The 57,671-nt window shown below is 65.2% G+C and carries 48 protein-coding genes, 1 tRNA gene, 1 pseudogene and 2 riboswitches (1 of these 52 running past the window's edge); of the genes and pseudogenes, 9 read left to right on the plus strand and 41 right to left on the minus strand.

Going from position 1 to position 57,671, the window contains the following annotated elements:
• Nucleotides 1-318: 318 nt before the first annotated feature.
• The 4 genes from C935_RS0110080 to C935_RS0110095 form a co-directional block, all read right to left on the minus strand.
• Nucleotides 319-858: a transposase gene (locus tag C935_RS0110080; protein WP_018862376.1), complete on the minus strand. Its 540-nt coding sequence runs from the start codon at nucleotides 856-858 to the stop codon at nucleotides 319-321.
• Between the two features lie 176 nt (nucleotides 859-1,034).
• Nucleotides 1,035-2,180: a lipocalin-like domain-containing protein gene (locus tag C935_RS0110085; protein WP_026278759.1), complete on the minus strand. Its 1,146-nt coding sequence runs from the start codon at nucleotides 2,178-2,180 to the stop codon at nucleotides 1,035-1,037.
• A 152-nt stretch (nucleotides 2,181-2,332) separates the two neighbouring features.
• Entirely contained in the window at nucleotides 2,333-4,873 is a 2,541-nt protein-coding gene (locus C935_RS0110090) for an FtsX-like permease family protein (RefSeq protein ID WP_018862378.1), read from the minus strand.
• Complete coding sequence (locus C935_RS0110095; protein WP_026278760.1) at nucleotides 4,870-5,583, minus strand: ABC transporter ATP-binding protein; 714 nt, start codon at nucleotides 5,581-5,583, stop codon at nucleotides 4,870-4,872. The genes C935_RS0110090 and C935_RS0110095 overlap by 4 nt, the downstream gene beginning before the upstream one ends.
• A 416-nt stretch (nucleotides 5,584-5,999) precedes the next feature.
• On the opposite strand from C935_RS0110095, the gene mgtE (C935_RS0110100) reads away from it, so the two are divergent.
• The 5 genes from mgtE (C935_RS0110100) (at nucleotide 6,000) to C935_RS0110120 (ending at nucleotide 12,324) form a co-directional block, all read left to right on the plus strand.
• Nucleotides 6,000-7,358, plus strand: a complete 1,359-nt coding sequence (mgtE, locus tag C935_RS0110100) for a magnesium transporter (protein ID WP_018862380.1) — start codon at nucleotides 6,000-6,002, stop codon at nucleotides 7,356-7,358.
• An 11-nt stretch (nucleotides 7,359-7,369) separates the two neighbouring features.
• Nucleotides 7,370-8,728, plus strand: a complete 1,359-nt coding sequence (gene mgtE / locus C935_RS0110105; RefSeq protein ID WP_018862381.1) for a magnesium transporter — start codon at nucleotides 7,370-7,372, stop codon at nucleotides 8,726-8,728.
• 459 nt (nucleotides 8,729-9,187) lie between these two features.
• Nucleotides 9,188-9,637, plus strand: a complete 450-nt coding sequence (locus C935_RS0110110) for a pilin (protein ID WP_018862382.1) — start codon at nucleotides 9,188-9,190, stop codon at nucleotides 9,635-9,637.
• Nucleotides 9,638-9,869: 232 nt separating this feature from the next.
• A complete protein-coding gene (locus C935_RS0110115) occupies nucleotides 9,870-10,703 on the plus strand; it encodes a hypothetical protein (protein ID WP_018862383.1) in 834 nt (277 codons plus the stop codon).
• A 778-nt stretch (nucleotides 10,704-11,481) separates the two neighbouring features.
• Nucleotides 11,482-12,324, plus strand: a complete 843-nt coding sequence (locus C935_RS0110120; RefSeq protein WP_018862384.1) for an ion transporter — start codon at nucleotides 11,482-11,484, stop codon at nucleotides 12,322-12,324.
• A 203-nt stretch (nucleotides 12,325-12,527) separates the two neighbouring features.
• On the opposite strand, the gene C935_RS0110125 is transcribed toward C935_RS0110120, so the two are convergent.
• Nucleotides 12,528-14,213 (minus strand): 2-isopropylmalate synthase, encoded by a 1,686-nt coding sequence (locus C935_RS0110125; protein ID WP_018862385.1) that lies wholly within the window; start codon nucleotides 14,211-14,213, stop codon nucleotides 12,528-12,530.
• Nucleotides 14,214-14,375: 162 nt separating this feature from the next.
• Here C935_RS0110125 and C935_RS0110130 point away from each other — a divergent pair, with 162 nt between their 5' ends.
• Nucleotides 14,376-14,867: an Lrp/AsnC family transcriptional regulator gene (locus C935_RS0110130; protein WP_018862386.1), complete on the plus strand. Its 492-nt coding sequence runs from the start codon at nucleotides 14,376-14,378 to the stop codon at nucleotides 14,865-14,867.
• Nucleotides 14,868-14,906: 39 nt separating this feature from the next.
• Here the strand turns inward: C935_RS0110130 and znuB are convergent, their stop codons facing one another.
• Nucleotides 14,907-15,728: a zinc ABC transporter permease subunit ZnuB gene (gene znuB / locus C935_RS0110135; RefSeq protein WP_018862387.1), complete on the minus strand. Its 822-nt coding sequence runs from the start codon at nucleotides 15,726-15,728 to the stop codon at nucleotides 14,907-14,909.
• Nucleotides 15,725-16,555 carry a zinc ABC transporter ATP-binding protein ZnuC gene (gene znuC, locus C935_RS0110140; RefSeq protein WP_018862388.1) on the minus strand — a complete coding sequence of 277 codons (831 nt, stop codon included), beginning with the start codon at nucleotides 16,553-16,555 and terminating at the stop codon, nucleotides 15,725-15,727. Before znuC ends, znuB begins: the two co-directional genes overlap by 4 nt.
• A gap of 78 nt (nucleotides 16,556-16,633) precedes the next feature.
• Here znuC and C935_RS0110145 point away from each other — a divergent pair, with 78 nt between their 5' ends.
• Complete coding sequence (locus tag C935_RS0110145; RefSeq protein ID WP_018862389.1) at nucleotides 16,634-17,728, plus strand: zinc ABC transporter substrate-binding protein; 1,095 nt, start codon at nucleotides 16,634-16,636, stop codon at nucleotides 17,726-17,728.
• 74 nt (nucleotides 17,729-17,802) lie between these two features.
• Here C935_RS0110145 and C935_RS13130 read toward each other — a convergent pair.
• The 8 genes and pseudogenes from C935_RS13130 to C935_RS0110180 all read right to left on the minus strand — a co-directional run.
• Nucleotides 17,803-17,994: pseudogene (locus C935_RS13130) on the minus strand (GGDEF domain-containing protein); the annotation flags it as partial.
• A 154-nt stretch (nucleotides 17,995-18,148) separates the two neighbouring features.
• Complete coding sequence (locus C935_RS0110150) at nucleotides 18,149-20,524, minus strand: sensor domain-containing diguanylate cyclase (protein WP_018862390.1); 2,376 nt, start codon at nucleotides 20,522-20,524, stop codon at nucleotides 18,149-18,151.
• Between the two features lie 220 nt (nucleotides 20,525-20,744).
• The gene (gcvPB, locus tag C935_RS0110155) at nucleotides 20,745-22,256 is read right to left on the minus strand and encodes an aminomethyl-transferring glycine dehydrogenase subunit GcvPB (protein ID WP_018862391.1); all 1,512 of its coding nucleotides are present in this window, start codon (nucleotides 22,254-22,256) and stop codon (nucleotides 20,745-20,747) included.
• A gap of 71 nt (nucleotides 22,257-22,327) precedes the next feature.
• Nucleotides 22,328-22,855 (minus strand): thiol peroxidase, encoded by a 528-nt coding sequence (gene tpx / locus C935_RS0110160; protein WP_018862392.1) that lies wholly within the window; start codon nucleotides 22,853-22,855, stop codon nucleotides 22,328-22,330.
• Nucleotides 22,856-22,905: 50 nt separating this feature from the next.
• Complete coding sequence (gene gcvPA / locus C935_RS0110165; protein WP_018862393.1) at nucleotides 22,906-24,264, minus strand: aminomethyl-transferring glycine dehydrogenase subunit GcvPA; 1,359 nt, start codon at nucleotides 24,262-24,264, stop codon at nucleotides 22,906-22,908.
• A gap of 119 nt (nucleotides 24,265-24,383) precedes the next feature.
• Nucleotides 24,384-24,776, minus strand: coding sequence for a glycine cleavage system protein GcvH (gcvH, locus tag C935_RS0110170; protein WP_018137941.1), 393 nt, complete (start codon nucleotides 24,774-24,776; stop codon nucleotides 24,384-24,386).
• 74 nt (nucleotides 24,777-24,850) lie between these two features.
• Nucleotides 24,851-25,948, minus strand: coding sequence for a glycine cleavage system aminomethyltransferase GcvT (gene gcvT / locus C935_RS0110175; protein WP_018862394.1), 1,098 nt, complete (start codon nucleotides 25,946-25,948; stop codon nucleotides 24,851-24,853).
• A 278-nt stretch (nucleotides 25,949-26,226) separates the two neighbouring features.
• Nucleotides 26,227-26,336: riboswitch (glycine riboswitch) on the minus strand.
• Nucleotide 26,337: 1 nt separating this feature from the next.
• A riboswitch (glycine riboswitch) is annotated at nucleotides 26,338-26,438 on the minus strand.
• 184 nt (nucleotides 26,439-26,622) lie between these two features.
• On the minus strand, nucleotides 26,623-27,552 hold the full coding sequence (locus C935_RS0110180; protein ID WP_018862395.1) for a ZIP family metal transporter: 930 nt from the start codon (nucleotides 27,550-27,552) through the stop codon (nucleotides 26,623-26,625).
• Between the two features lie 167 nt (nucleotides 27,553-27,719).
• On the opposite strand from C935_RS0110180, the gene C935_RS0110185 reads away from it, so the two are divergent.
• The gene (locus C935_RS0110185; RefSeq protein ID WP_018862396.1) at nucleotides 27,720-29,111 is read left to right on the plus strand and encodes a sodium:alanine symporter family protein; all 1,392 of its coding nucleotides are present in this window, start codon (nucleotides 27,720-27,722) and stop codon (nucleotides 29,109-29,111) included.
• Nucleotides 29,101-30,009, plus strand: coding sequence for a carboxylating nicotinate-nucleotide diphosphorylase (gene nadC / locus C935_RS0110190; RefSeq protein ID WP_026278761.1), 909 nt, complete (start codon nucleotides 29,101-29,103; stop codon nucleotides 30,007-30,009). The genes C935_RS0110185 and nadC overlap by 11 nt, the downstream gene beginning before the upstream one ends.
• Before the next feature lie 851 nt (nucleotides 30,010-30,860).
• Here the strand turns inward: nadC and C935_RS0110195 are convergent.
• From C935_RS0110195 to nuoH, 26 genes are all read right to left on the minus strand, one after another.
• A complete protein-coding gene (locus C935_RS0110195) occupies nucleotides 30,861-32,063 on the minus strand; it encodes an aminotransferase class I/II-fold pyridoxal phosphate-dependent enzyme (protein WP_018862398.1) in 1,203 nt (400 codons plus the stop codon).
• On the minus strand, nucleotides 32,050-33,513 hold the full coding sequence (der, locus tag C935_RS0110200; protein WP_018862399.1) for a ribosome biogenesis GTPase Der: 1,464 nt from the start codon (nucleotides 33,511-33,513) through the stop codon (nucleotides 32,050-32,052). Before der ends, C935_RS0110195 begins: the two co-directional genes overlap by 14 nt.
• Nucleotides 33,514-33,563: 50 nt before the next feature.
• Nucleotides 33,564-34,754 (minus strand): outer membrane protein assembly factor BamB, encoded by a 1,191-nt coding sequence (gene bamB, locus C935_RS0110205; RefSeq protein ID WP_018862400.1) that lies wholly within the window; start codon nucleotides 34,752-34,754, stop codon nucleotides 33,564-33,566.
• A gap of 15 nt (nucleotides 34,755-34,769) precedes the next feature.
• Nucleotides 34,770-35,384 carry a tetratricopeptide repeat protein gene (locus C935_RS0110210; RefSeq protein ID WP_018862401.1) on the minus strand — a complete coding sequence of 205 codons (615 nt, stop codon included), beginning with the start codon at nucleotides 35,382-35,384 and terminating at the stop codon, nucleotides 34,770-34,772.
• Nucleotides 35,385-35,427: 43 nt separating this feature from the next.
• Nucleotides 35,428-36,711, minus strand: a complete 1,284-nt coding sequence (hisS, locus tag C935_RS0110215; RefSeq protein ID WP_018862402.1) for a histidine--tRNA ligase — start codon at nucleotides 36,709-36,711, stop codon at nucleotides 35,428-35,430.
• Nucleotides 36,712-36,774: 63 nt separating this feature from the next.
• Nucleotides 36,775-37,956 carry a RodZ domain-containing protein gene (locus C935_RS0110220; protein WP_018862403.1) on the minus strand — a complete coding sequence of 394 codons (1,182 nt, stop codon included), beginning with the start codon at nucleotides 37,954-37,956 and terminating at the stop codon, nucleotides 36,775-36,777.
• The gene (gene pilW, locus C935_RS0110225) at nucleotides 37,946-38,716 is read right to left on the minus strand and encodes a type IV pilus biogenesis/stability protein PilW (protein WP_018862404.1); all 771 of its coding nucleotides are present in this window, start codon (nucleotides 38,714-38,716) and stop codon (nucleotides 37,946-37,948) included. Before pilW ends, C935_RS0110220 begins: the two co-directional genes overlap by 11 nt.
• Nucleotides 38,716-39,849 (minus strand): bifunctional tRNA (adenosine(37)-C2)-methyltransferase TrmG/ribosomal RNA large subunit methyltransferase RlmN, encoded by a 1,134-nt coding sequence (locus C935_RS0110230; RefSeq protein ID WP_018862405.1) that lies wholly within the window; start codon nucleotides 39,847-39,849, stop codon nucleotides 38,716-38,718. The genes pilW and C935_RS0110230 overlap by 1 nt, the downstream gene beginning before the upstream one ends.
• Before the next feature lie 128 nt (nucleotides 39,850-39,977).
• Nucleotides 39,978-40,409, minus strand: a complete 432-nt coding sequence (ndk, locus tag C935_RS0110235; protein ID WP_018862406.1) for a nucleoside-diphosphate kinase — start codon at nucleotides 40,407-40,409, stop codon at nucleotides 39,978-39,980.
• Nucleotides 40,410-40,602: 193 nt separating this feature from the next.
• On the minus strand, nucleotides 40,603-41,226 hold the full coding sequence (locus tag C935_RS0110240) for a class I SAM-dependent methyltransferase (RefSeq protein WP_018862407.1): 624 nt from the start codon (nucleotides 41,224-41,226) through the stop codon (nucleotides 40,603-40,605).
• A 63-nt stretch (nucleotides 41,227-41,289) separates the two neighbouring features.
• Nucleotides 41,290-43,377, minus strand: a complete 2,088-nt coding sequence (gene pnp, locus C935_RS0110245; RefSeq protein ID WP_018862408.1) for a polyribonucleotide nucleotidyltransferase — start codon at nucleotides 43,375-43,377, stop codon at nucleotides 41,290-41,292.
• Nucleotides 43,378-43,502: 125 nt separating this feature from the next.
• On the minus strand, nucleotides 43,503-43,772 hold the full coding sequence (rpsO, locus tag C935_RS0110250; RefSeq protein WP_012982141.1) for a 30S ribosomal protein S15: 270 nt from the start codon (nucleotides 43,770-43,772) through the stop codon (nucleotides 43,503-43,505).
• A 111-nt stretch (nucleotides 43,773-43,883) separates the two neighbouring features.
• Nucleotides 43,884-44,843: a tRNA pseudouridine(55) synthase TruB gene (gene truB, locus C935_RS0110255; RefSeq protein ID WP_018862409.1), complete on the minus strand. Its 960-nt coding sequence runs from the start codon at nucleotides 44,841-44,843 to the stop codon at nucleotides 43,884-43,886.
• A gap of 13 nt (nucleotides 44,844-44,856) precedes the next feature.
• Nucleotides 44,857-45,300, minus strand: a complete 444-nt coding sequence (gene rbfA, locus C935_RS0110260; protein ID WP_018862410.1) for a 30S ribosome-binding factor RbfA — start codon at nucleotides 45,298-45,300, stop codon at nucleotides 44,857-44,859.
• Nucleotides 45,300-48,008, minus strand: coding sequence for a translation initiation factor IF-2 (infB, locus tag C935_RS0110265; protein ID WP_018862411.1), 2,709 nt, complete (start codon nucleotides 48,006-48,008; stop codon nucleotides 45,300-45,302). Before infB ends, rbfA begins: the two co-directional genes overlap by 1 nt.
• 81 nt (nucleotides 48,009-48,089) lie before the next feature.
• The gene (gene nusA / locus C935_RS0110270) at nucleotides 48,090-49,577 is read right to left on the minus strand and encodes a transcription termination factor NusA (RefSeq protein WP_018862412.1); all 1,488 of its coding nucleotides are present in this window, start codon (nucleotides 49,575-49,577) and stop codon (nucleotides 48,090-48,092) included.
• Between the two features lie 58 nt (nucleotides 49,578-49,635).
• Nucleotides 49,636-50,091 (minus strand): ribosome maturation factor RimP, encoded by a 456-nt coding sequence (gene rimP, locus C935_RS0110275; RefSeq protein WP_018862413.1) that lies wholly within the window; start codon nucleotides 50,089-50,091, stop codon nucleotides 49,636-49,638.
• A 198-nt stretch (nucleotides 50,092-50,289) separates the two neighbouring features.
• Nucleotides 50,290-50,366 (minus strand) — tRNA-Met (locus tag C935_RS0110280).
• A 98-nt stretch (nucleotides 50,367-50,464) separates the two neighbouring features.
• Nucleotides 50,465-50,809 (minus strand): DUF2818 family protein, encoded by a 345-nt coding sequence (locus tag C935_RS0110285; protein ID WP_018862414.1) that lies wholly within the window; start codon nucleotides 50,807-50,809, stop codon nucleotides 50,465-50,467.
• Between the two features lie 3 nt (nucleotides 50,810-50,812).
• The gene (nuoN, locus tag C935_RS0110290; protein WP_018862415.1) at nucleotides 50,813-52,261 is read right to left on the minus strand and encodes an NADH-quinone oxidoreductase subunit NuoN; all 1,449 of its coding nucleotides are present in this window, start codon (nucleotides 52,259-52,261) and stop codon (nucleotides 50,813-50,815) included.
• 13 nt (nucleotides 52,262-52,274) lie between these two features.
• Nucleotides 52,275-53,789 carry an NADH-quinone oxidoreductase subunit M gene (locus tag C935_RS0110295; protein ID WP_018862416.1) on the minus strand — a complete coding sequence of 505 codons (1,515 nt, stop codon included), beginning with the start codon at nucleotides 53,787-53,789 and terminating at the stop codon, nucleotides 52,275-52,277.
• A gap of 52 nt (nucleotides 53,790-53,841) precedes the next feature.
• A complete protein-coding gene (gene nuoL / locus C935_RS0110300) occupies nucleotides 53,842-55,851 on the minus strand; it encodes an NADH-quinone oxidoreductase subunit L (protein WP_018862417.1) in 2,010 nt (669 codons plus the stop codon).
• A 6-nt stretch (nucleotides 55,852-55,857) separates the two neighbouring features.
• Nucleotides 55,858-56,163, minus strand: a complete 306-nt coding sequence (gene nuoK, locus C935_RS0110305; RefSeq protein ID WP_012982131.1) for an NADH-quinone oxidoreductase subunit NuoK — start codon at nucleotides 56,161-56,163, stop codon at nucleotides 55,858-55,860.
• A 103-nt stretch (nucleotides 56,164-56,266) separates the two neighbouring features.
• Nucleotides 56,267-56,920 (minus strand): NADH-quinone oxidoreductase subunit J, encoded by a 654-nt coding sequence (locus tag C935_RS0110310; RefSeq protein WP_018862418.1) that lies wholly within the window; start codon nucleotides 56,918-56,920, stop codon nucleotides 56,267-56,269.
• Nucleotides 56,921-56,935: 15 nt separating this feature from the next.
• Nucleotides 56,936-57,424, minus strand: a complete 489-nt coding sequence (gene nuoI, locus C935_RS0110315; protein WP_018862419.1) for an NADH-quinone oxidoreductase subunit NuoI — start codon at nucleotides 57,422-57,424, stop codon at nucleotides 56,936-56,938.
• 10 nt (nucleotides 57,425-57,434) lie between these two features.
• Nucleotides 57,435-57,671: the 3' portion of an NADH-quinone oxidoreductase subunit NuoH gene (gene nuoH / locus C935_RS0110320; protein ID WP_018862420.1), read on the minus strand. 828 nt of this gene lie beyond the right edge of the window; only the last 237 of its 1,065 coding nucleotides appear in the window; its start codon lies off the right edge, out of view — the gene reads right to left on this strand; its stop codon occupies nucleotides 57,435-57,437.

Here is a 57,671-nt window from a genome sequence, read left to right on the forward strand (position 1 = left end):
CTTGACCTTGCCCGCCTCCAGATCCCGGACCCACATGCAGTCGAGCTTGTTCTTGCTGACATCAATGCCAATATGAGCCATCTCGTCCTCTCACCTTGTCCGTACAGCCTCACCCGCCCTTCACGGGGAGCTTGGATACCGTTCAAACTTCGAGATGAAAAAGGACTCGGGGGCCCATCTACGGCACAGGTTCGTGACCTCAGGATGCGATCGGGTTACCCCGAGTCCGGTGCGGTCCATGGTAGCGATCCGTGAACCGCAAGACACAAGGATGCGATGAGCAAAGCGAATCGCATCAATCCCTGAATCTCCAACCCCTCAATCCCTCTCCCCCAAAGGCCAATCCTCCATCTCAGGCACCCCGCCCCAGTCCGCCGGATACACCCCAGCCCGCACAAACCGGTGGAAGCTGGAATATGGCCAATCCGCCACGGCCCGAACCCAGCCGTGCTTGACCGGGTTGTAATGGATGTAATCGACGTGCCGCGCCCAATCCTGCTCGTCACGGATGCAACGTTCCCAGAACCGGCGCTGCCAGATGCCGCGCTCGCCGCGCTGAGCCCGGCTGTATGTTCGGGTTTCGAACGGCGCAATCGAACGCGAAAAGCGTGCCTTGATCAGTCGCCATCTCCGACTGAAATCGGTATCGCCGTCAGGCAACCGCCAGATGCAGTGCAGATGCTCGGGCAGCACCACCATTGCGTCTATAACGAACGGGTGCCGTCGCCGTACCTCGCGAAATGCGTCCCTCAGGGCATCAATATGATCGATCAGCAGGGTGGTGTTGCGACGCCAGGCGGCGTTCACGGTAAAAAAGTACGTGCCGCCGGGCACGTATACGCGGCGATAATCCGTCATCCATAGCCCCCTTCCCTGGGTTCATGGTCTTCAACGTTGTTGCGGAATGATGCGATTCGCTTCGCTCATCACATCCTACCCAAGCATTACCCCCCGAGGCACACCCTATACCCCGACCGTAAGATGCGATGAGCCCCGCGAATCGCATCAATGCACGACACCGCCCAAGCCCCCGCCTACTCGTCATCGTACCCGGTCAGCTCCACGAAGCCGCGACCCACCGGCTCGCCATCCGCATCCAAGATATCCACCGCGCCTTCCCAATAGCGGATCACGGTGTCCATCTCCTGTTCGTCGCGGATGGCACGCACAGTGAATTCGCGTGGAGCCGAGCCGTCCGGCGGTTCGATGCGCATCGCCCATTCCACGGGATAGCGATTGCCGGACGGCTGCGTGGCCCAGCGTCGGGGCTCCAGTTCGACCTGGAAGGGTTCCAGCAGCCGGTCGTCGGCATCCGCCGGCATCCAGCGGCCCTTGGACAGCGGGTGCGGCTCCCCGTCCTCCTTGCGTAGCTGGTAATACATCACGTCCAGCCCGTCGTCGAACTGCAGCGCGAACCAGTCCCAGCCCACCTGATCCTCGGACAGCGCACTGGTGCTCCACTCGCGGTCCATCCAGGCCTGACCGGTCACCGCCAGGGGTCCGAGCTGAGCACGCTCGACCTCGCCGCTCACTTTGATGCGGGGCATGGAGTAGTAATAGGAGGCATTGCCCGGCTCCGGGCCCTTCTGGCTGAGGCCCGCCTCGCCCTGGAGGACCGGGCCGCGCAGGGGCTCCAGTTCCAGCGCCAGCCGGTAGTCGTCCACGCTGAAATCCAGCGTCCAGCGATCCCGGTCCAGATCCGCCAGCTGCCAGTCCTCGGCCCAGACCCGGCCGACCGGCTCCGTGGCCCCGGCCAGCCCCGCCCCGTCGCGCACGAAGCGCTCCTCGGAGGCGTGGTGCCCGGCCTCGCGGTCAATCACTGCCGTATGCGCCATCCAGATATCCGGGCTGGCCCAGGCCGACTCGTGCCAGCGGGCGTCCCCCGCCAACTCCGGCGCCAGCCCGACGCGGAAGAAAGTGATGTGAAAGCCCAGCCGCTCGCCCTCCGGCCCGTCGAGGTTGCCGGTCACATACCACCACTCGTTGCGAAACCCCGGGTGCGGCCCGTGGTCACGCGGAAAATCGAACTCCCGCGGCGCATCCGCACGCCGGAACCCGGCCGTCTCCTCCCCGCCCAGGGCCTCGCCCACGCGCAGGCCGGACACCTCGGCCTCGCGCGCATCGGGCGGCTCCGCCCCATCACAGGCCGCCAGCAGCACAACAAGCCCAACCAGCACCAACAGGCGCAGGACCTTCTGAGGAAACATCTTTGGGGACTTCTGTGGGAGCGGGCTTGCCCGCGAAAGGACCTTGCCAGAGCCTGGCGCGGGCAGGGGCTTCGCGGGCAAGCCCGCTCCCACAAAGCCCACTCCAACATGCTGCAACCAGGCCATCAGGGCACCTCCCGCAAGGCGGGCACCAACCGCATGCGCGCCATTCGCCAGGCCGGGATCAGCGCCGCCAGCAGCGCCGCCCCCACGCCCAGGGCGACGGTCTCGGCGATCTCGCGGCCCGGCCAGCGCAGGTCCATGCCCCAGCCGAAGGCCTCGCGGTTGATCACCTCGATCAGTAGCCAGCCCATGCCCAACCCCAGCGGGATCGCGGCCAGCGCAGCGAAGGCACCCAGTACCGCCCCCTGAAACACCACCAGCCCGCGCACCCCGCCGGGCAGCAGGCCAAGGCTGCGCAGCGTGGCGAACTCGCGCGCGCGTTCCATCTGCAGGGCCATCAACGCCCCGAGGATCGCGATGAACGCGACCAGCAGCGTGATCACCCGCAGCAGGTGCGTGATCGCAAAGGTGCGGTCGAAGATCGCCATGGACTCCTGCTCTATATCGCCGGGCCGCGTAACCATCGCCGCCGTCTCGCGCTCGGCCAGCCACGCCTCCAGGCGCTCGATCGCCGCGCCGGCATCCACGCCGTCGGGCAGGCGCAGCCCAAACGAGCCCACCTCCTCTGCACCGGCCGTGCCTGCATAGAACCGCTCGCCCAGCATCAGCACGGTGCCCTGCGGACTACCGTAGTCGCGATACACGCCCGCCACCTCGAACATCCGCCGCCCGTCATCCACACGGATATCCAGCCGATCACCCACACCCACGTCGTGATGGGCGGCAAAGGGCTCAGTGACCAGCACCGCATCGGTCTCGCGCAGGCGCCGGTCGAGTTCTTCTCCCTTGGCCTCGGCCCGCAGCAGTGGCAGGTAATCCAGCCAGACCGGATGCGGCTCGACCACGTAGAGATCGATCATCCCGACGTCACTCGGTGTGTCCTGGCTGGAGCCGGTGCTGACCGACTCCGCCTCGGCGATGCGGGCGAGCGTCTCCCCCCAGTCCGCAGGCAGTCGCGCCCCGCTGCGCGCCGCGGCGGGGGCCACTGGTACTACGTACAAATCCGAGGTGAGTGCCTGGCCCAGCCACTGCTCCACGCTGTCGCGAAAGCTCCCGACCATCACCGACACGCTGATCGCGGCCGCCAGGGCCAGCGTCAGCGCCGAGGTAGCCGGCGCGCTGCGCGACAGGCTCCGCTCCAAGCTACGCACCCCGATACGCGGTAGCGTCTGCCCGCGACCCAGCCGCGCCAGACCGCGCAGGACCCAGGCCAGCACCAGCGGAAGCAACAGCACAAAGCCGGTGATCAGCAGGAACAGCGCGACAAAGCTGCCCACCAGCCCTCCGACCCCGAGCAGCAGCATCGCGCCACCCGCCGCCAGCAGCACGACGGCCGCTGCCGCCAGCCCGCGCAGGCCCCGGCGCGCCCGGCGCTCCAACCGCCCGCGTCCAAGGCTGCCGGGGCTGGCCGCCCGCGCCGCCTCCCAGGCCGGGGCCAGCGCCGCCAGCAGCGACAGCCCCACCCCCAACGCGATCACCGCCAGCAGCGCCAGCGGGCGCGGCGTCACCTCCGTTACCGCCACCACAAAGAAATGATCCGTCACCGTCTGCGCGACCTGACCGACCAGCACCTGCGCCAGGCCGATCCCGACCAGCACACCCAGCAGCGTGCCGATCACACCGACCAGCAAGGCCTCCAGCATCACCACACCGAACAGCGCCCGCCGGCCGGCCCCAACCAGGCGCAGGCTCGCCAGCACCTCGCGTCGGCGCAGTACCGCGAAGGTCTGCGTGTTGTAGATCAGGAACGCCGCAATCAGCAATGCCAGCAGGCTCATCGCCGTCAGATTGATGCGAAAGGCCTGCGCCAGCTCGCGCGAGGCCTGGTCGCGCGCCGCGACCGGCACGAGTTCCAGGTCATCCGGAAGCTGCTCCGCGAAGGCGCCGATGTCGGCGTCGTCGAGGCGCACGTCGATGCGATCGAGCCGCCCCGGCCGGCCGAGCAGCGTCTGCGCGGTGGCGATGTCCGTGACCCACAGCGAACCGCCCTCATCGTCCGATCCGGACGCCGCTTCATCGCGCTCCGCTTCACGGTCAAGCAGGGTGACCTCGAAGCGCCCGGCAGCGGTCTCGAGTGCCAGGCGATCCTCGTGGGTCATCCCGGCATCCGCCCACCAGCCACTCGGCGGCAGGATCGTGCCCGGCTCGGTGACCAGCCGCTGAACCGGGGCATCCCCGATATCCGAGGCGGCCCCGCGGAACGGGCCCTCGGCCAGCGGATCGACCCCCAGTACATAGATCGTGCGCCCGTCCGGAAGCCGCGCGGGTCCTTCCACGATCGGTGCGGCATCGCGCCAGCCGGCCAGCCGCAGATCGCGATAATGCGCCTCGTCGAAGCCCCGGGCCGGCCCCAGAATCTGGTGGGTCGCCGTACCCGCCACCTCGTCCATCGAGCGATCGAACGCACGCTGCGCCGACTGGTTGGCCAGATCCACCGCCAGCACCACGGCCACGGCGATCACCACTCCCACCAGCGTCAGCAGCCGCTGCAACGGGCGCCTTCGCCAGTCGCGCAGCCAGGCTTTCACCAGCAGTGAGCTCACGTCGCCGAAGCTTCCACGGCGAGATCCTGCAGGTGGCCGTCCTGCATGCGCAGCACGCGGTCCAGACGCCCAGCCAGGTCTTCACTATGCGTAACCAGCAACAGGGCGCAGCCGGTCGCGCGCACCTGCTCCAGCAACAGGCCGAACACCGCCTCGCCAGTGCGCGAGTCGAGGTTGCCGGTCGGCTCGTCGGCCAGGATCAACGCCGGCCGATGCACCAGCGCCCGCGCGATTGCCACGCGCTGCTGCTCGCCGCCGGAGAGCTGCTCCGGCTCGCGCCCACCCTTGTCCCCAAGACCCACGGCCGCCAGTTGCTCCACGGCCTGCTCACGGCGCTGCGCGGCATCAAGTTCCGTCGCCAGCTCCAGCGGCAGCATCACGTTCTCCAGCGCCGTGAGCGTGGGGATCAGATGAAACGACTGGAACACGATGCCGACCTGCGCACGGCGCAGCCGCGTGCGCGCCGCCTCGTCCAGCCCCGCCAGCGCCTGACCGGTTAGTTCCACCGTGCCGTTATCGGCCGGCTCCAGCCCGGCGGCCAGATGCAGCAGCGTGGACTTGCCGGAGCCGCTCTCGCCGACGATCGCCACGCGCTCGCCGGGTGCCAGCGCCAGCTCCACGTCATGCAGTACGCGCCCCTCGCCGGGGTAGCCGAAGGCCACGCCGCGCATCGCCAGCACCCTTGTCCCGGGATCGTTTCGTTCTGTCATTACGTAGCCCCTGCCTGGCCGGTCGAATCGTGTCGAAACGGCTGCTCCATATGCCCCTTCATATCGCTGCAACGTGCAACCCGCATCCTGCCGAGACAGACCCCTGACAGGAGAGGAATGTTTCAAAAAAGCCCCCAAGCGGTTGATTGCGGCCCGACATCCGTTAGAATACCGGTATCTCCACACACGGGAACGCGCCTTGAAACGTCGATCACGCAGTCGATCTATCTGCGCCTCGCGGTAAGCGCCTTCTTCCCGAACCGGACGCTTCCCGCTGGGCCTCTAAGTACTAGAGTGCCGGGAGCGGCCGGGCCCCAGCCCGATCCCGACCGGACCAAGACACCGCATCCGTGCGGCGCCTTGTGAGGCTGTGTATCCAGCCCCCTGGCCCGCGGATGGCAGCCGGGAGTAAGGGCATGGATTTGCATCTGGAACAATCCATCATCGAGCTGAAGGAGCTGCTGCGTCTGGACGACCGCGACGGCATCCAGGAACTGCTCGACTACACGCGCGTGCAGGATATCGCGCATGCGCTGATGGAACTGGGCGACGACGACCTGTGCGCGGTGTTCAACCTGCTGGAGCCCGGGCGCAAGGCGGATGTCTTTTCCTACCTCGACACCCCGCACCAGATCCGGCTGCTCGAGGCCTCGCCGAAGGACGACGCCCGCTTCATCCTCTCCGAGATGGAGGCCGACGACCTCACCGGCCTGCTCCAGACGCTGGACCCGGAGACCCTGCGCGGCTACCTGCGGCTGCTGCCGTTTCGTGCCATCCGCCGCGCCCTCAAGCAGCTCAACTACCCGGAGGACTCCGCCGGTCGCGTGATGTCCCCGGACGTCGTCGCGGTGGACCCCGACTGGACGCTCAAGCGCGCACTGGCCTTCATCCGTCGCAACGCGGACGAACACTCGAACAACGTGATCTTCGTGGTCGATCAGGACCGCGTGCTGCTTGCGGCCGTGCCGATCCGGCACTTCCTGCGCGCCTCGGCGGACAGCCCGGTGCGCGAGCTGCTGGGCGAATCCGATCCGATCTCCATCCCGGTATCCGCCACTGCCGTCGAGGCCGCGCGCAAGATCCAGCACTACGACCTGGAGACCCTGCCCGTGGTCGGCGAGACCGGCGAGCTGCTGGGGGTGATCACGGTCGACGACGTGATGGACGTGCTGGAGGCGGAATCCACCGAGGACTTCCACAAGATCGGGGCGGTCGGGACCCTCCCGCTCTCGCCACAGGATGCGAGCCCGTTCCTTTTGTACCGCAAGCGCGTGGGCTGGCTGATCGGTCTGGTCGCGTTCAACACCATCGGCGCGCTGATGATCTCGCAGTACGAGGAGGCCATTGAGGCGCTGGTGGTGCTGGTGTTCTTCCTGCCGCTGATTATCGACTCAGGCGGCAACGCGGGCGCCCAGAGCGCCACGCTGATGGTGCGTGCCCTGGCCACCGGCGAGGTCACGTCCAAGGACTGGCTGCGGCTGTGGGGCAAGGAACTCGGCGTGGCCGTCGGGATCGGCGTAACCATGGGCCTGGCCGTATCGGTTCTCGGCCTGTGGCGCGGCGGGGCCGACATCGCCCTGCTGGTCGCGATCGCGATGACGCTGATCGTCGCGTTCGCCAGCATGGTGGGCATGCTGCTGCCGTTCATCCTCAGCCGCCTGAAGCTGGACCCGGCGACCGCCAGCGTGCCGCTGATCACCGCGATCGCCGACCTGGGCGGCATCATGATCTATTTCTCCCTGGCCGTGGCAATGCTCGGCCTGGCGACTCCGTAGGGGACTGACCGATGAGCCCGACCGACGACGACATCCAGACCCTGCCGCAGACACTCAAGACCGCGCTGAACCAGCCCACGGAAGACTCGCTTCAGGGACTTTGCGACGCCCATGCGGGCGCCGACCTGTCGGACGCGCTGGAGGCCCTGCCGGAAGACCAAATGCTGGACTTCTTCCGGCGTCTCGACGTGTCCTGCACCGCCGATGTCTACGCGCACCTGGAGCCCGACCACCAGACGCGCGTGCTGCACGCGCTCGACGAGGACCATGCCAGCCAGCTGATGTCGGCGCTGTCCTACGACGACGCCGCCTCGGTCCTGGAAGGCCTCCAGGACGACCACGCCGAATCCCTGCTCGAGACCCTGCCGGACGACGACCAGGAGGCGCTGGAAACCCTGCTCGGCTACCCGGAGGAAAGCGCCGGGCGCCTGATGACGCCCGAGTACGCCACCGTGCAGCCGGACTGGTCGGTCGGCGAGGCGATGGACCACCTGCGCGAACACCACGAACTGGCGGAGACGGTCAACACCATCTTCGTGACCACGCCGGAGGGCGAGCTGCTGGGCTGGGTGCGCCTGAAGGAACTGCTGCTGTCGCGCCCCACCACCAGCGTGCGCGAGCGCATGCACACCGATGTCGTCAGCATCGCGGCCGAGGAAGACCGCGAAGAGGCGGCCCACCGCATCGGTCATTACGACCTCGACGTCCTCCCCGTGGTCGACGACAACGGCCACCTGCTCGGCATCATCACCGTCGACGACGTGATGGACGTGCTGCGCGCCGAGACCACCGAGGACTTCCACCGCATGGCGGCGGTCGGCGACATGGTGCTCTCACTGCGCGACGCCAGCATGAGCCTGCTCTACCGCAAGCGCATCGGCTGGCTGCTCATCCTGGTCGCGGTCAACATCTTTGCCGGCATCGCCATCGGCTACTACGAGGCCGCGATCGAGGCGGTCGTGGCGCTGGTCTTCTTCCTGCCCATGGTCATCGCCTCCGGCGGCAACGCCGGGGCCCAGGCCGCCACGCTGGTCGTGCGATCACTGGCGGTAAACGACATACAGCTACGCGACTGGTGGCGCCTCGGCGGCAAGGAAGTCCTGGTCGCCACCGCGCTCGGCGTCACCCTCGCCGCAGCCATCTGGGTCTCCGGCAACTGGCTGGGCACCGTCGAGGTCGCCAACGCGATCGCCCTGGGCATGTTTTTCGTGATCATCTTCGGCTCGCTGTTCGGCCTGTTCCTGCCGTTCGCCCTCACCCGCGTCGGCTTCGACCCGGCCGTGGCCAGCGCCCCGCTGATCACCTCCGTGATCGACATCGTCGGCATCCTGATCTACTTCGGCGTCGCCGTCGCCATGCTCGGCCTCTGACCGCCCGCCCGGCTACGCCCATCGACCACCCGTAGGATGCGATGAGCGCAGCGAATCGCATCATCACACCTGCCCACAACCGGTGCGTTTCACCAGGCTCAACCCACCCTGCGAATCGCTTTGTCATCTCGGCTGCACCCCCGTCATCCCGGCCCCAGCGCAGCGAAGAGCCCGGATCTCCACCCCCAGCCGAAACCCCTGCCTGGCGCCATCCGCCCGGCACAACACCCCGCAAACCCCGAACACTGACAATGTGCGTCAGTTCACATGACAAAATTGGTCACATGCCCCCTGTCACAGAGTGACCAAAGCCGTCATACTCGGGGCATCAGGCAACCCATACCCGCCTGACTACGGGGCTTTTCGCGAAATCGGACGAGTTGGCACCCGCCTTGCATCCACCAGAACGGATGCCGCACGGCGGCGCTCCGTCTTCCGTCACACACAGGGAGTAACACAATGCAGAAGAAAACCACCCAACAGGGTTTTACGCTTATCGAACTGATGATCGTTGTGGCGATCATCGGGATTTTGGCGGCGATTGCGCTGCCGGCTTATCAGGATTATACGGGGCGCGCGCAGGCGTCTGAAGCGTTTAGCGCGACTTCTGGCGTACGTGCTGATATCGGCGTCTATCTCTCCGAGAACGGCGAGCTACCAGATGCTGGAGACGATGCGGAAATCGATTCCACTCTGGCTGAACTTGAAGGCAACTATTTTGGCGCAGGGGACGCTTCCCTTACTGACGAAGGAACCATTTCCATTGCTTTTGACTCTGGCGTTCATAACGGTGAAACGATGACGCTTGAGGCGATTCTTAATACAGCCGGAAATCAGATTCGTCGCTGGGAATGCGATGGCCTTGACACTAGGTTCCTCCCGACTGCCTGTCGTCCGGAAGGCAGCTAAAGTCCACAAATATGTCAGACCTTTTGCTGGGATGGGGCTGGTACGTAGGTACACCCACTTAGCACTAGAGCCCCGGCCTTGTGCCGGGGCTTTTTCTTTTTCCGGTACCTAGGCACTTTGCATTTCTGTGGCACACCCACTTCCCTGGTTGTCATAAGCCCCGGCGATGCCCTCGGATCATCTGCGCATCTACGGGACACCCACTTTCCTCCATCCTACTCTCGGCCATCTCATGATCTCTCGACTGCCGCCCAGCGTTGTTGTTGGCCTTTCCCTATCTGCCCTCAGCGTCTTATGGGCCTGGGTCGCGCTCGCGGATATCGCAGCGATGGAGGTGGCACGAACCGACTGGCTACTCGCCGACTCCCCGCTTCCGCTCCTCTGGTATACGCTGTTTAGCGAAGGCAGGGCTGTGGAGATGGTGCAGTGGGCCTTGCTTTTCCTGTCAACCGTGCTGGCCACCAGCTGGTGGTTCTCGCGCCGAAGCACCGCCTCGTCCGCCGAACGGTTGCCGTTTCTATTGCTGGCCAGCGCACTGCTCTTGATGCTGGTCGAGGACTCCCTGAACCTACGACATGTCGTAGCGGATGACTATCTGCCGCTTCTGCACAGCCACCTGCCCTTTACCGAGTCCTTCATTAACCGGCTCATATGGGAATTGTCCTTCTATTCCATGTTGGCGGCGATGATGCTTGGTTCGATCGCGACTATTGTTCTTCGCCACAGGCCCCGCCGGAAGACACTCGTGTGGCTTTCTCTCGCGTTCGTCGTCTACGGTTCCGTGGGGTTTGGATCCGCCTTGCGACGAATCGGGAACTGGCAGGAACGTCTCGGTACATGGCTGATGGAGCGATTCGACCTGTACGGCCTTCCATACTGGCAGGATGCGCTCGAGATTATGGAACGGCCCAGGGAAATTCGTGAAAGTTACAGCCTCACCCTTGAGTACCTGCTCGTCGACCATCTGCTGGAGGAGTCGGTGGAGCTGATTGCGGCCAGCCTACTGTTAGCGGCTCTTCTGTACCTTTCCCGCGACATCCAGCCGCGGTCCGTACCAGTGCCGTGACCCACCGAGACCTGTCGCCTGTGGGGCATCTATGCGGCATCCGCTTTTCTCTCTTCAATGCTACCGGCCGGTTCGAGAAGGCCATCCCGTCTTCGTTCGAGGATCATCTGGAACTGACCGATGCGCTGGGGCGTTGCGTGCATGCAGCGATGCAGAGATCTATTGCGGACGGTCGGGCTCGGCCATAGGCGCGCCCCAGCAGTCGGTGGATCTGGCTACACGGCGGCAGTGCTGCTATCTGCGGGGCATGTCCATGGCTCGGTCGCTGTTCGCTCGCCACACTGCTCGCTGCGTTCAGGGAAGAACAGAAACCACAGGAAGCCAGCTTTTCGGTGCGATTCGCGTTGCTCTTCGCACCCTACGGGCCGTGCTGGCTGGTGACGAGGGACAGGTACAAAAAGAAAGAGCCACCCGGGCTTCCGTTCCTGGGCGGCTCTAGTGAAGGCGTCCCTGCCTTCGCGGTTAAAAGTAGCACACCGTTTACCGATTTCTAGACTTATTCCGCGTTTTTTGCCGAACGGCGCCGTGTGAACGATGAACGGTGTTTTCTCCAAAAGATCAACGATCATTTCATTCGTTTTGGCAAATCCAATCAGTCACATGGCTTCGCTTTGTGCGGTCGGCGCAGGGGGCATTGCCACGCAAGGCCGGTCGATGATTGCCGCTGATTCGGGTTTCGCCTACTCTTTGGCGCCTTCCCCGCGTGGCGCCCGGCAGTCACACAGCCGCGCCGCCGCGGGAAGCTCCATTCGTAATCAATACCAGGCAACCAAGCACCATGAGCGAGCCCATCACGCTGCGCGGCCGTCTCGGCCAGTTCATCGAGGCGCGCCTGACCCAGCGCGCCATCATCGCAATCATCCTGCTGAATGCCGTGACGCTCGGACTGGAGACGTCCGACACCGTGATGGGCTGGATGGGGCCGGTGATCATCGCCGCAGACGTGACCATCCTGTCGATCTTCACCGCCGAGGTGCTGATCAAGCTGTTTGTCTATCGCCTCAGCTTCTGGCGCAACCCGTGGAACGTCTTTGATTTCCTCGTGGTGGCGATCGCCCTGGTCCCGGCCACCGGGCCATTCCAGGTGTTGCGCGTGCTGCGACTGCTGCGCCTGGTGTCGATGGTGCCGAAACTGCGCTTTATCGTGGAGGCGCTGTTGAGGGCCATTCCCGGGATCATGTCGATCATGGGCCTGTTGATACTGATCTTCTACGTGTTCGCGATCATCGCGACCGGGCTTTTCAGCGACTCGTTTCCGCAAAAATTCGGGACGCTCGGGGCCTCGATGTATAGCCTGTTCCAGGTGATGACACTGGAAGGCTGGTCCGAAGACATCGCACGCCCGGTGATGGAGGTCTACCCCTGGGCCTGGGCGTTCTTCGTACCGTTCATCCTGATCGCCACGTTCACCGTGTTGAACCTGTTCATCGCGATTATCGTGGACGCGATGCAGCGCATGCATGACCGCGCGATGGAGATCGAGCAGCAGATGATCCACGACAGCGTGCACGAGGAGAACAAGGCGCTGCATTCGGAGATCCACGAGCTGCAGCAGGAGACGGTCAAACTCCAGGAACGCCTGATCCGCATGCAGAGCATGCTGGAGAAACGGGTGAAGTGACGACCTGACGAATGGCGGCATGCGCACGGTTCGCGTGCGAGCACGCTCCCGCAGGGTCCGGAATGTCCTCCGGGCCCATGGAAATCCGTAGGATGCAATGAGCGCAGCGAATTGCATCAATGCCGCGCCGCCCCCCAGCGACCGGTGCGTTTCGCGAGGCTCAACGCACCCTACGAAGCCTCCGGTAGTCCGTGGTCGCTGGATCAGGCGTTGGCGGCGACCTGCTCGGCCGCGGGTTCGCCCAGACGGCGGCCGGTGGCGTTGAGTACGGCCTGCAGCGTGGCGGCGGTCGTGTCCTCGCCCAGGGCGACGCCGACGGAACGCTCGCCGTCGACCTGTACGTCCACCGCGGCCATGGCGCGCGCCTCGGTGCCCGCCTCCATCGCATGCTCGTCAAAGTGGTTCACCTTGACCTCCACGCCCCGGTCGGCCTTCATCGCGGCGGTCAGGGCCTCGACCGCGCCGTGGCCCTCGCCCTTCAGGCGTGACTCGCGTCCGGGCGGGCCCATGGTTGCGTCCAGCCGCACCACCGCGCCTTCCTTCTCGATTTCGTAGCGCACCAGATCCCAGCCGGCGACCGGCGTCAGGTAGTGCTGTTCGAACAGCCGGTGGATACGCTTCGAGGAGACCTCAACCTGGGTGGTCTCGGCGTCCTTCTGCACGATGCGGGCGAACTCGATCGCCAGCCAGCGCGGCAGCTCAATGCCGTAGTCGCGCTCCAGCACATGGGACACCCCGCCCTTGCCGGACTGGCTGTTGATGCGCACAACCTCTTCGTAGCGCCGACCCAGATCGCTCGGGTCGATCGGCAGGTAGGGCACGTTCCAGTGGCCGCCCTTCTCCTTGTAGTGCGCCAGGCCCTTGCGGATCGCATCCTGATGGCTGCCGGAGAACGCGGTGTAGACCAGCTCGCCGGCCCACGGGTGGCGCGGATGGACGGGCATGTCGGTGCACTCCTTGTACACGTCCATCAGCCGTTCCATGTCGGACAGGTCGATGGTCGGGTCGATCCCCTGCGAGTACAGGTTCATGCCGACGGTGACCAGGTCCATGTTGCCGGTGCGCTCGCCGTTGCCGAACAGCGTGCCCTCCAGGCGGTCGGCCCCGGCCAGCAGGCCCAGTTCGGCCGCGGCCACACCGGTGCCCCGGTCGTTGTGCGTGTGCAGCGACACGCAGAAGTGCTCGCGATACTGCACGTGGTCGCAGAACCACTCGACCTGGTCGGCGAAGACATTCGGCGTGGCCGACTCGACCGTGGCCGGCAGGTTGATCACCACCTTCTGGCCCTGATCCGGGCGCCAGATCGCGTTTACTGCATCCACGACCTCGACCGCGTAGTCCAGCTCGGTGGTGGAAAAGCTTTCCGGCGAGTACTGGAAGATCCAGTCCGTCTGCGAGTACTTCGCCGCGTAGTCACGCACCCAGCGCGCGCCGTTCTCGGCGATGCCGCGGATGCCGGCGCGGTCCATGCGGAAGACCTGCTCGCGCTGGGCCGGGTTGGTGGAGTTGTACACGTGCACCACCGCGCGCGGTGAGCCCTCCAATGCCGCGAAGGTCTTCTGGATCAGGTCCTCGCGCGCCTGGGTCAGCACCTGGATATACACGCCCTCGGGGATACGGTCTTCCTCGATCAGGCGGCGGGTGAAGTCGTAGTCAATCTGCGAGGCGGAGGGGAAGCCGATCTCGATCTCGGTCAGGCCGATGTCCACCAGCACCTCGAAGAAGCGCATCTTCTGCTCGACGCTCATCGGATGCACCAGCGCCTGGTTGCCGTCGCGCAGGTCCACCGCGCAGAAGCGCGGCGCAACCGTGGTGCGCTTCGCCGGCCAGCGGCGATCCGCCTTGTCGATCGGCGGGAACGGGGCATATTTGGTGTGATCGAAGGCCATCTTGATTCTCTCCTGGGGCCGCAGCGTTCATCTGCGGCGATTCGTCCACTTGCACATTATCCTAACGAATTTATGCGGACAGAACCTTGCTTATTTCGCATGGAACCGCCTCGATGAGGCTCATTATTGCGCAGAAGAGCGAATTTATCGCAATATTCCACCATGGAACCGCAACCGCACAAGCTCGACCGCTTTGATCGCCACATCCTGGAGATCCTGCAGGAGGACGCGAGCCTGTCGAACCAGGCACTCGCCGATCGCGTGGGGCTGAGTCCTTCGCCGTGCCTGCGGCGGGTCCGAGCACTGGAACAGGCCGGAATCCTGATCCGGCGCGTGGCCCTGCTCGACCGGCGCGCCCTGGGGCTGGAACTGACCGCGCTGATCCACATCGGCATGGACCGCCACACCCCGGAGCGCTTCGCCCGCTTCGAGGAGGCGATCTCCAGCTATCCCGAGGTGCAGCACCTGTATCTGATCACCGGACAATCAGCCGACTACATGCTGCAGGTCGTGGTCCCGGACATGGATGCCTACCAGGACTTCCTGCTGCGCCGGGTCACCCGGCTGGAAGGAGTGGACTCGGTGCACTCGAGCTTCGTGCTGCGCCGCGTGGTGGATCGCACCTCGCTGCCGCTGGACTACATCCGCGACTGACGGCGGACCACGACCGGTCCTGCGACACGGCTTCGTTGCTCAGCGCCCGCCGAACTGGGGCAGCAGACGCGCGGGCAACAGGTGGACCAGGATAAAGCCCAGCATCGCGGCGACGACGATCGTGGGCCCGGTAGGGGTGTCATACTGGAACGAACCCCAGACACCGGCGATGACCGCCAGCATGCCGATCACACCCGCCAGCAGTGCCATCTGCTCCGGCGTCGAGGCAAAGCGCCGGGCACTCGCGGCCGGGATGATCATCAACGCCGTGATCAGCAGCACGCCCACCACCTGCATCGCCGCCGCGATCACCAGCGCGATCAGCAGCATCAGCCCCAGACGCACGGCCAGCACCGGTACGCCCTCGACCCGCGCCAGCTCCTCGTGCACGGTCAGCGCCAGCAGCGGCCGCCAGAGCAGCACCAGCAGCAACAGCGCAATGCCGCCGCCGATGGCGATCGCCAGCAGGTCGCTCGTGCCCACCGCGAGGATGTCGCCAAACAGATAGGCCATCAGATCCACCCGCAGGCCCTCAATAAAGGTGACCGCCACGATCCCCAGCGACAGCGCGCTGTGCGCGAGGATCCCCAGCAGCGTGTCGGAGGCCAACTCCTGGCGCCGCTGGAGGATCACCAGCAGCACCGCGATCGCGACGCAGACGATGGTCACCATCAGGTTGAGATTCGTCCCCAGCAGAAACCCGAGCGCTACCCCCAGCAGGGCGGAATGCGAGATCGTGTCGCCGAAATAGGCCATGCGCCGCCAGACCACAAAGGCACCCAGCGGTCCGGCCACGGCCGCCACCATCAGCCCGGCCAGCACCGCGCGGACCAGGAAGTCGTCCAGCCAGGCGTCGATCATCGTTTCGGCCTTCCCTGTCCGTGATGGTGAGCGTGGCCACAGCCGTGTGACCCGCCCGTCCCGTTGTCGTCCAGATCATGCACCTCGCCGTGCAGGTCGTGGACATGGTTGTGGTCATGTTTGTAGATACCGATGCCCTGCACATCGGCGGTGGGGAACAGGCGCTGGTACTCCGGGTGGCGCGAGACCTCCTCTGGCCGGCCGGTGCAGCAGACGTGCTGGTTCAGGCAGATCACGGCATCTGCACCCGCCATGACTAGATGCAGGTCATGCGAGACCATCAGTACCCCGCAGCCCGTCTCGCGCCGAATGTCGTCGATCAGGCGAAAGACCTCCCCCTGCCCGACGATATCCACGCCCTGCGCCGGCTCGTCCAGCACCAGCAGGTTGGGCCGGTTGAGCAGGGCCCGTGCCAGCAGCACACGCTGCATCTCGCCCCCGGACAGGGACTGCACCGGCTTGTCCAGCAGATGCGGGACACCCACTCGCTCCAGGTGGGCCAGCAACTCGGCCCTCGGCGCGCGCTGGCGCAGCGTCAGAAACCGCCGCACCGACAGCGGCAGCACTGGTTCGATCTGCAGGCGCTGCGGCATGTAGCCGATGCGCAGCCCGCGACGACGCTTCACCTGCCCCCGCGTCGGCTGCCACAGGCCCAGCAACACACGCAGCAGGGATGTCTTGCCCGCACCATTGGGACCAATCACCACTGCGACCTCGGCCGGCGGGATCTGCACCGAGACCCGGTCCAGGATCAGCTTGCCCCCGCGCTCCAGGGAGATGTCACGGGCATCCAGCAGCGGGCTGTGGTCCGATTCCGGTGCGGACATGGTGGCAGGGCTTCCCTTGTTCATGTTGATATACTATAACGTTCTCTGATTGCGATCCGACACCCTGGAGACTCCGCCATGCACTCGCGCCCGTGCCACCCCTTCGGGATTTCGCTGACCGTCAGCCTGCTGGCCATCCTGGGCCTGTTGCTCCCGGGGATGGCCGCCGCGGACAAGCCGCGCATCGTCGCGACCATTCTACCGATTCACAGCATCGTCGCCGCCCTGGGCGAGGACGCCTTCGACGTGGAACTGCTGGTCCCCGCCACCGCCTCGCCGCACGGATACTCCATGCGGCCATCCGAGGCGCGCCGTCTGCAGAACGCGGACATGGTGGTCTGGGTCGGCCCGGATCTCGAGACCTTTCTGGAGCGTCCGCTCCGCAGTGCCGGCAGCCGCGAGATTATCAGCCTGATGGACGACCTCGACCTGGACCTGAAGCCCACGCGCGAAGGGGGCGTCTGGGAGCATCACCACGACCACGGGGACGATGATCACGGCCACGGCGACCATGACCACGATCACAATGGCCATGGCCACAGCCACGACGACGGGCACCCCGACGACAATCACGGCCACAACGGCCATGGCCACAACCATGATCACGGCCACCACGACGAGGCCCATGGGCACGACCATGATCACCATCACGGCGACTACGATGCCCATATCTGGCTTTCGCCCGCAGTGGTGCGCGCGATCACCGAGCAGCTCGCTGACAAGCTGATGCAATGGGATCCGGAACGCGCCGAGACCGTGGAGGCCAACCGCGATGCCCTGCTCGAACACATCGACGATCTGGACGAACGCCTGGCGGAGCAGCTCAGGCCGGTGCGCGATCAGGCCTTTATCGTGTTCCACGACGCCTACCAGTACTTCGAGCAGCACTACGGCCTGAACGCCGCCGGTTCAATCAGCATCGACCCCTCGCGCAGCCCGGGGCCACGACGCATCAGCGAGCTGCGCGAACGCGTCGCCGACGGCGACGTGGTCTGCCTGTTCACCGAGCCGCAATTCCGTCCGGCCCTGGCCGAAACCGTGGCCGAGGGCACCGATACACGACTTGGCGTGCTGGACCCGGTCGGTGCCGAGTTGGAACCCGGCCCGGATGCCTGGTTCGAGTTGATGCAGAACATGGCGGACGGCTTTGCCGACTGCCTGAGGAAGGAATAGCCCGCGGGACAAGCCAAGGCGGTGCGTTTCGCTGCACTCAACGCACCCTACGCGGTTGAGTTACGGCCGAGGGATCATGAAGTCGCTTCCGGCAAAGCCGCTACCGCCACTCGGTTGCGGCCCTCGCCCTTGGCGCGATAAAGCGCCTCGTCGACCCGGCGCAGCAATCCGGTACGCGGCTCGCCCGGAGAAGAGGCCGCCACACCGAGGCTGATCGTAACCCGGCCGGCCCCCGGGAACTCATGCTGTGCCACCCGCGCCCGCATAAGCTTGAGTGTCTCGGCGGAATAACGGTAGAAGCCCGCTGCGGCAGGCTCGCCAAGCAACTGGGGTGCGGGTACTGATGGTAAAGGGCTGCTCGTAGACCTGGGCCGCGGAGTCACCCTAGGGTCGGCGCTGAGCAGTGACCTGGATTGATCGTCATGCACTCAGTTGCACGACACGATTACGTCCGCCTTTCTTGGCTGCATACATGGCATCGTCCGCCCGTTTGATCCAGTCCTTGATGGGCTCGCCGAGCCGGTACTCTGAAACCCCCAGGCTGATCGTAATAGAGCCCACGCGCGGAAACGGCGTACCGGCAACCTGCTCGCGCAGCTGTTCCGCGACATGGTGGGCACGCTCGGCTTCGGTGCCCGGCAGCAGCACCACAAATTCTTCTCCGCCCCAGCGCCCCAGCGTATCGGTCTCGCGCAAGCGGGATGTCATGACCTGCACCAGTCTGTGCAGGACCTCATCGCCCACTTCATGGCCAAAGGTATCGTTAACGCGCTTGAAGTGGTCGATATCCAGCAACAGGAGCGAGCAGGGGTGTTCGTACCGCTGCGCGCGGCGTGCCTCCTGTTCCAGCAAAGTTTCGAAATAGCCTCGGTTGGCGGCGTCGGTCAGCGGATCGTAGAAGGCCTGGTGCTCAAGAGCCGCTTCCAGCTCTTTCTGCCGCGTGATGTCGTGGAACATGGCCACGTAGTACTCGACTTCGCCGCGATCATCGCGAATCGCCGTGATGATCTCGTGCAATGGAAAAATCTCGCCATCCTTGCGGCGATTCCAGATGTCGCCCTCCCAGTATCCGGTCTCCCGCACCGTACGGAACATTGCCTCGTAGAAATCGCGGTCCTGGCGCCCGGAATTCAGGATGCGCGGATTGGCCCCCACCGCCTCCTCCTCCGTATAGCCGGTGAGCCTGGTGAACGTCGCATTCACCCGCTGGATCGTACCCGCGACATCGGTAATGAAAATGGCCTGACTGGTCTCGAAGGTCGCCGCCAGTAGACGTTGCTCCTGTTCCAGGTGGTGCTGCTCGGTGATGTCCTGCACCGTGCCCACCATGCGCTCGGGCATGCCGCAGGGACCAAGCTCGACGGAACCGCGTTCGCGCACTACGCGCTCGGTTCCGTCCGGACGCACGATGCGGTGAGTAACATCGAACTGCTCCACCCCTGCCAGGGCCCGATCTACCGCCGCCTGGACACTCTCTCGATCCTCCGGATGCACGGCCTGCATGAATGCCCCATGCGTACCCGCCCAGCGGGATCGGTCCATCCCGAAGATGCGATAGACCTCGTCGGACCAGCGAACCTCACGGTTCTGGAAATCGGAAACCCAGTTGCCGACATGCGCGATCCGCTGCGCCAGGGCCAACTCGCGTTCACTGCGCTGCAAGGCCCGCTCAACACGAACCCGTTGGGTAATATCCAGAATCACGCCATGCCAGAGGACACTGCCATCTTCCAGCGATTCGGGACTCGCGTGGCCTTCCAGCCAGATCTCGCTCCGTCCGGGGCGCATCACGCGGTAGCGCTGCAACCATGGCTCCAGCGAACGCATCGATGCCTCGATGCTCGCACGGATGCGGTCGACATCTTCCGGATGGATCACCCGAAAAACAGCCTCGGCATCGCGCATCGCCTCCTCGGGCGCGATGCCGAAGATATCGGTCATACCCTCACTGGCATACGGGTAGCAGGCACGCCCGTCGGGATGCTGGCGGTACTGGTAGATCACGCCGGGCAGGTTGTGGGCGATCTTTTCCAGATGACGTTCGGTCTCGATCCGTGCGCCGACATCCTGGAACGCACCCACCAGTTCGGTCACCGCGCCCGTTTCGTCACGAATGGCGGTGATCTGGTCCTCCAGCCACTGCCAGTGGCCATTGGGCATCCGCTGACGGTAGTTCAGCCGGCAGAAACCGCGCGCACCGTCGTCGAGCCATCGCCTCACCTGGCTGGCGCAACGGCTATAGTCCTCGGGCGAGAGATGGGTGCGTAACCAGTCGGCAGTCGAACTGATCTGCTCGGGGGTCCATCCGGTCACCGCGATCGAATTTCGGCTAAGCCAGGTCATGGTGCCCAGGTCATCGGGATCCATGGTGTAGATGACCGCCGGACTGGCGCGCAGCAGGGTGTCCATGCGCTGTTCGGTTCGCTTGCGCGCTTCGATGTCGGCAAACGCCCCCAGCAGGGCCTCCGGGCCGTCGGAAGTCGCGGGAATGCGGCTTATGCTGATCTCGACCCAGCGGGGTGCACCCGTGGCGTCAATCAGGCGAACCTCCACCCGACAATTGGGGCAGACCCCGTCGAGCAGGTCGCGACGCCACGCCTCGCAAGGCTCGACATCGTCGGGACACAGGCGATCGTGCAGCCACGCTCCTGCCAGATCCACCGGGTCGCACGCGAGCATTTCACCCAGGCGCGGGTTGGCGCGCAGGATGCGCCCCTCCGTGTCCATCTCCGCCAGTCCCACCGGCGCGTGTTCGAATAGCGCGGCGTACCCATGGACGGCACAAATCTCCGTCATTCCTCGTCCTTGCCCGCCACGAAAAGACCTGCTGGCCCTTCCACCCCCCTGCCGGGAGACCCCACGGACGTGGTAATGGATTTCGATATCCAGTCTAAAACTTACCACAAAACTTGGGATTATTTCGCGCCCTCGTCAAGAAAAGGACCCGACAAGACACAAAAAAAAGCCCCCGAGACCGGGGGCTTGTACCAAATGGCCAACTGTACAGGGGCGGGTGCTAGCCGCTGGTTCCGGTACGCGGGGCAGGCTCGCCATCCTGAGCGCCCGGTTCAAGGTAGACCACGTCGAGCGCCTTCGCGGCAGCGACCTCGTTGAAGCGGCGGTTCGGCAGGTTGTGCGGCGAGGCCTTGATCGTGTCGATATCGCGACCGGCCTCTTCCAGGATCGCGGCCATCGCCTCGACAAACCCGTCCAGCGTCTCCTTCGACTCGGTCTCGGTCGGTTCGACCAGCAGGCACTCCGGCACCAGCAGCGGGAAATAGGTCGTCGGCGCATGGTAGCCGTGGTCGAGCAGACGCTTGGCGACATCACCCGCGGTCAGCCCCAGCTCCTTCGCCTGCTTCTTCAGCGTGACGATGAACTCGTGGGTCGCGCGGCGCTCGGGATAGGCCAGGTCGAAGCCGGCACTCTCCAGCTCGCGCGCCAGGTAGTTGGCGTTCAGCGTGGCGAACTCGGACACGCGTTGCATGCCCTCGCGGCCCAGCATGCGCATGTAGACATAGGCGCGCAGCAGCACGCCGGCGTTGCCGGCAAATGCAGACAGGCGGCCGATGGTCTCCGGATAGTCCGTCTCGGTGGCGAAGCGGTACCCATCTTCACCGTTCTCGACCACGTGCGGCACCGGCAGGTACGGCAGCAGGCGCTCGCCGACCCCGACCGCACCGGACCCCGGGCCACCCCCGCCATGCGGCGTGGAGAAGGTCTTGTGCAGGTTCATGTGGATCACGTCGAAGCCCATGTCGCCGGGACGCACCTTGCCGAGGATCGCGTTCAGGTTGGCGCCGTCGTAGTACAGCAGGCCGCCGGCGTCGTGGACGATCTTCGCGATCTCGGAGATGCGGCGCTCGAACACGCCCACGGTGGACGGGTTGGTCAGCATAATCCCGGCGGTCTGCGGGCCCACGGCCTCCTTCAAGGCCTCAAGGTTCACGTCGCCGCTCGCGTCGGTGGGGATCTCGCGTACCTCGTAGCCGCACATGATCGCGGTGGCCGGATTGGTGCCGTGCGCGGCATCCGGGACGATGATCTCGCGGCGTTCGCTGTCGCCGCGCGCATCGTGGTAGGCACGGATCATCGCCACACCGGTGTACTCGCCCTGCGCACCGGCCATCGGCGCCAGCGACACGGCCTTCATGCCGGTCACGTCCTTCAGCATCTCCTGCAGCTCGAACATCGTGTGCAGGAAGCCCTGGCTGTGGCTGGCCGGGGCATGCGGGTGCCGGTTCAGGAAGCCGGGCAGCATGGCCAGGCTGTTACAGGCGCGCGGGTTGTATTTCATCGTGCACGAGCCCAGCGGGTAGAACTCGGTATCGATGGAGAAGTTCTTCTGCGACAACCGCGTGTAGTGACGCACCACATCCAGCTCCGAGGCCGCAGGCAGGCCGGGGGCCGATTTGCGCTGCAGGTTCGCGGGGATGGCGGTCGTGGCATGCGCGCGCGGCGCCTGGGCCACGGCCGAGCGACCGGCACGCGAACGTTCGAAGATCAGATGGTTTTCCGTGGTGTTCATAGCGGTTTCTCGCTTCAGGAATTCGTTGAAGGCGGCCGGGCCCGAAAGTCCGGCCGCCAATGGCCCGTGATTTATTGCGTCGGGCTCAGATCGGCCCGGTCATCCAGACCCTTGAAGATGGCGTCATAGTCCGGCTCCTCGCCGATCTCGGAGACAAGCTCCGCGTGCATCACCAGATTGTCGGTGTCCAGCAGCACGACGCCGCGGGCGGTGATGCCCTCAAGCGGGCCGTCCTGGATCAGCACGCCGTAGTCCTTGGCGAAGTTGCGATCGCGCATCATCGACAGCACGGTCACGCGCTCGAGGTTCTCGGCGGCACAGAAGCGGCCCATCGCGAACGGCAGGTCGGCGGAGACCACCAGGATCTCCAGATCCGGGCGCTGCTTGACCATATCCTCGAACTTCTTGGTGGACTCGGCACAGACCGGGGTGTCCAGGCTCGGGACGATCGAGATCAGCTTGCGCTTGTCGCCAAAGTTGGCGAGCGAGACGTCCTCGAGGTCCTTGGTCGTGAGCTTGAAATCCGGGGCCGGCGAGCCGACGTGCGGCAGGTCGCCGTTGGTATGGATCGGATTACCCTTCAGTTTGACTTCGGCCATGGCGTGCCTCCTCAGGCTTGTGGTGTATGGCGCGTCGGGTGCAACCCGCGTCAGGCGGCCTTCGCCTGCTCGCAGGTCGTCACATACTGCTCAAGATCGGCATCCGTCTTGGTCTCGGTCGCGCAGGCCAGCACGCAGCCGTCGAGCTGGGCGTAGTCGCGGCCGAGTTGGTAACCGGCCAGCACACCGGCATCGGCCATCGCCTGCACGCGACTCGCGGCGTCCCCGCCGAAGTCCAGCGCGACTTCGTGGAAGTACTCGCCGGTAAAGCGCGGCTTGATGCCCTTGGCCGCGAGCTTCTCCACCAGCGCGTGGGTGTTGGCGTAGCAGGCCTCGGCCACGCGGGTCAGGCCCTCGTCACCCAGCATGGACATGTGGATGGTCGCGGCGGTGACCACCAGGCCCTGGTTGGTGCAGATGTTCGAGGTCGCCTTGGAGCGGCGGATGTGCTGCTCGCGCGCCTGCAGTGTCAGCACGTAGCCCGGTTTGCCGTCGGCATCCTCGGCACGGCCGACGATGCGCCCCGGCATCTGCCGAATGTGCTTCTTCCGCGTGGTCATGAAGCCGAAGTACGGCCCGCCGGAGGACAGCGGGGCTCCCAGCGGCTGGCCCTCGCCCACCACGATATCGACACCGTTGCTGCCCCACTCGCCCGGCGGCTTCAGCAGGGCCAGCGAGACCGGGTTGACCACGGCGATCACCGGGATTTCGCGCTGCTCGGCCCAGCCGGTGAGTGCGTCGACATCTTCCAGGATCCCGAAGAAGTTCGGCTGGCTGATGATCATCGCGGTGACGTCGTCGTCCGCGAACGGCGCCAGCGCCTCGACCGGCGTCTGGCCGGAGGTCTCGTCGAACGGGATCTCGACCAGTTCGATGCCCTGGTTGCCGATCAGGGTGTGGATCACGCGGCGATAATCCGGGTGCAGCGCGCCCGGGACCAGCACCTTCTTGCTCTTCGAGCGGCGGTTCACGCGCACGGCCATCAGCACGGCTTCGGCCAGCGCGGAGGCGCCGTCATACAGCGAGGCGTTGGAGGCCTCCATGCCGGTCAGACGGCTGATCATCGTCTGGTATTCGTAGATCAGCTGCAGCGTGCCCTGGCTGGCCTCCGCCTGGTACGGCGTGTAGGCGCTGTAGAACTCGCCACGCGTGGCGATCTGCCACACGGCCGCCGGGATATGGTGCTCGTAGGCCCCGGCGCCGATGAAATTGGACGCCATGCCGTCCCGCGCCGCACGCTCCTGCATCAGGCGCGAGATCGCCATCTCGTTCAGGCCCTCGGGGACCTTCTCGAGCGCCGGTGCGCGCAGTTCTTTCGGGATCTCGTCGAACAGATCCTCGATGGAATCGGCGCCGATGCGGTCGAGCATCGCGCGGATGTCTTCTTCGGTATGCGGGATAAAGGGCATGTCGTACTCGCTTTCGCTACTGCGAAGTTCGGATCGGGCCCCGGGCCGGATGCCCGGGGCGCCTTCTCGCTCCTGCCAGGTCGGCTTCCGTCAGGAACCGCCCCGTGGGGAACGTCGAATCAGGACTCGGCCTCGACGTGCGCGGCGTAGGCGTCGGCGTCCATCAGGGCGTCGAGCTGGCTCGCGTCGGAGGGCTTCATCTTGAACAGCCAGCCCTCGTCAAACGGGGACTCGTTAACCTTCTCGGGGCTGTCGGCCAGTTCTTCGTTGGCCTCGGTCACCTCGCCGGACAGCGGGGCATACACGTCCGAGGCGGCCTTGACCGACTCCACCGTCGCGCAGGCGGAACCGGCCTCGACCGAGGCGCCCGCCTCCGGGGCCTCCACGAACACCAGATCGCCCAGCAGTTCCTGCGCGTGATCGGTAATGCCGATGGTCACGCTGCCGTCGGCCTCCTGGCGCACCCACTCGTGGCTCTTGGTGTACTTCAGATCCTTCGGTGCTTCGCTCATGACGTCTTCCTTTCTCGTTTGGATCCCGCCTGCGCAGTGTAGTCTGTGGCAGGCGGCATGAGGCAATAAAATCGCTAGCGATTCAGTTCGATCTGCGGCTCGCCGTTGCGCACGAACACGGGCTTGACCACCCGCACCGGCAGCATGCGCCCGCGGATGTCGGCCTGCAGCTCCTCGGCGTCCACCGCGGCCGGGATGCGCGCGAACGCAACCGACACGCCCAAGCTCGGCGAGAAGCTGCCGGAGGTCACCACGCCGTCGCCGGCCGGGGTCTCGATCCGAGTGCCGCCACGCAGCACGCCGCGGCCTTCGAGCACCAGCCCGACCATGCGCTCCGGCACGCCCTCGGCCTTCCACTGCTCGATGGCCTTGCGGCCGATGAAGTCGCGTTCGGCGTCCTTCAGGGCGATGGTCCAGCCGAGGTTCGCGGTCAGCGGATTGGTCCGGTCGTCCATGTCCGTGCCGTAGAGATTCATGCCGGCCTCCAGGCGCAGCGTGTCCCGCGCGCCCAGGCCGATCGGGTTCACGCCGGCGTCCTTCAGCTGTTCCCAGAAGCCGTCGGCCTGCTCCGCCGGCAGCATCACCTCGAAGCCGTCCTCGCCGGTGTAGCCGGTTCGGGCGACAAACCAGAAATCGTTCCAGACGGCGGAGAAGGGCTTGAGATCGTCGGCCTTGCGCAGGTCTTCCGGCAGCAGCGGCAGCGTCTTCTGCACGGCCTGCGGGCCCTGGATCGCGATCAGCGCGAACTCCGGGCGCGGCTCGACGTTCACCTCGAAGTCCTTCGCCACCTGCTGCATGTGGGCGATATCACCCTCGGCGGTCGCGGCGTTGACCACGGCGCGGTAGCTGTCGCCCCCGGTCCAGTAGATGATCAGGTCGTCGATTACGCCACCGGCCTCGTTCAGCATGCAGCTGTACAGGGCGCGGCCCTCGGTCTTCAGCTTGGCGACGTCATTGGCCAACAGGTAGCGCAGGAAGGCCTGCGCCTGCGGGCCGTGGATGTCGACGACCTGCATGTGCGAGACATCGAACATGCCGGCCCCGGCGCGCACCATCTTGTGCTCCTCCATCTGGGAGCCGTAGTGCAACGGCATCTCCCAGCCGGCGAAATCGACCAGCTTGGCCCCGGCGCGCTGGTGCGCGGCGTGAAGCGGCGTTTTCTTCAGACTCATCTTTTGTCGCCTTGCGTCTTTTGTGAGGCGCTGAACAAAGCCATCCTGGCTTTCTCAGCGCACGCGGCGCTACAAACGCGGTTTGCAGCTTGCTTCGGAACCAACCCCTACGGTGTCGGTTCCGGCGGCACGTCCCTGTTTGCCGCCGGTAAACGCCGATCAATCGGCGTTTACCCAGTTCGTGAGACGGGTCGGCTGCCGACCCGACGCGGCCCCTGCCATACACGCGGCGCGTACGCGGGGCATAAAAAAAGGGCGGCCAGCAGGGTCTACCTGCCAGCCGCCCCTCTGTCCTGAAACCTGAGAGTTTGCGCCGTGCCAGCGATTACTCGCTGCAGGGCCGCCCCCTTCGGTGGGCCGTCGCCGGCCGCTCTCCAGAGTGTGTCTCCTGCACCGTTCCGGTCCGGTAGCCTGAGCGATTCCGGGCGGATGTTGCGCCTTCGGCGTCTGCCAATCGATCGCGATCGCAGATCTCTTCCAGAACGGTGTGCGGGCATTGTCGGGCACCCGCAGACGAAACTAATTGTACACCCAAATACCTCCTTCGCGAAAGCCCAGACGGGTGGCGGCGACTTTTCGGCGCCGGGCTTGCGGCCCCATCTCACCCCCAGCCGAACCTAAGGGGCGCTGCCACTACACGCCTCGCAAGGACAGCGTCGGAACCCGCGCCGGCGCTACAACGCCAGGTCGATCGCCAGGAGCGCGACGAAGCCGACCAGCACGCCGACGGTCGCCTGGGCCTCGTGCCCCTTGCGGTGCGATTCAGGGATGATCTCGTGGCTGATCACGAACAGCATCGCCCCCGCGGCGAAGGCCAGGCCCCAGGGCAGCAGGAACTCCATCAACGTGATCGCGCCGGCCCCGATCAACCCGCCGATCGGCTGCACCAAGCCGGTCAGCAGGGTCACGCCGAAAGCGGCCCACTTGCTGTAGCCCAGTGACAGCAGCGCAACCGCAACCACCAGCCCCTCGGGCATGTTCTGCAGCCCGATCGCGATCGCCAGGGTGATGCCGTCACTGACGTCGTCGCCGCCGAAGCCGACCCCGACGGCCAGACCCTCCGGCAGGTTGTGCAAGGCGATCGCGAAGATGAACAGCCAGACACGCCGGATCTTGGCCGGATCGGCGCCACTTTGGCGACCGATGTGAAAGTGTTCGTGCGGGACCAGCTTGTGCAGTGCCAGTAACGCCCCGCCGCCCAGGGCCATACCCACCGACAGCACCAGGATCGCCATGCCGACCCCGCCGTACTGAACCTCGGCATGCTCCACCGATGGCAGCACCAACTCGAAGGCGGTGGCCGAGAGCATGACCCCGGCCCCGAAGCCCATCATCGCGTCCTCGACCGACTGGCTGATCCGGCGCAGGAAGAAGATCGGAATCGCGCCCACGGCCGTCATCAGACCGGCAACAAAGCTCGCCAGCAGACCGATCTGCAGGGTGCTCATGCCCGCGATGTGCCCTTCCAGGGTCGGCCAGATCACGCTGACCAGCCAGATGAACGCGGCCAATGCAATCAGTGATCCGACCAGAAAGATCCGCGGAACGGGCTTGGCCGAATCGACATCGCCCTGATGACTCGGCTGTTCTCGATCCTCCGTCATGTTCCCTCCCTGAGATCCATTCCCTTGGCTGTTGAGAAGGCGCGATTTCGCCCCGGTTCCCGCACGTTTTCTATCGCGGCATTCGAGTTTTCCTATCGTCAACGCGGAAAAGGCGCGGTACATTCGCCCGGAGTGCCCACTGCATGCCCGGCAAAAGGACCTTCGCGATGCTCGATACCCTCGACCAGTTCCTCGGCGATACCGCCAGCCTCCTGTGGGGCAACCCGATCACGCTGATCCTGCTGCTGGGCACAGGACTCTACCTGACCATCCGCCTGGGACTGGTCCAGGTTGTCGCCTTCCGCCAGGGCTGGCGCGCGCTGCGCGGCACCGACGGGCGTGCCGGTGGCGCTGGCCAGATCTCGCCATTCCAGGCTCTGTCCACGGCCCTGTCCGGCACCATCGGGACCGGGAACATCGCCGGCGTGGCCACGGCCATTGCCCTCGGTGGCCCCGGCGCACTCTTCTGGATGTGGGTGACCGCCTTCTTCGGCATGGCCACCAAGTTCGCCGAGACCACGCTCGCCGTGCGCTACCGCGAAGTGGGACCGGACGGCACCATCGCCGGTGGCCCGATGTTCACCCTGCTGCACGGCCTGAACATGAAGAAGATGGCGATCCTGTTCGCCGCCTTCACCCTGATCGCCTCGTTCGGTATCGGCAACATGGTGCAGGCGAACTCGGTGGTCGATGGCCTCACCTTCATGGTCCCGGACCTGCGCGCCGATGACGACATCATGGGCTGGATGGCGCTGATCATCGGCCTGACCATGGCCGTGCTGGTCGCGCTGGTGATCATTGGCGGGGTCAAGCGCATTGCGATGATCGCCTCCGCCATCGTGCCGTTCATGGCGGTGGTATACATGCTGGGCGCATTCATCGTAATCGTGGCGAATATCGAGGCCGTGCCGGCGGCCGTCGCCACCATCCTGAACCTCGCGCTGAATCCATGGGCCGCCGGGGGTGGCGCCATTGGCCTGGCCATCCAGTACGGAGTCGCGCGCGGCATGTTCTCCAACGAAGCGGGCCTGGGCTCCTCCGCGATGGCCCACGCCGCGGCCAAAAACGGCGATCCGCCCCGCGAAGGCTCGGTGGCCATGCTTGAGCCGTTCATCGACACCATCGTCGTCTGCACCCTGACCGGGCTGGCGATCGTGGTCACCGGCGCCTATATCGACCGCGCCGACGACGTGGTCGGCGCCTCGCTGACCGCCACCGCGTTCAGCAGCACGCTGGGGCCGTTCGGCGCGATGGTGGTCGGCTTCAGCCTGATGCTGTTCGCCTTCTCCACGATGATTGCCTGGTCCTACTATGGCGACCGCTCGGCCTACTTCCTGTTCGGCGACCGCGCGGTGATGCCTTATCGCATCACGTTCGTGATCCTGATCGTCATCGGGGCGACCATCCCGCTGGGCATGGTCTGGAACTTCTCCGATATCGCCAACATTCTGATGGCCGCGCCCAATCTGATCGCGCTGATCCTGCTGGCCGGGCTGGTGAAGAAACTGCGCGACGACTATGTGTCCGGCCGTCCGATGCCCGATCGCCATGATGGCTGAGCACGACCACCAACGCGCGCCGCATGACCCGTTTGCCCAGGGCCCCGCCCGGCCGGACGGGGCCATGCTGGTGCGCGAGGTCGAGATGGCGCTCGATGAGGACCTCGGGCCCGATGCACTCGCCGGCGACATCACCGCGGCACTGGTACCGGAGGACCGCGTCGCCCGCGCCACTCTGCTGCTGAAAGAACCCGGCGTGCTGTGTGGCCAGGCGTGGTTCGACCGCGTGTTTGCGCGCCTTGCACCCGAAATTCGGATCGACTGGCAGGTAGCCGAGGGCGCCGCGCTGGAACCCGAGGGAGCACAGCCCGTCGCCACGCTCGAGGGCCCGGCACGCGCCGTACTGGCCGCCGAGCGCGCCGCACTCAACCTGCTGCAAACGCTGTCCGGGACCGCCACCGAGACCGCCCGTTGGGTCGCCCGCTTGGGAAACGCCCACAGTCGCATCCTCGATACCCGGAAGACACTCCCGGGCCTGCGTCATGGACAGAAATACGCCGTGCGCATCGGCGGCGGGTACAACCATCGCCTGGGGCTCTGGGATGCCGTGCTGATCAAGGAGAACCACATCGCCGCCTGTGGCTCGATCGCGGCCGCCGTGGAGCGCGCCCGCGCGCTCAGGGTCGGGCGCTGGGTGGAGGTGGAAACCGAGAACCTGGACGAGGTCGACCAGGCCTTGGCCGCCGGCGCCGACGTGATCATGCTGGACGAACTCTCGCGGGACGACCTCGCCACCGCCGTGCAGCGTATCCGGGGGCGGGCCATCTCCGAAGCCTCGGGCGGGGTCACGCCGGACAGCCTCGCCGAGATCGCGGCCACCGGCGTCGACTACATCTCGGTCGGCGCCCTGACCAAGCACGTCCGCGCCATCGACTTCTCCCTGCGCCTCGACTCGTAACCGCTTCGCGTTAAGCCTCGCTGAGAGCCGATATCCAGCCGCATACGCCGTTGTGGCTGGCCCTGGTTCGTCGTCGGTGTTTACGTGCCTTCGGTCCGCATACTGCCGTGCGCTCACTCGCGAGCGCGCCGCGAGGTACTTTCTTGCTTGCCCAAGAAAGTACCCAAAGAAGGGCACCCGGATTCCGCCCGGGGACCTTGCTCCAGGGCCCTCGGGCCGGCGGCGCTGAAACTCGCTGCGCTACGCTCCGCTCAGACAGTCAGCGCCTCTCTTCCGTCCCGAGGACCCTTCCGCAAGGGGCTTCATACGGGGAATGAAGGTCAAGACAACGGCTAACCTGATGTTCTTGCGAATGGATGGAGGCAAGGTGTTCCAGCATCCTGGGCACGCGCGGCCTTCGGCCCTGGCGTGCCGCGCCCGCGAGCGGGCGCCAGACCCCATCGTAGGATGCGGATGAGCGCCGCGAATCGCATCAGGGTTGCCCCGACGTTGGCATGGTGCGTTTCGCTGCGCTCAACGCACCCTACAGCTCGGGGCCTACGGCACGTGCTGGAACACCGCCTGTTTTGACCTTCCCTCCCGATATGAACCCCTTGTGGAGGGCGTGACAGGCCGGGAGAAGGCGCTGACTGTCTGAGCGAAGCCAAAGGCGTAGCGAGTTTCAGCGCCGCCGGCCTGGCGCGGCCGGAGCAAGGTTCCCGGGCGAATCCCGGGCGTGTTTCTTGGGTACTTCTTTGCACGAGCAAAGAAGTACCTCGCGGCGCGCTGGCGAAACAGCGCAGGCAGGCGGCAAGACGAAGCCACCGTAAACACCGGATGCCGAACCAGGGTCAGCCTCAAACAGGTGAGTGTCAGGCGAGGACAGACGCGAGGCGGTCCAGTGCTTCGCGCAGGCGGGATTCGCGCTGGGTGTAGGCGATGCGCAGGTAGCGCTGGCCCGCGCTGGGGCTGAAGTCTGTGCCCGGCGTCAGGGCCACGCCCGCCTCGTCGAGGATGCGTGCACAAAGCGCCTCGGAGTCGTCCCCGTGTGCCGTGCAGTCGGCGTAGATGTAGAACGCCCCATCGGGGCGGGCCTGGACCGCGAGGCCCAGTGCCGGGAGGGCCTCCAGCAGCACGTCACGCCGTGTCTGCAACTCGCGCACCTGGCGTTGCAGTCTCTCCTCGGTCTCGGGCGCGAAGGCCTCGACAGCGGCCGTCTGCGCCATGCTGGCCGGGGCCACGAACAGGTTCTGGGCGATCCGGCGAGCCGGGTCGATCCACATCTGCGGGACCACCATCCACCCCAGCCGCCAGCCGGTCATCGCGAAATACTTGGAAAAGCTGTTGATTACGATCACATCGGGATGGAAGGCCGCGGCACTGCGCTGCGGTTCGTCGAACAGGATCTGGCCGTAGATCTCGTCCACGATTACCAGACCGCCCCGCGCCCGTACGACGTCGACGATGTCCGCGAGACGATCAGCGGACAGCCGGGTACCGGTGGGATTTGCAGGTGAGCCGAGCAGCACGGCCCGGGTACGCTCCCCCCAGGCCTGCGCCACCGTCTCCGCGGTGGGCTGGAAGGCATGTTCGGCCGTTACTGGAAGGCCAACCGGGACGGCCCCACGCGCCGCGACAAACTGACGGTTGCAGGCATAGCCCGGGTCCGGGAGCAGCACTTCCTCGCCGGGGTTCACTCCGGCGGCCAGCGCGAGCAGGATCGCAGCAGAGGCCCCCGCCGTGATCACGATGCGCTCGGGATCGATGTCGGCCTGATGGCGGCGCCGGTAGTCGGCCGAGACGGCCTCACGCAGTTCGCGGGTGCCGTGCGCGGGGGTGTAGCGGGTATCCCCGGCCGCCAGCGCCAGCTCCCCGGCGCGCAGGACCGCAGGGGGCGTGGGGAAGTCCGGTTCCCCCACCTCGAGGTGGATGATGTCGCGCCCGGCACGTTCGGCGGCTTGGGCGCGTGCCAGGATGTCCATCACCCGGAAGGGCTCCACCGCTCGGCCGAATGCGGACAACTCGGGGGCGTGCGGCGCGCTCGCCGGGGACTGGGTCGGATCAGCGCCGGACATGGCGCATCATGCGCTTGCGCTTGCGCTGCTGGCGGGGAGTGAGGATGTTGCGACGCCCGGCGTATGGATTCCGTCCGGAGCGAAACTCCATGCGCAGCGGTGTTCCGATCAGCCCGAGGTGCTTGCGGAAAAAGTTCTCCAGATAGCGCTTGTAACTGCCTGGCAAGGCGTCCGTCTGGTTGCCGTGGATCACGATGACCGGGGGATTCTGTCCGCCCTGATGGGCATAGCGCAGTTTGATGCGGCGACCGCTGACCAGCGGTGGCGCATGCTCGGCGACTGCACTCTCCAGCAGACGGGTCAACTCGGGGGTCGAGACCTTGGCGAACGCACTGGCATGGGCCTCCTGCACGTCTTCGAGCAGGTGACCCACGTTGGTCCCATGCAGGGCGGAGATCAGCCGCAGCCGGGCAAAGTTGACGAAGCCAAGGCGTCGGTCCAGATCGTCGCGCACGCGCTCGCGTTCCTCCGGCGCCATGCCGTCCCACTTGTTCACGGCGAGCACCAGCGCGCGGCCGGAGTCGATCACCAGGCCCAGCAGGTGGGCATCCTGTTCCGACAGCCCCGCCTGGGCATCCATCACCAGGATCACGACATGCGCGGCCTCGATCGCCTGCAGCGTCTTGATCACGCTGAACTTCTCGATGGTCTCGTGCACACGCGCCCGCCGCCGCACCCCCGCGGTGTCGATCAGGGTGTAGTCCTCCCCGTCGCGCGCGAACGGGACAAAGATGGAGTCGCGGGTCGTGCCGGCGACATCCGTGGCCACCACGCGTTCATCACCGAGGATGCGATTGACCAGTGTGGACTTGCCGACATTCGGGCGCCCGACGATGGCTACGCGGATACCCGGCCAGTCATCCAGCGCGGCCTGCTGCGAGGCCTTGTCCAGCCCATCCTCCGCGGCCTCCGCGGCCTCGTCCCCCGCCCCCTCGGCTGCTTCGGCCTCGCGCCGCTCGGCGGCGACGGCGCGCCGGACCTTCTGCATCAGGCCCTTGATGCCGCGACCATGGGCCGCGGCGATCGAGGTGATCTCGCCCATCCCCAGGGTATAGAACTCGGCACTCACGGCGTCGGCATCCAGACCGTCGGTCTTGTTCACCACGACTCGGGCCTTGACCCCGGCCGAACGCAGTTGGTCGGCGATGGCCTGGTCCTGAGGCGTCAGGCCATCGCGCGCATCCACCAGAAACAGGACATGATCCGCCTCCGCGACGGCCCGCTGGGTCTGCTCGGCCATCGCCCGATCCATCTCGGCACCCTCGCCCGACAGACCACCGGTATCCACCACCAGGTAGGGAAAGTCGCCCACCTTGCCGATGCCGTACTGACGATCGCGAGTCAGGCCCGCGACATCGGCCACCAGCGCATCACGCGAGCGCGTGAGCTGATTGAACAGGGTCGATTTGCCAACATTCGGTCGGCCGACCAGAGCAATGACGGGGATCATGAGGCAACGTTACCGCAACCGCAGGATCCGGGGGTGAGCGCCAGCGACGCTCATCCCCCGGAGCCCAAACGCGGATTGACGGCGGTGAGCCGACCGTTGTCGGTCACCACGTAGAGGATATCGTCCACCAGCACGGGGCGGGTCACGACCGCGCCGGAACTCGCCCGCAGACGCGCCACGATGCGCCCGTCCTCCAGGTGGAACCAGTGAAGGTAGCCTTCGTAATCCCCGACGATGGCGTAGTCACCCACCACGACCGGGGCGGTGACGCCACGCAGGCGCAGCTGGTCGTTTTGCCAGAGGTCGGCACCATTGCGCGGATCCAGACCCCACAGGTGGCTCTCGGCATCGGTCACCGCGAGGACGTTCGCCTCGTTCGTCACATCCCCGCCCTGGTAGGACGAAAAGTCGCGTGCCCAGAAGATCTCGCCGGAGTTCAGGTCGATGGCGGCCAGACGCCCCTGATAGCCGGATGCGATCGCCGCGCCCTGATAGATCGGCATGTAGCCATCCACGTCGACCATGCGCTCCACCTCGGAGCGGCCGGTCGGGATGCCGAGGGTGGTTTCCCACAGCACATTGCCACGCTCCCGCCCGAGCATCACCACGCGCCCGTTATCAAAGCCAGTGAGCACGCGACCGGCCGTCATCTGGGGCCGATGCGCACCGCGCAGGCTCAGCGAGGGTGTGGTCCGCAGCGCGGTCCACTGCGTGGCGCCGGAGGCTGCATCCAGGGCATGAACACGGCCATCGTTGGTGCGTGCAATCACGACGCCCGAGGCGACATCCGAAATCGCCACAACCTCGCTGGACAGACGCGAGCGCCAACGCTCGCCGTCACCCTGCAGATCCACCGCGATGGCCTCGCCATCCAGGGTACCGACCACCGCGATCTCGTCGCCCACACCAACACCTGCCGACACCCGCGCGTCGTCCAGGCGCACGCGCCAGCGCTGGCTCCCCGTTTCCGGGTTCAACCCGGAGACGCGGCCATCGGCATCGACCATCACCAGCATGTCGTCCGCCACCCCTGGATAGACCTGCCAGAGGAAGCGTTCACCACCGCTTCCCACCGAGCGTGACCACAACTGTTCCGGTTGTGCCTCCGCCTCGAATTCGGGCAGGTCGGCCGGCGGCTCCGTGGTATCGCGTTGCCAAAGGCCACAGGCACTCAGCGACAGCATGAGCGCACCGGCAATCAGCAGGCGCACGGCAGTCTTCGTCGGGGCAGACACGGACATGGGAGGTCAGTTCCTTTAGGCGGAGAGCTCTTCGTACTTCAGGCTCAGGTATTCGGGTGTATGGCCATGGTCGAGCGCTTCGCGATAGCGCTCGCGGGCCAGGTCGCGATCCCCGCGCGCCCGCGCGAGGTCCCCTTCCAGTTCCAGACGCAGGCCGCGAAACGCGTCACGACGCACATCTCCAAGGGCCGATTCGGCGTCGTCATACTGCTCCGCAAGGATCATCTGACGCGCCATGCGCAAAGTCAGCAGTTCGCGGTAGCCGCGATCCGGCGAGGCATCACGTGCCGACCGCAGCGCCTCGATCGCCGCCTCGTGATCACCCTCGGAAACTGCCAGATCGGCACGAAACATCCAGGCCAACGCGCGGTATGGCGTACCCCGCCCCTGTTCGATCAACTGGTCAGCCAGTTCCATCGCACGGACATTGTCGCCGGTCTGGGCGGCGCCCTGCATGGCGATATACATGTCGGAGGCCCCGGCCGCGCGTTCCTCCTGGTGACCGGTCCACCAGTTCCAGCCGATCAGGCCGCCAATACCCAGCACCAGACCGGCAATAATCGCGATCGCGTTATCCGACCACCATTGCTTGATGCGCTCGGCTTTTTCTTCGTCAGTGAGGTAGCTCATCGTCCTCTTGATCCTTCAGTAACGGTACGCACCTGAACGCCGGTCAGGCAGCGGGCGTGTGCAGGGCCTGTTCCAGATGGCGCGCCAGATCCTCGCGCGGTACGGCACTTTGTTCGGCTCCCGGCGATCTTAACGGCTTCACCGTCACCGTGCCCGCGGCGTGTTCGTCAGTTCCGAGCACCAGCGCAAAATGCGCGCCCAGGCGGTCCGCCCGCTTCATCTGCGACTTGAAGCTGCCGCCCCCGCAATGCTGGACCAGCCGCAATCCGGGCAGTTCGTTGCGCAGCCGCTCGGCCAGTTCCAGCGCCGGGCCCACCAACTCGTCACCGCCCACAATCAGGTAGGCATCCGGCGCCGGCGACTGCGGTGCGGCTTCCCGAGCCTCCAGCAGCGCGACCAGCCGCTCCAGTCCCATGGCCATACCAATGGCCGGGGTGCCGCGTCCACCCAGCTGCTCGACCAGCCCATCGAAACGGCCCCCGGCGCAGACCGTGCCCTGGGCTCCAAGGTCGTCCGTGATCCACTCGAACACGGTGTGCGTATAGTAGTCCAGCCCACGTACCAGACGTGGGTTATGAACGTACCGGATACCCAGCACATCCAGATGCGAGCGCAAGGCGTCGAAGTGCGCGCGCGACTCGGCGTCCAGGTGGTCCATCAGGCTGGGCGCGTTGGCGACCACAGCCCGCGTCTCGGGATGCTTGCTGTCCAGGATGCGCATGGGGTTGTCATGCAGGCGTCGCAGCGCCTCTTCGTCCAGCGAGTCCCGATGCTGTTCAAGGTAAGCGATCAGATGCTCTCGATACCGGGCACGACTCGCGGGCGTACCCAGGGTGTTCAACTCCAGGCGCACATTGTCCAGGCCCAGCATCTGCCAGAGCCGCGCGGTCATGGCGATCATCTCGGCATCCACGTCCGGACCGTGAAGCCCGAACACCTCCACACCGACTTGATGAAACTGACGGTAGCGACCCTTTTGCGGGCGCTCGTGCCGGAACATCGGCCCCAGATACCAAAGGCGCTGGACCTGGTTGTGCAGCAAGCCGTGCTGAATCCCGGCCCGCACACAGGAGGCGGTTCCCTCTGGCCGCAGGCTCAGGCTGTCGCCATTGCGGTCCTCGAAGGTGTACATCTCCTTCTCGACGATATCCGTGACATCACCGATGGAGCGCTTGAACAGTTCCGTCGCCTCGACAATCGGCATGCGAATTTCCTGGTATCCGTAGCGATCGAGCAGGTCGCGCAGGCGGTCCTCCAGGTGCTGCCAGACATGGATCGACTCGGGCAGGATGTCGTGCATCCCGCGGATGGACTTGATTGCTTTCATGTTGCCTTTGTGGATTCGGGGCCGGCCACGCTTTGATTGACTAGCGCACCCGGGGTCGAAAATTCAGGGCTCGAGGTCGAAACGGGCGGTCCGGTCGCCCCGTATGTGCGGCTCGAAATCAAAGGGCTCGCCATCCAGGGTCAGCTCGACCCCACGGGCGTTCCCGAGAACCACGCGCCCGGGCAGCATCAATTCCAGTTCCTCGCGATCGCCGCCGCTCAGCACCCCGGTCAATACCACTTCGTCGTCGGCGTCGCGAATCTCGACCCACGAGGTCTCGCTGACTTCCAGGACCAGGCGGTTCAGACCCTCGCGTTGTGCCGCATCGGGCTCGGCCGCGTCCTCATCCTGCGCCGGGTCCGTACTGGCGCCACCGGTCAGCAGCACCATGTCCGAGACGGGGCCGGATGTCGACGACTCGGCCGTATGATCCGCCTCTGTCTCGTCGGCCGCGGTGTCGTCCGAGGGTACCGGCTCGGTCAGGGTGTCCAGCGCGGGTTCTGGGTCCCGTTCCTCGTCGGCCCCACTCGCGTCGGCATCGGCGGTGGTCTCCGACTCGGGCTCCGGCTCCTTGGCCAGCGCCGGGGGCGCGCTCAACTCGTCGGCCGGCGCCCTGCCAACTGCATCTTCGGACGCAGCACCCGAGTCTTCGTGAGTCCATCCCAGTGACGGGAATGACGGCGTACCGCCTCCGCGTTCCGTCCATGCGTAGACCCCCAGCGCCAGCAGCGCCAGCAGCAGCAGGAAAGTCAGCCAGTAAGGAGCGCTGGAACGACGGCTTCCCCTGGAACGTGCAGAGGAGGTGGCCACGGCACGCAGTTCAGGATCCGCCAGACCGTGCGTCTCGAACGACCGAAGCCACGGATCGACATTGACCCCCAGCTCGCGAGCGCAGGCCCGCAGGTAGCCTCGTACATACGCCGGGGCCATGTGGTCGAATCGGTTCGCCTCCAGGTCTTCCAGCGTTCCTCGGCCGAGGTGGATACGATGGGCCAGCGTTGCGGTATCCAGACCGGCCGCCTCGCGCGCCCGTCGCAGACTGTTCCCGGGCTCGCCTTCGCCACCCTCGGGATCGGGTGGCGGGGGCTGATCCCGCGTCGTCAGACCACTGGCGGCGGGAAACTCCAGCGCCGCATGGGGGTCGTCGTCCGTGGTACGTAACGGTTCCATCTCGGAAACGGAATCGTCGACTTCGTCGACCCGGCCCAGACCCGGCTCCTTGTCATCACGCGGCTCAGCCACCATTGCGCTCCATGTCTTCCAACCGGACCAGCTCCATGCTGTCCGGGTACTGACGACGCAGACGCTCGGCACAGTCATTCGCCACTCGGCGGTTACCGAGCGCCAGTTCCGCCTGATAGCAGAGGAACAGCGTCTCCGAGTTTTCCACGCCCATTCCTTCCAGACGCTGGAGGAATGCCCGTGTCTGCATCGGACGATCGTCCTCGTAGGTCAGGTTGGCCATTTCCAGAAGGGCCCGCGGATACTGCGGATTGATGCGCAGCGCCTCGCGCAGCTTCTCTTCGGCGCGTTCGGTCTGTCCGGCATCGGCGAAGCACACCCCCGAATTCATCAGCGCGATCTCGCGCTGGTCGTAATCCGGATTGTCGATCGCCTTGGCAAACAACTCCTGCGCCTCGTCAAAGGCCTGGCGTCGACACAACAGGGCCCCAAGGCTGGTCTGCACGTAAGGGTTTCCTTCGTCCCGGCGCAGCGCCCGGCGGTAGTGATCTTCCGCCCGGTCATGCGCACCACGACGCTCGTAGACATTGGCCATACCCAGATTGGCGAGCGGATGGTTCGGATCGAACTCCAGCGCCCGCTTCAGATTGCGCTCCGCCTGGTCGACCTCCCCCTCGCGCAGATAGCCAATACCCAGCTCGGCGTTGACCTCGGCGGCCTCCGCACGCTCCCCGGTCACCTCGCGCTCGGCCATCGCCGCGCATCCCCCGAGTACCAGCCCCAGTAACATCACGGCGGCCGGACGCCACCAGCGCAGTCCCATCAAGAGGCCCTCCGTGGCCGATCAGGCAGTTCCGCGTGCAGACGAATCATGCGCATCCCCCGATTGGTACGGTCCTCCACCTGCCCCACCAGCTGACCACAGGCCGCATCGATGTCGTCTCCGCGCGTCCGACGCACGGTGGTAACATAGCCCGCCTTTTGCAGCTGACGCTCGAAACGCTCGATGTCCGGTTCCGCGGGACGGTCGAAGGGTGCACCGGGAAACGGGTTGAACGGGATCAGGTTGATCTTGCCCGGAATCCCCCGCAGGACACCGGCGAGCTGATTCGCATGCTCGGGCCGGTCATTCACACCGGCCAGCAGCACGTACTCGAAGGTCACACCACTGTGCGCGCCGGTCGCCTCGACATAGCGCCGGCAACTCTCCATCAGGCGCGCAATTGGATACTTGCGGTTGATCGGTACCAGACGGTCGCGCAGTTCGTCGTTCGGGGCATGCAGGCTGACCGCCAGGGCCACGTCGGTGTGCTCGCTCAGCCGGTCCAGCGCCGGCACCAGGCCGGAAGTGGAAAGCGTCACCCGTCGACGGCTCAGACCGTAGGCATTGTCGTCAGTCATCAGTTGGCAGGCGGCGACCACGGCATCGTAGTTGGCCAGGGGCTCGCCCATGCCCATCAGTACCACGTTGCTGACCGCCCGTGGGCGACCCTCCGGCGCTGGCAGGCGCTGCATCGCCAGCCAGACCTGTCCGATGATCTCGGCGGCCGTCAGATTGCGGTTAAAGCCCTGCTGGGCGGTAGAACAGAAGGTACAATCCAGCGCACAGCCCACCTGGGAGGAGATGCACAGGGTCCCGCGTCCGGACTCGGGGATGTAGACCGTCTCGATCGCATTGCCGTCATGCAGACGCAGTACCCACTTCACGGTACCGTCGCCGGAGGCCTTCTCCAGTGCGATCTCGGGCAGGGCGATCTCGGTTTCGCGCGCCAGGCGCTCGCGCAGCTTGCGCGAGACGTCCGTCATCGCGGCGTAGTCGGTCACGCCACGCCGGTGCATCCACTTGACCAGCTGGGTGGCACGAAAACGCGGCTCACCCCACTGCGCCAGCAGCTCGGTGAGCTGACGGCGGCTGTAACCCAGCAGATTCAGAGGTGTAGAGGTTCCCGCTGCCATGTTCGCGACCGGTTGAAAACACCCCCTAGTGTACTGTGCATGGGGGATTCCTGCCTATGGGGCCCGCAAAAGGCCCCGCGACAGCCAAAAGGAAGCGGGTGGCTCCCTCCACGTCCCCGAACCGGTACTTAACGGGTGCGCGGGCAGATCCCGTCGTTGCCGAAGAAGAATTCGATCTCGCGCGCGGCGGTTTCTGCGGCATCCGAACCATGGACGGCATTCTCGTCGATCGAGGTCGCGAAGTCCGCACGGATCGTGCCCGGGGCCGCTTCCTTCGGATTGGTCGCACCCATGATTTCACGGTTCTTGGCGATCGCATCCTCGCCTTCGAGGACCTGCACAATCACCGGACCGGAGATCATGAATTCGACCAGATCGTTAAAGAACGGGCGCTCCTTGTGCACATCGTAAAAGCCCTCGGCCTGCTCGCGGCTCAACTGCATCATGCGCGCGGCGACGATCTTCAGACCGGCCTTCTCGAAGCGGCTGTAGATCTCGCCAATCACGTTCTTGGAAACGGCATCCGGCTTGATGATGGACAAGGTACGTTCTGCGGCCATATCGGCTCTCCTGACTAACGTTGACAAATTCGGGTGTTCTCTTGCTTCGCGAGCGCGAGCCTTCGCCGAACGGCGGGCTCCAGGGAGGCATCAGCAATGACCGCCCGGGCGCGTGCGTGCCGAGCAGAAGCAGCTTGCGGCGCGTAGTGTAGGCAAACTCGCCCCCGGACGCACGCAGCTGAGAACGCTCGCATCAGGCGTGCGCGGGCTTGCGAAACTCCACCTGCTTCCAGTAGCCGAACAGGCTGGCCGGCGCCACCGTAGCCGGCTCCTGGCCGGTCACATGCACGAAGTCCTCGAATTCCATGTCCGGACGAAACCCGACCGCACGCGACAACGGCCGCAGGCAGCGCTCGAACCCGCGCAGCAGCCATTGCCGCGAGGCAAAGTGGTTGATCACAAGGATCTGGCCGCCGGGCCGGCAGACCCGCCACATCTCGGCAAACAGGCGATCGGGGTTCGGTACCACGGTGGCGACATACATCGCCACCACGGCATCAAAACTGCCGTCGGCGAAGCCAAGCTGCTCGGCATCCATCTCGCACAGTCCGGAAACCGCGGGCAGCCCGCCATTCAGACGGCCGCGCGCCACATCCAGCATCTCGCGGGAGATATCGATCCCGACCACCTCGCAGTCGTCCGGATAGTCCGGCAGCGAGAGACCGGTGCCCACACCCACCTCCAGCACACGCTTGCCGGGCAGCGGCGCCAGCGTCTCCTGGGCGCGCTCGCGACCGGTGGCGAACACCCGTCCGAAGGTGGCGTCGTAGTGGCGGGCGTAGCGCTTGTAACTCTTGCGGATACTGACCAGATCCATGCCGTTACGTCCCGAATACCGATGGCCGGGCACCCGCGGGTGCCCGCTGCGTGACAGGCCCAATCAGGCCTCGGGCTCGACCGCCTTCATGCTCAGGCGGATGCGTCCCTGCTTGTCCACTTCCAGCACCTTGACGGTGACCGAGTCACCCTCGGCCAGAAAATCGGCCACGTTCTCCACCCGCTCGTCGGAGATCTGCGAGATGTGCACCAGGCCGTCGCGGCCCGGCAGGATGGAGACGAACGCCCCGAAGTCCATGATCTTCGCGACCTTGCCAGTGTACTGGCGGCCGACCTCGATGTCGGCAGTCAGCTCCTCGATACGGCGCTTGGCCTCAAGGCCCGCAGCCTGGTCGGTGGAGGCGACCTTGACGGTACCATCGTCCTGGATGTCGATCGTCGCGCCGGTTTCCTCGGTCAGGGCGCGGATCGTGGCCCCGCCCTTGCCGATCACGTCGCGGATCTTGTCCGGGTTGATCTTCATGGTGATAAAGCGCGGCGCGTGCGAGGACATCTCCTCGCGGTGGCTCGGCAGCACCTCGTTCATGCAGCCCAGGATATGCATCCGGCCTTCGCGCGCCTGTGCCAGCGCCTGCTCCATGATCTCGCGGGTAATCCCGTCGATCTTGATGTCCATCTGCAGCGCAGTCACCCCGTTGGTGGTGCCAGCCACCTTGAAGTCCATGTCGCCGAGATGGTCCTCGTCACCGAGGATGTCCGACAGCACGGCAAAGCGCTCGCCTTCCTTGATCAGCCCCATCGCGATGCCCGCGACCGGGGCCTTCAGCGGCACGCCCGCATCCATCAGGGCCAGCGAGGTTCCACAAACGGAGGCCATGGAGCTGGAGCCATTGGATTCGGTGATCTCGGACACCACGCGAACCACATAGGGAAAGTCTTCGGCCGTCGGCATCACCGCGGCCACGCCCCGCTTGGCCAGACGGCCATGACCGATCTCGCGGCGCTTGGGGGAACCGACGAACCCGGTCTCGCCGGTGCAGTAGGGCGGGAAATTGTAGTGCAGCATGAAGCGGTCGCGGCGCTCGCCCTCGATCGCGTCGATCACCTGGGCATCGCGGTCCGTACCCAGCGTGGCCACCACCAGCGCTTGGGTCTCGCCACGAGTAAATACTGCCGAGCCGTGAGCGCGCGGCAGGACCCCGGTCTGGACGCTGATCGGACGCACGGTCTTGTTGTCGCGCCCGTCGATGCGCGGGTTGGCATCCAGGATGCGGTCGCGCACCAGACGGTACTCGAGATCATGGAACGCCGTCTTCACGTCTTCCGCGCTGGGACCTGAGTCGTCTTCGCTCGCGATCGCCTCGACGGCCTGGTTGCGCAGTTCGCTGATGCGCTGGGTGCGGGCCTGCTTCTCCGCGATCTGGTAAGCCGCGACGAGGTCGTTGCCCACGGCCTCCTTGACGCGGTCTTCCAGCGACGCCTCGGACGGCGGTGCCTGCCAGTCCCAGGCTGGCTTGCCAGCCTCCGCGGCCAGTTCCTTGATCGCCTGGATCGCGGCCTGCATCTGTTCGTGACCAAACATCACCGCGCCCAGCATCACTTCCTCGGAGAGCTCACTGGCTTCCGATTCCACCATGAGCACGGCCTGCTCGGTGCCTGCCACGACCAGGTCGAGGTCCGACTCTTCCAGGGCGCTGTAGGTCGGGTTCAGCAGGTATTCGCCGGCACGGTAGCCGACACGCGCGGCACCGATCGGGCCGGCGAACGGGACACCGGACAGCGCCAGCGCCGCCGAGGCGCCCAGCAGGGCGGGGATGTCGGGATCGATGTCGGGGTTGATCGACATGACCGTGGCCACGATCTGGGTCTCGTTCTTGAAACCCTCGGGGAACAGCGGACGGATCGGACGGTCGATCAGACGCGAGGTCAGCGTTTCCTTCTCGTTCGGACGCCCTTCGCGCTTGAAGAAGCCACCCGGAATCTTGCCAGCGGCGTAGGTCCGTTCCTGGTAATTCACGGTCAGCGGGAAGAAGTCGCGGCCGGGATCGGCCTCCTTGCGCGCGACGGCAGTCACCAGGACCACGGTCTCGGCCATGTTGACGAGGACGGCGCCACTGGCCTGGCGGGCGATGTCACCGGTCTCGAAGGTGACCGTATGGTTTCCGTACTGGAACGACTTCTTGTGTGCCACGTTATATCCCGTTTCCCGTAGTGCGTGCATCGAACTTGCTTGCGACGGGCCGGCTCGCGCCCCTGCGCGGCCACCCCTGAAAATGAACGGGCCCGCACCAGTGGCGCGGGCCCGTTGTGCCTGCCTTAGCGGCGCAGGCCAAGCTCCTGAACCAGGGCCTGATAGCGGTCCTGGTCATTGCGCTTGAGATAGGTCAGCAGCTTGCGGCGCTGGCTGACCATCTTCAGCAGCCCGCGACGCGAGTGGTGATCCTGCTTGTGCTTTTCGAAATGCCCCATCAGATGCTGGATGCGGGCCGTCAGCAGCGCGACCTGGACTTCCGGCGAACCGGTGTCGTTGGCATCGCGTTTGTGTTTCTCGACGATGGCCGATTTTTCTTCGGTAGTGAGCGACATGAAAACCTGACTCCTGAAATTTCTTGACCGTTAATCGACCAGTGGCGCTGGCGATAGGCGCGCAATGTTAGCACGACACGCGGGCCTTGGATAGGAAGAATCCCGGCCCCTTCAGGGGGCCGAAACAAACAGGCGGCGAGGCCGTACCTGACCGTCGGGCGTACGCACGCCCACCGCCAGAAAACGGCCTTCACCGTCATGCACCCGCAGCAGCGGCCAGCCGGTTTCGGGGTCTAGCGGCGTATCTCCCGCTCCCGCGGCTTGCGCCTCGACCGCCTCGGAAAACGCCGGGTGGCCGTGACGCAGGGCCGTACTGGCCTGCTCGTTCAGGGACACGGAAGGCCAGTCTCTCAATGCGGCCTCCGGGGGCTGCAGCATGACCTCGATCGCGGCCGCGCCCCCCGCGTCGAAGGCGGCCTCTACCTGATCCATCGTGACCATGGCGGCGGCCTCGAACGGGCCATGCCCGACCCGGCGCAGACTGTCGACCGCGGCCCCGCAACCCAGCTCATGCCCAATATCCGCCACCAACGAACGCACATAGGTGCCCTTGCTGCAGCGCACATCGATACGTAGCCGATCGGGAGCGGTGTGCTCGATGGACAGGGCGTGGATCTGCACCGGCCGCGGGGGGCGTTCGACTTCCACACCCTGACGCGCCAGCTCATACAGCCGTTTGCCGTCATGCTTTAGGGCCGAGACCATGGGCGGCACCTGCCCCTGCGCCCCACTGAACTGCCGCTCCAGCGCCCGCAGTTGCTCCGACTCGATGGCCGGCACCGACGCCTCGCGAATGATCGCGCCATCGAGATCCGCACTGTCGGTCTCGATCCCCAACTGTGCCTCGGCGATGTAGTGCTTGTCGGCATCCAGCAGCCAGCCCGAAACCTTGGTGGCCTGACCGAAGCACAACGGCAAAAGGCCGGTCGCACGCGGATCCAGCGCCCCGGTGTGACCGGCCTTTTTGGCCTGCAGCAGATACTTCACGCGCCCCAGGACCTGCGTGGAACTCGGTCCCCGGGGCTTGTCCAGCAGCAGGATACCGTCGACCTCGCGACGTACGCGCGCCATCGGAAGCCGGCGGTCAGGCCCCGCGGCCCGGGTCCTGCGAATCCTCGGCCCCGTCCTGCTCGCCACTGCCGGTTCCCTCGGCATCTGCGTGGTGGGCACGATCCTCGGCCAGGGCCTGGTCGATCAGGGAGGACATGCGAGCACCGCGCTCCGGCGTGTCGTCGTAGACAAACCGGAGCTGGGGAACGCTGCGCAGTCGCATGCGCTGACCGAGTGCCCGGCGCAGAAATCCCGCCGCGTGATTCAGCCCCTGCTGTGCCTCGCGTCCTTTCTCCTCGCCCCCCAGCTGGGTAAAGAACACCTTGGCATGGGCGAGATCCCGCGAAACCTCGACATCCGCCAGCGTGATCATCCCCACGCGCGGATCCTTGACCTCCAGACGAATCAGGTCCGCCAGCTCGCGCAGGATCTGGTCCCCGACCCGGTCCGAACGATGAAACTCGCGATTACCGGGCATCAGAGCGTCCGGGCCACCTCGACGCGCTGGAAGACCTCAATCTGGTCACCGGCCTTCACGTCGTTGTAGTTCTTCACCGCGATCCCGCACTCGGTACCGGCCTTGACCTCGTTCACGTCGTCCTTGAAGCGGCGCAGGCTCTCCAGCTCGCCCTCGTAGATCACCACGTTGTCGCGCAGCACGCGGATCGGGTTGCCCCGCTTGACCGCACCCTCGACCACGAGACAGCCGGCGACCTGACCAAAGCCGGAGGCCTTGAACACGTCGCGGACTTCCGCCAGACCGATGACCTCTTCGCGGATCTCAGCGGACAGCAGGCCCGACAGCGCCTGCTTGACATCGTCGATCGCCTCGTAGATTACCGAGTAATAGCGCACGTCGAGCTCGTTCTCGGCGGCCAGGCGCTTGGCGCCGGCATCGGCACGCACGTTGAACGCGATCACGATCGCCTCGGAGGCCATGGCGAGGTTCAGGTCGGACTCGGAGATCCCGCCGACCCCAGCAGACACCACCTTCACGCGGACCTCGTCGGTCGACAGCTTGACCAGCGACTCGCGCAGCGCCTCGGCCGAGCCCTGAACATCCGCCTTGATCAGGATGTTCACGGTAGCGATCTCGCCTTCCTGCATCTGGTTGAAGATGTTCTCCAGCTTGGCGGCCTGCTGCGCGGCCAGCTTGCGCTCGCGCTGCTTGGCGTCGCGGTGCTCGGCGACCTCGCGGGCGGTCTTGTCGTCCGCGACGACCAGGACCTCGTCGCCGGCCTCCGGCACGCCGGACAGGCCCAGCACCTCGACCGGCATGGACGGACCGATTTCCTTAACCGGCTTGCCAGTATCGTTGAACATCGCACGCACGCGACCGTATTCCTTGCCCGAGAGCAGGATGTCGCCATGCTTGAGGCGACCGGACTGAACCAGGATGGTCGCCACCGGACCGCGGCCCTTGTCCAGGCGCGATTCGATCACCACGCCACGTGCGGGGCCCTCGTCCGGGGCCTTCAGTTCCATCACCTCGGCCTGCAGGCCCAGGGCCTCCAGCAGCTGGTCGATCCCCTCGCCCGTATGCGCCGACACATTGATGAACTGCGTATCGCCACCCCAGGCCTCGGGGATGACCTCGTGCTGGGCGAGATCGTTCATCACGCGCTCGGGTTCGGCCTCCGCCTTGTCGATCTTGTTGACCGCAACCACCATCGGCACACCGGCGGCCTTTGAGTGCTGGATGGCCTCGAGCGTCTGCGGCATCACGCCGTCGTCCGCCGCGACCACCAGGATCACGATATCGGTGGACTGCGCCCCACGGGCGCGCATCGCGGTAAACGCGGCATGCCCCGGAGTATCCAGGAACGTCACCCCATCGTGGCCATTGTCGACGTGATAGGCGCCGATGTGCTGGGTGATCCCACCGGCCTCGCCGGATGCGACCTTTTCCTTGCGGATGTAGTCCAGCAGCGAGGTCTTGCCGTGGTCGACATGGCCCATCACGGTCACGACCGGCGGGCGCGGCTTGGCCTCGGCGGTCTGTTCCAGACCCGTGTCGATCTCGTCCTCGACGGAGGTTTCCTTCGCGGCGATCGGCTTGTGTCCCATCTCCTCGACCACCAGCATTGCCGTGTCCTGGTCGATGGACTGATTGATGGTCGCCATGACCCCCATGCCCATCAGGGACTTGATCAACTGCGGCGCCTTGATCGCCATCGCCTGCGCGAGATCGGCGACGGTAATCGTCTCCGGCACTTCGACTTCGCGCACCACCGGTGCGGTCGGCTTGGCAAAGCCATGCTTGCTGGCGACGGCTTGCGCTGCGGCCGACTGCGCCTTGCGGCCCTCGCCCTTCTTGCGGCGACCCCGACGGTCCCCCGCCACATGCAGTTCCTTGCGGTCGTCCTTGCGAGCACCCTTGCGTGCCTTGCCGCCGCTCTTGGCCGATTCGGCCTCGGCCGCAGCCTGGCGCTGGGCCGCCTCGCGCTCCAGACGCGCCTGCTCTTCTTTCTCGCGCTTGGCCTCCTGCGCCTCCAGTTCCTGCTGGCGGCGCTTCTGGCGCTCGCCGCGCTCGGCCTCCTCCTGCTTGCGCGCCTCAAGCGCCTTGCGCTGGGCGTCGCGCTCGGCCTCGACCTGCATGGCCAGCTGCTCGGTGCGACTCAGCGCGCGTTTCGGTTTGTCCGGGGCTGCCTCGGGCTCGGGCTCGGGCTCGGGCTCTGCCTCGGATTCCGACTTCTCGATCTCTTCGCTAGCCGCAGCCTCAACCGGCTCTTCCTCGGCGGCCTCGACTTCGGGCGTAGTGCTCTCCTCGGCCTCCTGCGGCTTGGGCTCCTCGGCCACGGGCTCGGCCGGAACCTCTTTCGGGGTCGGGGTCGGCTCGGCGGTCGGCGCGACGTCGGCCTCGACCGAGGCCTCGACGGGCTCCTCAGCCGGTTTGCGCTTGATCGTGCGCTTCTTGCGCACCTCGACGTTCACGGTCTTGGAGCGACCCGGCCCGGAACTCACCTTCAGCGTCTGGGCCTGAGAGCGGCGCTTGAGCGTCACACGGCCGCCCTCACTCTCGCCATGCGACTGCCGGAGGTGATCGAGCAGCTTGCGCTTCTCGGCATCGGTAATCGCCGCTTCCGGGCCATCCACCGCGACGCCCGCCTCCTTGAGCTGTTCCATGAGGCGGTCCACCGGCTTGCCAACCGATTCCGCGAATTGCTGCACTGTCATTTGCGCCATGGCGCCTTACCTCCATTCCATATTCTTTTCAGGCCAGCCGACGGCCTGTCACACGGGCTTCGCGATCCATTCGTCCGGGCGTTATTCGCCGGTTTCGAACCACGGGGCGCGCGCCGTCATAATCAGCTCGGACGCCTCTTCCGTGCTCAATCCAGTCATTTCGACCACGTCGTCGGCTGCCTGCTCCGCGAGGTCTTCCATGGTGCAGACGCCGTGCGAGGCCAGCTTGTTGGCCACGCCCTGGGTCATGCCGTCCATGTTCAGCAGGTCCTCGGCGGGCTGGTAGTTCTCGCCGCCCGCGATCGCACGGGTCAGCAGGGCGTCGCTGGCGCGGTTGCGCAACTCGGCCACGATGTCCTCGTCGAACTCCTCGATCGCCAGCAGTTCGGCCTCGTCGACATAGGCCACCTCGTCCAGCGTGCTGAAACCTTCCTGCACCAGGATGCCGGCCACTTCCTCGTCCACATCCAGCGCCTCCATGAAGAAGGTCACCAGTTGCTGCGCCTCGGCCTCGCTCTTCTCGGCCGCCTGCTCCTCGGTCATCACATTCAGTTCCCAGCCAGTCAGCTGGGAGGCCAGACGGATATTCTGCCCCCCACGGCCAATGGCCAGGGAGAGCTTGTCCTCCTCGACCGCGATGTCCATCGACTGCTTGTCCTCGTCGACCACGATCGACAGGACTTCGGCCGGGGACATGGCGTTGATCACGAACTGCGCCGGATTCTCGTCCCAGACGATAATGTCGATACGCTCGCCGGCCAGCTCGTTGGACACCGACTGCACGCGCGAACCGCGCATGCCGACGCAGGCACCGACCGGATCCAGACGCGGGTCGTTGGAGCGCACCGCGATCTTCGCGCGCTGGCCCGGGTCACGCGCCGCACCCATGATATCGATGATCTCCTGCCCGACCTCCGGCACCTCGAGCTTGAACAGCTCGATCAGGAACTCCGGCACGGTACGGCTCAGGATCAACTGCGGCCCGCGCGCGTCGGGGCGAATCTCCTTGAGATAACCACGCAGGCGGTCGTTGGTGCGCACGGTTTCGCGCGGGATCATGTGCTCGCGCGGGATCAGGGCCTCGGCGTTGCTGCCGAGATCGACATAGGTGCCGTTGCGGTCGGTACGCTTGACGATACCCATCACCAGCGTACCCACTCGATCCTGATACTCCTCGACCACCTTGGCGCGCTCGGCCTCGCGCACCTTCTGCACGATCACCTGCTTCGCGGTCTGCGCGGCGATGCGGCCGAAATCAACGGCCTCCACCGGCTCTTCGATCACATCACCGACCTGCGCATCGGCGTTCTTCTGCTGCGCATAGGACAGCAGGATCTGGTATTCCGGGGATTCGAACTCGGGGTCCTCGTCATCCACCACGGTCCAGCGGCGGAAGGCCTCGTAGTCACCTTCCTCGCGGTCGATGCTCACGCGCACGTCCATCTTGCCGCCGTGGTACTTGCGGGTCGCCATGGCCAGTGCCGATTCCAGGGCATCGAAGATGATGTCCTTCTCGACACCTTTCTCGTTCGCCACGGCATCCGCGACCAGCAGGATCTCCTTGTTCATCTCTTGTCTCTCCGCACCTCGGCGGTCACCCGCCGATTCAACAAAACCGTACGCCGGTCTACAGCTGTTCCAGGACCCGCGCATTGTGGATAGCGTTCAACGGCAGCTCGTAGGCCATGCCGTCGACCTCGACTTCGATCATCTCCTCGTCCACCCCGATCAGCGTGCCGCGATAGTTCCGCCGACCGTGCTCGGGCCAGCTCAACCGCACCTTCACCGGATGACCGATATACCCCCGGTACTGATCGGGCGTGAACAGCGGCCGTTCGATGCCCGGACTGGAGACCTCCAGGGTGTAGTTGCCACGCAGGGCCTGTTCGACCTCGAGCACCGCACCGGCCTGTTCGCTCACCAGCGCGCAATCATCCACCGTCACCCCTTCGGGACTGTCGATGTAGATGCGCAGCATCACGGGCTTGGAACCGGGGTGGTACTCCAGCCCCCAGAACACGAACCCCTGCCCCTCGACCACCGGGGCCAGCAGTGCGCTCAGTTGTTCGGACTTTTCCGCCACCTGACTCCACTCGGCACGATTCGCGCAACGGCCCTTTCCAAGGCCCGGAAACAAAAAAAGGGCGATAAACGCCCCTCGAACACCTCAGCGATGACTGCAGCCAGTCGTACCGACTGCATGGCGCGCGGGAGCGCAGCCCGGCAAGACCATATCGGACCTGCCTAACAAAAAGGCCCCATATGGGGCCTCTCTGAAAATTGGTAGCGGGGGCAGGATTTGAACCTGCGACCTTCGGGTTATGAGCCCGACGAGCTGCCAGACTGCTCCACCCCGCATCCGAGACGCGAAACTATAGCAAAGCGGGTTGGGGCCCGCAAGGAGAAGCGCGAGTTTTTTCCGGGTCGGAAGCCCCCCTCGCGCCTTTCGAGATCGCTTACCGCGAGCGGTGCGCCCGGCTCCTCAGATGCTGCTTGAGATCGTAGCGCCAGATGTATCCCGGCAGCGCGAACACCGCGAACATGGACAGGGTGATCACGTAGAACTCCCAACCCTGCGTATGGATCCCACCGGTCGCCTGATATTCCAGGCCCTTGCCGATCAGCCCCGCCAGGAAGTAGAGCCCGACCCATTCAAAGATGCGGATCCAGGGGCCCTTCACGCCGCTGGCCGGCAGGACCATCAGGCCGATGCGCTCGGTGAGCCAGGGCAGGTTCGCCGAAATAAAGGCGACAACGACAAAACCCCAGACCAGAACTTCAAACGGAATCCACTGTGTCACGACTTAGCCCATGATTGCGTAGTGGGTGACAGACAACAGCAGGCCCGGAAAAATTCCAAGAAGCAGCACTGCGAGCCCGTTAATACTGAGCGCGGTGGCAAACGCGCCGGAGGGCTGAATCGGCTCCTTCGCGTCTTCCTGCGGGTCGTCGAAGAACATCATCTTGACCACGCGCAGGTAGTAGAACGCCCCGATGATCGAGAAGATCACGGCGACCACCGCCAGCCAGACCAGATCGGCGCCCACCGCGGCCTGGATCACCGCGAGCTTGGCGTAGAAGCCGACCGTCGGAGGCACCCCGGCCATCGAGAACATCAGCAGCAGCATGATGAACGCAAACCATGGGTTACGCTTGGCCAGGCCCTTGAAATCATCAATCTGGTCGGCTTCAAAGCCCTTGCGCGACAGGAACACGATCATGCCGAAGCCACCGGCCGCGGTAATCGCGTAGACGATCACATAGAACATCGCCGAGGCGTAGCCGCTGTCGGTCCCGGCCAGGATACCCATGAACACGAAGCCGACATGCGCGATGGTCGAGTAGGCCAGCATGCGCTTGATGCTGGTCTGTGCGATCGCGATCACGTTGCCCACCGCCAGCGACAGCACGGCCAGGATCACGAACATGCCCTGCCAGTCGGCATGCATCGGGCCCATACCCTCCACCAGCAGGCGCATCAGGAAAGCAAAGGCGGCGATCTTCGGCGCGGTGGCGATGAACAGCGTGACCGCCGTCGGGGCGCCGTCGTAGACGTCCGGCACCCACATGTGGAACGGCACGGCCCCCAGCTTGAACGCGATCGCGACCACCAGGAACACCAGGCCGAAGACCAGCGGGATGTTAAGCGTCTCATCGGCCGCCACCAGCTCGGCGGCAATAACCGCGATATCCAGCGAGCCGGTCATGCCGTAGATCATCGACATGCCGTAGAGCAGCAGACCAGAAGCCAGCGCGCCCAGGACGAAGTATTTCATCGCCGCTTCGGTCGCGCGGGTGTTGTCGCGCCAGAACGCGACCAGCGCATAGGACGACAGCGACAGCAGCTCCAGACCCAGGTACAGCGTCAGCAGGTTGTGCCCGGAGATCATGATCATCATCCCGAGCACGGCGAACAGGCCCAGGATGTAGAACTCGCCCTTGTGGATTCCGCGCTCCATCAGGTACGGACGCGCATACAAGAACACCAGGAAGCTGGTCACATAGACCGCGACCTTCAGGATGTCCGCCATCGGATCCTTAATGAAGCTGTCCGAGAAGGTCAGCACCGTCTCCGGACCCATCATCCAAAGGGTAAGGCCGGCGGCCGCGACCAGGGTCGCCTGCACCAGGCCGTAGGTGATGTCGCGCCGCGAATCCGGCAGGAACGCGTCGATCACCAGGATCAGGCACGCCATCCCGAGCACGAACATCTCGGGCACGGCGGGGAGGAAGTTGGGGATCTCGAAAGTCATGTCAGGCGTCCGTTCAGAGCTTCGACTGCGCGATATGCGCCACGAGGTGGTCGATGGTCGCGTTCATCACATCCAGCAGCGGCGCCGGCCACACACCCAGCAGCAGGGTGAAGAAGGCCAGCACGCCCATCAGGAAGAACTCGCGGCGGTTCATGTCGGACAGACCGGCCACGTTGTCGTTGGCCACCGCGCCGAAGATCACGCGCTTGACCAGCCACAGGGTGTAGCCCGCCGCCAGGATCAGCGTGGTCGCGGCGAGGAAGGCAATCCAGAAATCCGCCTTGAACGCGGCCAGGATGACCATGAACTCGCCGACGAAGCCGGAGGTGCCCGGCAGGCCGGTGTTGGCCATCGCGAACAGCACGAAGAACGCGGCGAACCAGGGCATGGTGTTCACCACACCGCCGTAGTCCGAGATCTGCCGGCTGTGCAGGCGGTCGTACAGCACGCCGACTGCGAGGAACATCGCCGCGGAGATAAAGCCGTGCGAGATCATCTGCACCATGCCGCCGGCGATACCCAGCGAGGCGCCTTCCCAGTCACCGGTGTTCGAATAGATGTAGAAGGCGAGGAAGAAGCCCAGCGTCACAAAGCCCATGTGGGCGATCGACGAATAGGCGATCAGCTTCTTCATGTCGCTCTGGATCAGCGCCACCAGGCCGATGTAGACGATCGCAATCAGCGACAGCACGATCATCAGCGTATCCAGCACCGCCGAGGCATCCGGCGTGATCGGCAGCGAGAAGCGCAGGAAGCCGTAGCCCCCAATCTTCAGCATGATCGCCGCCAGGATCACCGAGCCGCCGGTCGGTGCCTCCACGTGCGCATCCGGCAGCCAGGTATGCACCGGGAACATCGGGATCTTCACCGCGAACGCCATGAAGAACGCGAGGAAAATCAGTATCTGCGCGGTCATGCCGATCTGCAGGGCATGGAAGTCCTGGATCAGGAAGCTGCCGGACTGGATGTACATCCAGATCAGCGCGACCAGCATGAACACCGAGCCCAGGAAGGTATAGAGGAAGAACTTGATGGTCGCGTAGACGCGCCGCGGCCCGCCCCAGATCCCGATCACCAGGAACATCGGGATCAGCATCGCCTCGAAAAACACGTAGAACAGCACCGCGTCCATCGCCGCGAACATGCCGATCATCAGGCCTTCCATCACCAGCATCGCCGACATGTAGTAGGCGATCCGATCTTTCACCGACTCCCAGGCCGCAATGATCACGATTACGGTGATCAGCGTGGTCAGCAGGATCAGCGGCATGGAGATGCCGTCCACGCCCAAGTGGTAATTCACGTTGAACGCCGGGATCCACGAGGCCAGTTCCTGGAACTGCATCTCGGCGGTGCCACGCTCGAACGCAAACCACAACGGCAGACTGGCCACAAACGTCGCCACGGCCACCGCGAGCCCGAGCCGCCGCGCCACATGGGGCGCATCGCGCCCGGCGGCAAGCACCAGGAAGCCGCCGAGAATCGGCAGCCAGATCAACAGACTCAAGATAGGCCAGTCAGCAAACATGGTCGTTCCTTGAAACAGCGATGGGCTTCGAGCGCATGGGTGTCGAAGCCGCTCAGATCACGAAGGCGAACATCAGGACCAGCAGGCCGATGATCATCACGAACGCGTAGTGGTAGAGGAAACCGGACTGCATATGGCGGATGCGCGCCGAGATCCAGCCGACCGAGCGTGCGGTGCCGTTCACCAGCAGCCCGTCGATGATCAGCGCATCACCATAGCGCCACAGCGCGCGGCCCAGACGGACGGTCCCGCCCGCGAAGAACCAGTCATTGAAGCGGTCGAAGCCGTACTTGTCCTCGAGGATGCGTACGCCCAGCTTCAGCCGTTCGGCGATCACGCCCGGCAGCTCGGGCCGCTTCATGTACAGGTACCAGGCCGTGCCCAGGCCGGCCATCGCCAGCCAGAATGCGGGCAGCATCAGGCCATGCAACACGAAGCCGATCACGCCGGTGTAGGTCTCGCCTTTGGTGGCCAGCACATCCTGCTCCGGCAGCACGAACAGGCTATCAGCGAAGAAGTCGCCAAACAGCATCGGGCCGATGAAGTAGCCGGCCACCACCGACGGGATCGCCAGCAAGATTAGTGGCACCGTCACCACCCACGGCGATTCCTTCGGTTGCAACGGGCCGTGGTGATGATCGTCGCCGTGCTCGTCGTCGTGGTCATCACCATGGTCGGGCATATACTTGTGCGCCTGGTCATAGCGCTCCTCGCCATGGAAGACGAGGAAGAACATGCGGAAGGTGTACAGCGCGGTCACGAACACCCCGGCCAGGACCAGCCAGTAGGCAAAGGTCGCCCCCGGAATCTCGGAGTAGCCGACCGCCTCGATGATCGCGTCCTTGGAGAAGAACCCGGAGAAGAACGGGAAGCCGATCAGCGCCAGCGAGCCGATCAGCGCGGTCGCATAGGTAATCGGCATGTGCCGGCGCAGCCCGCCCATCGCGCGCATGTCCTGCAGGTGGTGCATCGCGATGATCACCGAGCCCGCGGCCAGGAACAGCAGCGCCTTGAAGAAGGCATGCGTCATCAGGTGGAACAGACCGGCGGCATAGGCGGAGGCGCCCAGCGCCACGGTCATGTAGCCCAGTTGCGACAGCGTCGAATAGGCCACCACTCGCTTGATGTCGTTCTGGACGAGCCCGATCAGGCCCATGAAGAACGCGGTGATCGCCCCGATGATCAGGATCATCGACAGCGCCGGCACGGAGAACTCGTACAGCGGCGACATACGCGCCACCATGAAGATGCCCGCGGTCACCATGGTCGCCGCGTGGATCAGCGCGGAGATCGGGGTCGGGCCTTCCATGGAGTCCGGCAGCCAGACGTGCAACGGCACCTGGGCGGATTTACCCATCGCGCCGATGAACAGGAAGATCAGCGCCAGATCCAGCAGGCCGAAGGTCCAGCCCGGCCAGATGGTGATGGTCGCCTCGCTCATCGACTGGCCTTCGGCGAACACATCGGCGTAGTTCAGGCTGCCGGTGTAGAAGACCAGCGCGGCGATCCCGATCAGGAAGCCGAAGTCCCCCACGCGGTTCACGATGAACGCCTTCATGTTGGCGTAGATGGCGGTCGGGCGCTTGTACCAGAAGCCGATCAGCAGGTAGGAAACCAGCCCCACGGCCTCCCAGCCGAAGAACAGCTGCATGAAGTTGTTCGCCATCACCAGCATCAGCATCGAGAAGGTGAACAGCGAGATGTAGGCAAAGAAGCGCTGGTAGCCCGGATCGTCCTGCATGTAGCCGATGGTGTAGATGTGCACCATCAGCGAGACGAAGGTGACGACCAGCATCATCAGCGCGGTCAGGTTGTCGACCAGGAACCCGACCTCGAACTGGATGCCGTCGGAGACCATCCAGGTATAGACCGTCTCGTTGTAGACCCCGGCATCGCCGAACACATGGGCCCAGAAGACCACCACGGACAGGATGAACGAGATCGCCACCCCGAGGATGGTGACGCTGTGCGCCCCGGCGCGGCCGATCTGACGGCCAAACAGGCCGGCGATGATCGCGCCGAACAGCGGCGCCAGGACGATCAGTAGATAGATGGTATCCATGGCCCGTTATCCCTTCATTGCGTCCAGATCCTGGACGTTGATGGTTCCGCGATTACGGAACAGCAACACCAGGATGGCGAGGCCGATGGCCGCCTCGGCCGCGGCGACGGTCAGGATGAAGAACACGAACACCTGGCCCGCGAGGTCCTGCAGGAAGAACGAAAAGGCAATGAAGTTGATGTTCACCGCGAGCAGCATCAGCTCGATGCACATCAACAGCACGATCACGTTTTTCCGGTTCAGGAAGATCCCGGCCACACTGATCGAAAACAACAGCGCGGCCAGCACCAGGTAGTGCTCTAGCGTAATCATGTTCTAGCCCTGAGTTCTTTCGGGGGCGGCATCCGCCCCCGGTGTCCGGGTCCCGACCTCTGGCCGGAATGCCTAGTTACTCGGATTGTCTATTTCCGGATTGCTATTTCGACGGGTCGTCCTGCTCCCCTTCCGCGTCGCCGCCCTGGGCACCACGACGCGGCGACTTCTTCTTCTCGGAGGGCATGGAGACCATGCGCACCCGACCCTCGCGCGAGACCGCCATCTGCTGGCCCGGATCGATCGACTTGTTGTCCGGGCGCTTGCGCATGGTCAGCGAGATCGCCGCGATGATCGCGACCAGCAGGATCACGGCCGCGATCTCGAACGGATAGACGTATTCGGTGTAGAGGATCGCGCCCAGCGCCTCGGTGTTGGCGTATTCCGGCCCGGCACGCTCCGGCACATCCATTGTGATGTAGCGGGTGATCACGGCTACCAGCACAACCGACATCGCAACCGCGACCACGATGCCCACCGGCAGATATTCGGTGAAGCCCTCACGCAGCTTGGCCAGGTTGATATCAAGCATCATCACCACGAACAGGAACAACACCATGACCGCGCCGACATAGACCAGCACCAGCACGATGCCGAGGAACTCGGCCTCCGCCAGGAGCCAGATCGCGGCCGCAGCGAAAAAGCACAGCACGAGGAACAGGGCCGCGTGTACCGGGTTGCGCACGCTGATCATCGCCAGTGCGCCGCCCAGCAGGATCGCGCCGAAGAGGTAGAAAAGAAGCAGCTCGAAGGTCATGGGGCGTTCCCTGCGTTACCGGTACGGGGCGTCGACCGCGCGGGCCTCGGCGATCTCTTTCTCGAAGCGGTCACCAATGGCCAGGAGCTTGTCCTTGGTCATGATCTGCTCGCCCCGGTTTTCGAAGTGGTACTCGAAGATGTGCGTCTCGACGATGGAATCCACCGGGCAGGCCTCCTCGCAGAAGCCGCAGAAGATGCACTTGAACAGGTCGATGTCGTAGCGCGTGGTACGACGCGTACCATCCGCGCGTTCCTCGGACTCGATGGTGATCGCCAACGCCGGGCAGACGGCCTCGCACAGCTTGCAGGCGATGCAGCGCTCCTCGCCGTTCGGATAGCGGCGCAGGGCGTGCAGGCCCCGGAAGCGCGGCGACATCGGGGTCTTCTCGTCCGGGTACTGCACAGTGAACTTCCGGCTCAGCAGGTAACGCCCGGTCAGGCGCAGACCCAGCAGCAGCTCAAAGAACAGAAAACTCTTCAGGTAACGGCGCAACGCTTTCATGACGAACTCCTCAGGCGAACCACGGGCCGACGTTGAATGCGACCAGCACGCCCTCGACAAACAGCCAGAGGATGGTCACCGGGATCAGAACCTTCCAGCCCAGACGCATGATCTGGTCATAGCGATACCGGGGGAAAGTGGCGCGGAACCACAAGAAGGCAAACAGGAACACGGCCGTCTTGAACAGGAACCAGTGGATACCGTGACCCAGCAGCGCACCGATGACCGGCAGGTCAAAAGCCGCTTG

Origin of the sequence: Thioalkalivibrio sp. ALJ3, from assembly GCF_000377205.1 — a bacterium.
Lineage (GTDB): Bacteria > Pseudomonadota > Gammaproteobacteria > Ectothiorhodospirales > Ectothiorhodospiraceae > Thioalkalivibrio.

What these genes read in the sequence shown, in the direction of transcription:
- C935_RS0110080 (WP_018862376.1), bottom strand. Translation starts at nt 858, where the DNA reads ATGACGGATTATCGCCGCGTATACGTGCCCGGCGGCACGTACTTTTTT.
- C935_RS0110095 (WP_026278760.1), bottom strand. Translation starts at nt 5,583, where the DNA reads ATGACAGAACGAAACGATCCCGGGACAAGGGTGCTGGCGATGCGCGGC.
- mgtE (WP_018862380.1), top strand. Translation starts at nt 6,000, where the DNA reads ATGGATTTGCATCTGGAACAATCCATCATCGAGCTGAAGGAGCTGCTG.
- mgtE (WP_018862381.1), top strand. Translation starts at nt 7,370, where the DNA reads ATGAGCCCGACCGACGACGACATCCAGACCCTGCCGCAGACACTCAAG.
- C935_RS0110110 (WP_018862382.1), top strand. Translation starts at nt 9,188, where the DNA reads ATGCAGAAGAAAACCACCCAACAGGGTTTTACGCTTATCGAACTGATG.
- C935_RS0110115 (WP_018862383.1), top strand. Translation starts at nt 9,870, where the DNA reads ATGATCTCTCGACTGCCGCCCAGCGTTGTTGTTGGCCTTTCCCTATCT.
- C935_RS0110120 (WP_018862384.1), top strand. Translation starts at nt 11,482, where the DNA reads ATGAGCGAGCCCATCACGCTGCGCGGCCGTCTCGGCCAGTTCATCGAG.
- C935_RS0110125 (WP_018862385.1), bottom strand. Translation starts at nt 14,213, where the DNA reads ATGGCCTTCGATCACACCAAATATGCCCCGTTCCCGCCGATCGACAAG.
- C935_RS0110130 (WP_018862386.1), top strand. Translation starts at nt 14,376, where the DNA reads ATGGAACCGCAACCGCACAAGCTCGACCGCTTTGATCGCCACATCCTG.
- znuB (WP_018862387.1), bottom strand. Translation starts at nt 15,728, where the DNA reads ATGATCGACGCCTGGCTGGACGACTTCCTGGTCCGCGCGGTGCTGGCC.
- znuC (WP_018862388.1), bottom strand. Translation starts at nt 16,555, where the DNA reads ATGTCCGCACCGGAATCGGACCACAGCCCGCTGCTGGATGCCCGTGAC.
- C935_RS0110145 (WP_018862389.1), top strand. Translation starts at nt 16,634, where the DNA reads ATGCACTCGCGCCCGTGCCACCCCTTCGGGATTTCGCTGACCGTCAGC.
- C935_RS0110150 (WP_018862390.1), bottom strand. Translation starts at nt 20,524, where the DNA reads ATGACGGAGATTTGTGCCGTCCATGGGTACGCCGCGCTATTCGAACAC.
- gcvPB (WP_018862391.1), bottom strand. Translation starts at nt 22,256, where the DNA reads ATGAACACCACGGAAAACCATCTGATCTTCGAACGTTCGCGTGCCGGT.
- tpx (WP_018862392.1), bottom strand. Translation starts at nt 22,855, where the DNA reads ATGGCCGAAGTCAAACTGAAGGGTAATCCGATCCATACCAACGGCGAC.
- gcvPA (WP_018862393.1), bottom strand. Translation starts at nt 24,264, where the DNA reads ATGCCCTTTATCCCGCATACCGAAGAAGACATCCGCGCGATGCTCGAC.
- gcvH (WP_018137941.1), bottom strand. Translation starts at nt 24,776, where the DNA reads ATGAGCGAAGCACCGAAGGATCTGAAGTACACCAAGAGCCACGAGTGG.
- gcvT (WP_018862394.1), bottom strand. Translation starts at nt 25,948, where the DNA reads ATGAGTCTGAAGAAAACGCCGCTTCACGCCGCGCACCAGCGCGCCGGG.
- C935_RS0110180 (WP_018862395.1), bottom strand. Translation starts at nt 27,552, where the DNA reads ATGACGGAGGATCGAGAACAGCCGAGTCATCAGGGCGATGTCGATTCG.
- C935_RS0110185 (WP_018862396.1), top strand. Translation starts at nt 27,720, where the DNA reads ATGCTCGATACCCTCGACCAGTTCCTCGGCGATACCGCCAGCCTCCTG.
- nadC (WP_026278761.1), top strand. Translation starts at nt 29,101, where the DNA reads ATGATGGCTGAGCACGACCACCAACGCGCGCCGCATGACCCGTTTGCC.
- C935_RS0110195 (WP_018862398.1), bottom strand. Translation starts at nt 32,063, where the DNA reads ATGTCCGGCGCTGATCCGACCCAGTCCCCGGCGAGCGCGCCGCACGCC.
- der (WP_018862399.1), bottom strand. Translation starts at nt 33,513, where the DNA reads ATGATCCCCGTCATTGCTCTGGTCGGCCGACCGAATGTTGGCAAATCG.
- bamB (WP_018862400.1), bottom strand. Translation starts at nt 34,754, where the DNA reads ATGTCCGTGTCTGCCCCGACGAAGACTGCCGTGCGCCTGCTGATTGCC.
- C935_RS0110210 (WP_018862401.1), bottom strand. Translation starts at nt 35,384, where the DNA reads ATGAGCTACCTCACTGACGAAGAAAAAGCCGAGCGCATCAAGCAATGG.
- hisS (WP_018862402.1), bottom strand. Translation starts at nt 36,711, where the DNA reads ATGAAAGCAATCAAGTCCATCCGCGGGATGCACGACATCCTGCCCGAG.
- C935_RS0110220 (WP_018862403.1), bottom strand. Translation starts at nt 37,956, where the DNA reads ATGGTGGCTGAGCCGCGTGATGACAAGGAGCCGGGTCTGGGCCGGGTC.
- pilW (WP_018862404.1), bottom strand. Translation starts at nt 38,716, where the DNA reads ATGGGACTGCGCTGGTGGCGTCCGGCCGCCGTGATGTTACTGGGGCTG.
- C935_RS0110230 (WP_018862405.1), bottom strand. Translation starts at nt 39,849, where the DNA reads ATGGCAGCGGGAACCTCTACACCTCTGAATCTGCTGGGTTACAGCCGC.
- ndk (WP_018862406.1), bottom strand. Translation starts at nt 40,409, where the DNA reads ATGGCCGCAGAACGTACCTTGTCCATCATCAAGCCGGATGCCGTTTCC.
- C935_RS0110240 (WP_018862407.1), bottom strand. Translation starts at nt 41,226, where the DNA reads ATGGATCTGGTCAGTATCCGCAAGAGTTACAAGCGCTACGCCCGCCAC.
- rpsO (WP_012982141.1), bottom strand. Translation starts at nt 43,772, where the DNA reads ATGTCGCTCACTACCGAAGAAAAATCGGCCATCGTCGAGAAACACAAA.
- truB (WP_018862409.1), bottom strand. Translation starts at nt 44,843, where the DNA reads ATGGCGCGCGTACGTCGCGAGGTCGACGGTATCCTGCTGCTGGACAAG.
- rbfA (WP_018862410.1), bottom strand. Translation starts at nt 45,300, where the DNA reads ATGCCCGGTAATCGCGAGTTTCATCGTTCGGACCGGGTCGGGGACCAG.
- infB (WP_018862411.1), bottom strand. Translation starts at nt 48,008, where the DNA reads ATGGCGCAAATGACAGTGCAGCAATTCGCGGAATCGGTTGGCAAGCCG.
- nusA (WP_018862412.1), bottom strand. Translation starts at nt 49,577, where the DNA reads ATGAACAAGGAGATCCTGCTGGTCGCGGATGCCGTGGCGAACGAGAAA.
- nuoN (WP_018862415.1), bottom strand. Translation starts at nt 52,261, where the DNA reads ATGACTTTCGAGATCCCCAACTTCCTCCCCGCCGTGCCCGAGATGTTC.
- C935_RS0110295 (WP_018862416.1), bottom strand. Translation starts at nt 53,789, where the DNA reads ATGTTTGCTGACTGGCCTATCTTGAGTCTGTTGATCTGGCTGCCGATT.
- nuoL (WP_018862417.1), bottom strand. Translation starts at nt 55,851, where the DNA reads ATGGATACCATCTATCTACTGATCGTCCTGGCGCCGCTGTTCGGCGCG.
- nuoK (WP_012982131.1), bottom strand. Translation starts at nt 56,163, where the DNA reads ATGATTACGCTAGAGCACTACCTGGTGCTGGCCGCGCTGTTGTTTTCG.
- C935_RS0110310 (WP_018862418.1), bottom strand. Translation starts at nt 56,920, where the DNA reads ATGACCTTCGAGCTGCTTCTTTTCTACCTCTTCGGCGCGATCCTGCTG.
- nuoI (WP_018862419.1), bottom strand. Translation starts at nt 57,424, where the DNA reads ATGAAAGCGTTGCGCCGTTACCTGAAGAGTTTTCTGTTCTTTGAGCTG.